This window comes from Micromonospora sp. NPDC005206 (genome assembly GCF_040608175.1).
In the GTDB taxonomy this organism is placed as follows: domain Bacteria; phylum Actinomycetota; class Actinomycetes; order Mycobacteriales; family Micromonosporaceae; genus Micromonospora.
Genome location: NZ_JBEXHU010000029.1, coordinates 1 through 56,003, shown reverse-complemented (window position 1 = coordinate 56,003; position 56,003 = coordinate 1). Strand labels below are relative to the sequence as shown.

Genomic DNA, 56,003 nt, shown 5'->3' with positions numbered 1-56,003 from the left:
TCGAGATGCCGGCGTTCGCGGCGGGCACCCGGGGGGTCGCCGAGGCGATCACCAAGGCCGACGCGTTCAGCGTCGTCGGTGGCGGCGACTCGGCGGCGGCGGTCCGTGCGCTGGGCCTCGACGAGACGTCCTTCGGGCACATCTCCACCGGCGGCGGCGCCTCCCTGGAATACCTCGAGGGCAAGACCCTCCCCGGCATCGCGGCCCTGGAGAACTGAATGGCGAGCACCGCCCGCCGGCCACTGATGGCCGGCAACTGGAAGATGAACCTCAACCACCTCGAGGCCAACCTGCTGGTGCAGAAGCTGGCCGCGAGCCTCACCGAGAAGCAGCTCACCGAGGTCGAGACGGTCGTCCTGCCGCCCTTCACCGATCTGCGCACCGTGCAGACGGCGGTGGACGGGGACAAGCTGCTCATCGGGTACGGCGCGCAGGACCTCTCGCCGCACGCGTCGGGCGCGTACACCGGGGAGATCTCGGGCGCGATGCTGGCCAAGCTCGGGTGCTCGTACGTCGTCGTCGGGCACTCCGAGCGGCGGGCCTACCACCACGAGGACGACGCGCTGGTCAACGCCAAGGTGAAGGCGGCGCTGGCGCACGGCCTGACCCCGATCCTCTGCGTGGGGGAGGGGCTGGACGTTCGCGAGCAGGGCGGGCACGTGGCGCACTGCTCCGACCAGCTCGACGGTGGCCTCGCCGGGCTCACCCCCGAGCAGGTGCGGCAGGTGGTGATCGCGTACGAGCCGGTCTGGGCGATCGGTACCGGCAAGACCGCGACGCCGGGGGACGCCCAGGAGGTCTGCGGCGCGGTCCGCCAGCGGCTGGTGGAGCGCTTCGGCCAGGACACCGCGGACCAGGTCCGGGTCCTCTACGGCGGCTCGGTCAAGGCGTCCAACATCGCCACGATCATGGCCCAGACGGACGTGGACGGGGGCCTGGTGGGTGGCGCCAGCCTGGACGCGGAGGAATTCGCGCAGATCTGCCGGTTCCCGGAGCACATCGCCCGCTGATCGCTCGGTATCCTTGACCCCGCCCGTCCGCCGGTCGGTGCCGCCGTGCCCGATCAGACCGGGCGAGGATCGCTACGAGAGGACTGACCCCAGCCATGCCGATCTGGTTCGCATACACGTTGATCGTGTTGCTGATCATCACGAGCGTCCTGCTCACCTTGCTCATCCTGCTGCACCGTGGCAAGGGCGGCGGTCTGTCGAGCATGTTCGGCGGTGGCGTCAGCTCCAGCCTCGCCGGCTCTTCGGTGGCGGAGAAGAACCTGGACCGCTACACCGTTCTGGTGAGTGTCGTCTGGTTCGCCGCCATCATCGGGCTGGGGCTCTGGCTCCGCCTCCAGATGAACAGCGGCGCCTGAGCAGGCCCGTAAGTCGTACAATCTGCGCGCGGTCCGTCACCAGACGGGCCGCGCGCAGGCTTTTCTCCGCTGCACCGCGTCGCCCGCCGCCCACCCCTGAAGACGGCGGGTCCCTCCGACGACAGGAGCGAGCAGCCGTGCCGAGTGGCAATGTCATCCGCGGCGCCCGGATCGGGTCCGCACCCGTCCGTCCGGACGAGCGACACCCTCCCGCCCCCCGACAGGACGTCACCTACTGGTGCCGCAACGACCACCGGACCAGCATCCGGATCGCCGCGGACGCCGTGGCGCCGCCGCTGTGGGACTGTCCCCGCTGCGGTCTACCCGCCGGGCAGGACGCGCAGAACCCGCCCGGGCGGGCCCGCGCCGAGCCGTACAAGAGCCACCTGGCGTACGTGAAGGAGCGGCGTACCGCCGAGGAGGGCGAGGCGCTGCTGGCCGAGGCGCTCGCCGCGCTGCGCCGCCGCAGGGGCGAATGAAAGGAAGGGTCCCTTATTAACGCTACGCGTTAATAAGGGACCCTTCCTTTCAGCGCGGGGTGCGCAGCGGTCAGCGCAGGCTGCGCAGGCGGGCGGGCACGTCGGCGGCCGCCGCCCGGTCCAGCAGCCAGCGGGTACGGTCCACGCCGTGCACCCCGGCGGCCGGTAACTGCACCGGTCCGGCCCCGGCCAGCGCCATGCCCACCGCCCGCGCCTTGTCCGCGCCGCCAGCCACCAGCCAGACCTCCTCGGCGGTGTTGATCGTCGACAGGGTGAGGGTGGTCCGCACCGGCGGCGGCTTCGGGCTGCCCCGCACCGCGCTGCACGGCCGGCTCTCGTAGTGCACCGGGTGCTCGGGGAAGATCGAGGCAACGTGTCCGTCCTCCCCGACGCCCAGCATCAGCACGTCGAAGTGCGGCAGCACGGCGTGCCCGGGTCGGGCGGCGCGCGCCAGCTCCTCCGCGTACGCGGCGGCAGCCGCCTCGGGGTCGTTGCCGGCCGGGCCGTCGGAGGCGGGCATCGGGTGCACCCGGGCCGGGTTCAGCGGCACCACGTCCAGCAGGGCGGCGCGGGCCTGGGTCTCGTTGCGCTCCGGGTCGCCGGCGGGCAGGAACCGCTCGTCGCCCCACCACACGTCGACCCGGGACCAGTCCACCGCGTCGCGGGCCGGCAGGTGTGCCACCGCCCGGTACACGGCCGCGGCGATCCGCCCGCCGGTGAGCACCACCGAGGCCTCGCCCCGGTCGGCCTGGGCGTCGAGCAGCTTCACCAGCAGCCGGGCCGCCACGGCCTGCGCCAGCAGATCGGCGTCGGCGTGGACGGCGACAGTCGCCTCACTCATTGGTTGTGCCTTCGTTTCCCGACCGCGGGGCGGTCGCTGTCGCGTCGTGCCCGGGCCGGTGCCCGGATGTGGCGGGGCGGAGTGCCCCGGAGGCAGGGACCTCAGGGTCACCGGACCCTGCCCGATGTGGTGCCCCGGACGCCGGCGGGCTCAGCGCTCGCCGCTCGTGCCGGCGTGCGCGGTGACCCCGGCCTCGGCGCGCTGGGCGGTGGCCGGATCCTTCCAGACGTGCACCCGCTGCGGTGGGCGCTGCTCCAGGCCGCGCAGCCCGGCGGTGGCGCCCAACGCCTCCGCGTACACCTGGTCGGCGTCCAGCCGGCGCAGCTCCTCGGCGAGCTCGTCACCGAGCGGCCGACGCACCAGCGGCAGGGCCCGGTCTTCCTGGCCGGTCCGCCGGAACACCGCCATGCTGTCCTCGCGGGTCAACGTCAGGTGGTCGCCGTTGGCGCAGGTCAGCTCCACCTCACGCATCCGCGGGAACTCGTCGCTGGCCACCCGGCGTGGGGTGATGCCGAGCCGGCTGCCAAGCCAACCGGCCATCAGCTCCGCCGTCGGGTCGCTGGGCGGCGCCACGATGGTCGCCTCGGTGACCCGCGCCTCGGTGGTGTCGAACGCCCCGGCGACCAGGCTCCGCCACGGGGTGATCCGGGTCCACGCCAGATCGGTGTCGCCCGGGGCGTAGTCCCGGGCCCGCTGCCGCAGCGCCTCCACCGGGTCGGTGGCTTGCGCCGTGTCGGTGATCCGCCGGTCGGCGACCACGCCGAGGAAGTCGGTGGCGACCTCGGCCGGCGGCTCGCCGTGCCACCAGGTGACCACCGGCACGTCCGGGACCAGCAGCGGCATCACGACCGACTCGGCGTGCAGGGCCAGCCGTCCGTACATCCGGGTGACCACCGCCTCGCACGGGCCGAGCCGGCCACCGACCACGATCTCCGCGTCCAGCCGGTTGCGGTCCCGCTCGATCTCGGAGCGGACCACCACCACCAGCCGGCACGGGTGGGCGGCCGCCGCGATCGTCGCCGCCGCCTCCGCCTCCCGGACCCGCTTCTCGTCCACCACCACGATGAGGGTGAGCGCCATGCCGCTGGCCACCCCGCCGGCGCTGCGCCGCTCGGCGGCGAGCGCCTTGACCACCTCGTTGCCGGTGGTGTCCCACAGCCCGATCACTGGAGCCTCCTGGTTCGCTCGCTGCCCGCGCTCACACCACCGCTTCGCGGCGGCGCGAGCGCCCCGCTGCTGTCCCTGCCGGTTCGCTCGCCGCGCTCGCTCACGCTCGCCGCCAGGCGCGGCCCTCGTGGGCCAGCATCTCGTCGGCTGCCCGCGGCCCCCACTCGCCGGAGCGGTACGGCTCCGGCGTGGTGCCCTCCCAGGCGTGCTCCAGCGGGTCGATCACCTGCCAGCTCTGCTCGACCTCCGCCGCGTCCGGGAAGAGCGTGCGGTCGCCGATCAGCACGTCCAGCACCAGCCGCTCGTACGCCTCCGGGCTGGACTCGGTGAACGCCTCGCCGTACTGGAAGTCCATCGCGATGTCGCGGACCTCCATCGTGGTGCCCGGCACCTTCGAGCCGAACTTGAGCACCACGCCCTCGTCCGGCTGGACCCGGATGACCAGCTGGTTGTTGCCCAGCGACTCCATGTCGGCGTCGTTGAACGGCAGGTGCGGCGCCTTCTTGAACATGATGGCGACCTCGGTGACCCGCCGGGGCAGCCGCTTGCCGGCCCGGATGTAGAACGGCACCTCGGCCCAGCGGCGGTTCTGGATGCCGAGCCGCACCGCCACGTACGTCTCGGTGGTGGAGTCGGAGGGAACGCCCTGCTCCTCCAGGTAGCCGACCGCGCGCTCACCGCCGACCCACCCCGGCAGGTACTGGCCGCGCACGGTGTCCCGGGCCACGTCCTTGGGCAGGGTGATCGCCCTGAGCACCTTCAGCTTCTCGGTCCGGATCTCGTCGGCGTCGAAGCTGGTCGGCTCCTCCATCGCCACCAGGGCCAGGAGCTGGAGCAGGTGGTTCTGGAGTACGTCGCGGGCGGTGCCGACGGTGTCGTAGAAGCCCGCGCGGCTGCCGATGCCGACGTCCTCGGCCATGGTGATCTGCACCGAGTCGACGTACTTGGAGTTCCACAGCGGCTCGAACAGGTTGTTGGCGAACCGCAGGGCGAGAATGTTCTGGACCGTCTCCTTGCCCAGGTAGTGGTCGATGCGGAAGACGTCCTGGCGGGTGAAGACGTCGTCGACCAGGTCGTTGAGCGCCTTCGCCGAGGGCAGGTCGTTGCCGAACGGCTTCTCCACCACCACCCGGCGCCAGCCGCCGGACTTCTCGTTGTCGGCCATCCCGGTGCGGGCCAGTTGCTTGAGCACGACCGGGAAAGCGGGCGGGGGGATGGAGAAGTAGAACGCCGCGTTGCCGGTGATGCCGTGGCTCTGCCGCAGCTCGTCCAGCGTCGTGGCGAGCTGGTCGAAGGCGGCGTCGTCGTCGAACGACCCGCCGACGAACTTGATGTTGCCGGCCAGCCGTGCCCACACCTCGTCCCGCCACGGAGTACGCGCGTGCTTGCGTGCCGCCTCGCAGGCCAGCGTCTCGAAGTCGCCGTCACCCCAGTCGCGGCGGGCGAAGCCGAGCACCACGAAACCAGGCGGGAGCAGCCCCCGGTTGGCCAGGTCGTAGACCGCCGGGAGCAGCTTCTTGCGGGCCAGGTCGCCGGTCACCCCGAAGATCACCAGAGCGCACGGCTCGGGGATCCGGGGCAGCCGGCGGTCCTGCGGGTCGCGCAGCGGGTTCACGCCGCCTCCTCGCTCCGCTTGCGTCACGTCGTCCATCCTCACGCCCGCAGCTCACCGGCCGCGTCGAGCAGTTGGGCGACGCCGGCGGCCCGGTCGGTCAGGTGCAGCCGCAGGAGCGGCCGCTCCCGGCCCACGAGGGCCTGCCGGTCACCGGCGGCCTGCGCCGCCTGCAACTCGCCGAAGGTGTACGGCTTGCCCGGCACCGGCAGGTCCTCGGCGACCGCGCCGGTCACCTGGAGGTAGCTGCCCACCTGCGGGCCGCCCTTGTGGTACTGGCCGGTGGAGTGCAGGAACCGTGGTCCCCAACCGAAGGTGACCGGCCGGCCGGCCGCTTCGGCCAGCAGCGAACGCAGCCGGCCCGCGTCCGCGTCGGCGAACCGGTCCAGGTACGCCATCACCGCCAGGTAGCCGTCGTCGCCCATCCCGTCGAGCAGCCAGCGCAGTACGCCGGACAGGTCACCGGGGGCGCCCTGCGGCGCGTACACCTCGATCGCGCCCTCGGTGAACGACGGCGTCTCCGCCGGCAGGCCCGAGGCCAGGATCTTGTTGGTGTTCTCCTTGGACTCGGTGACGTTCGGCTGGTTGAACGGGTCGATGCCGAGCACCACCCCGGCCACCGCGGTCGCGTACTCCCAGGCCAGGAACTGCGCGCCGAGTGGGCCGTTGACCGCCACGTCCGGGTCGGCTCCGCCGCCCGGCGTGTCACCGGGGGCCAGTGCGCCGCCGTAGCTGACGGTCAGCACGTCCGGGCCGGTGGCGCCGGCGCTCCGTGGAGACTCGACGACCACCGGCAGGATGCCCACCCCGGCCTTGCCGGTCGACTCGGCGATCAACTGCTCGGCCCAGTCGCCGAACCCCTCGATGCCGGTGCCGTCGGAGATCAGTGCGACCTTGTCCTGGGCCAGCGTTGCGGCGGCGCCCAGCGCGGCGCCCAGCGCGAGGGCCGGGTTGTCCCGATCCCCGGCGAGCGACGCGGCCAACGCGTCGGCCTGGTCGATCAGCTCCGCCACCTCGACCCCGGCCAGCGCCGAGGGCACCAGCCCGAACGCGGTCAGCGCCGAGTACCGGCCGCCCACGTTCGGGTCGGCCAGCACGGTGAACGCGCCCATCTCGGTGGCGGTGGCCTCCAGCGGCGAGCCGGGGTCGGTGACGATGACGAAGTGCCGACCGGCCTCCGCCTCGGTCATCCCGGCGTCCAGGAACGCCTGCCAGTAGGCGCGTCGGTGGCTGTCCGTCTCCACCGTCGAGCCGGACTTGCTGGCCACCACCACCACGGTGCGCTCCAGCCGGTCACCCAGCGCCGCCCGGACCTGGCCCGGGTCGGTCGTGTCCAGCACCGTCAGCGGCCGACCCATGGTGCGGGCGATCACCTCGGGGGCCAGCGACGAGCCGCCCATGCCGGCGAGCACCACGTGGTCCAGGTCGGCCAGCTCCGCGGTCAACTCGGCCAGCTGTGCCAGCAGCTCCCGGCTACGCCGGTGGGTGTCCACCCAGCCCAGCCGGATCTTCGCCTCGGCTTCGGCGTCCGGCCCCCACAGGCTCGGGTCCTTGGCCGCCAGCTTGCCCGCGACGCCGGACTTGATCAGCGCGTCGCGGGTCGAGGCGGGCGCGGACTTGTCGACCGCGTCCGCGCCGTACACGGCGAGCCCGGCTGCGGCCTCCACAGGCCCGGCCAGCAGGTCGCTCATGCGTTACCACCGGCCTTCTCGGCGGCCTTGGCGTTGCCCTTGGCGGCCTTGTTCGGCGCACCCCTGCCCTTAGCCGCCGCGTCCAGCGACTTGCGGACGCCGTCGATCAGCTCCTGCCAGCTGGTCGCGAACTTCTCCACGCCCTCGCGCTCCAGGGTGGCGATCACGTCGGCCATGTCCACCCCGACCGACTCCAGCTCGGTGAAGACCTTGCGGGCCGCGTCGTAGGAGCCGGTGATGGTGTCGCCGTGGGTCTCACCGTGGTCGGCGTACGCGTGGATGACCGCCTCCGGCATGGTGTTGACCGTTCCGGGCGCGATCAGCTCCTCGACGTAGATGACGTCCCGGTAGTCCGGGTTCTTCGTCGAGGTGGAGGCCCACAGGGGGCGCTGGGGGTGCGCGCCGGCGTCGGCGAGCGCCTGCCAACGGTCGGAGGAGAACACCTCGCCGTAGCGCTCGTACGCCAGCTGGGCGTTGGCGACGGCCGCCTTGCCCTTGACCGCCTTCGCCGGATCGGAGCCGATCTTCTCGAGCCTCTTGTCGACCTCGGAGTCGACACGGGAGACGAAGAAGGACGCCACGGACCCGATGGTGGAAAGGTCGTGACCGTTCGCCTTGGCCTGCTCCAGGCCGGCCAGGAACGCCTCCATCACCGCGGAGTAGCGGTCCAGACCGAAGATCAGGGTCACGTTGACGCTGATCCCCTCGGCCAGCGTGGCGGTGATCGCCGGGAGGCCCGCCTCGGTGGCCGGGATCTTGATGAAGAGGTTGGGCCGGTCGACCAGCCACCACAGCGCCTTGGCCTCGGCGACCGTCCGGTCGCTCTCGTGCGCCAACCGTGGGTCCACCTCGATGGAGACCCGGCCGTCGACGCCGGCGCTCTGGTCGTGCGCCGGGCGCATCACGTCGCAGGCCCACCGCACGTCGTACGTGGTGAGCATGCGCACGGCCTCCTCGACGTCCACCCCACGGGCGGCGAGGTCGCGCAGCTGCCAGTTGTACTCGTCTGCGTCGCTCAGCGCCTTCGCGAAGATTGTCGGGTTGGTGGTGACACCGACGACGCGCTTCTCCCGCCGCAGCTGGTCCAGCCCGCCGGAGCTCAGGCGTACCCGGGAAATATCGTCCAGCCACACCGCCACACCCGTGGCGGTGAGCTCACTCAGCCTGTCCGTCATGCCGTCCACGCTCCCCTCAGTTGCCGGTAGTGAAACCGGTGATGTCGCCCACCCGGGCCAGCGAGGCGTGTGCCGCCGCCACGATCCGGTCACCGGTGAACCCGAACTGCTCGAAGAGCACGGTGTGCGGGGCGCTCGCCCCGTAGTGCTCCAGGCTGACGCTCTCGCCGAGGTCGCCGACGACGCCGCGCCAGGACATCGCGATGCCCGCCTCCACGCTCACCCGTGCCTTTACCCCGCGTGGGAGCACCGACTCCCGGTACGCCTCGTCCTGCTCGTAGAACCACTCCTGGCAGGGCATCGAAACCACCCGGGTGGGCGTGCCGTCGGCCTCCAGGCGCTCCCGGGCGGTCAGGCAGAGCTGCACCTCGGAGCCGGTGCCGACGATGATCACCTGCGGCTTGCCGTTGGACGCCTCGGCCAGCACGTAGCCGCCCTTGGCCACCCCGTCCGCGCCGCCCAGGACGTCGCGGTCCAGCGTCGGCAGCGTCTGGCGGCTCAGCGCCAGCGCGGTGGGGCGGTCGGTGTGCTCCAGCGCCAGCCGCCAGGCCCAGGCGGTCTCGTTGGCGTCGGCCGGGCGGACCACGTCCAGGCCGGGGATGGCGCGCAGGGCGGTCATGTGCTCCACCGGCTGGTGGGTCGGACCGTCCTCGCCGAGACCGATCGAGTCGTGCGTCCAGACGTAGGTCACCGGCAGCTTCATCAGCGCGGCCAGCCGCACCGAGGGGCGCATGTAGTCGCTGAACACCAGGAAGGTGCCGCCGTACGGGCGGGTGCCGCCGTGCAGGGCGATGCCGTTGAGGATCGCTCCCATGGCGTGCTCGCGGATGCCGAAGTGCAGCGTGCGGCCGTACTCGTGGCCCGGGAAGTCCTTGGTGGCGTGCGTGGCCGGGATGAAGGACGGCTCGCCCTTCATGGTGGTGTTGTTGCTCTCGGCCAGGTCGGCCGAGCCGCCCCACAGCTCCGGCAGCACCGGCGCGAGCGCCTCCAGCACCTTGCCGGAGGCGGCCCGGGTGGCCAGGCCCTTGGCGTCGGCGGGGAAGGTGGGCAGCGCGTCGGCCCAGCCCTCGGGCAGCACCCGGCCGGCCATCCGCTCGTAGAGCGCCGTGCGCTCCGGGTTCGCCGCCTTCCAGGCGTCGAACGCGGTGGTCCACTGCTCCTGGTCCGCGGAGCCGCGGGCCATCACCTTCCGGGCGTTGCCGAGCACCTCCTCGTCGACGTCGAAGGTCTTGTCCGGGTCGAAGCCGAGGATCCGCTTGGTGGCTTTCACCTCGTCGGCGCCGAGCGCCGAACCGTGGATCTTGCCGGTGTTCTGCTTGTTGGGCGCGGGCCAGCCGATGATGGTGCGCAGCGCGATGAAGGAGGGACGCCCGGTCTCCGCCTTGGCGGCCAGCAGCGCCTGGTAGAGCGCCTCCGCGTCCTCGTGGTAGTCGCCCTGGTCGGCGTCGCCGATGCGCCAGTCGACCGTCTGCACGTGCCAGCCGTACGCCTCGTAGCGGGCGGCCACGTCCTCGCTCTTGGCGATCCGGGTGTCGTCCTCGATCGAGATCTCGTTGTCGTCGTAGATCACCGTGAGGTTGCCCAGCTGCTGGTGCCCGGCGAGGGCGCTGGCCTCGTGGCTGATGCCCTCCTCGATGTCACCGTCCGAGACGATGCACCAGATGTCGTGGTCGAAGACGGACGCGCCGGGCTCGGTCTCCGGGTCGAACAGGCCGCGCTCGCGGCGGGCCGCCATGGCCATGCCGACCGCGTTGCCCAGGCCCTGCCCGAGGGGACCGGTGGTGGTCTCCACGCCCGGGATGTGCCCGTGCTCGGGGTGACCCGGGGTGAGCGAGCCCCACTGCCGCAGCGACTGCAGGTCGGACAGGCTCATCGGGTAGCCGGAGAGGAACAACTGGATGTAGAGCGTCAGGCTGGAGTGCCCGGCGGACAGCACGAACCGGTCCCGGCCGGGCCAGTTCGGGTCGGCCGGGTTGTGCCGCATGACCCGGTTGAAGAGCAGGTACGCCGCGGGCGCCAGGCTCATCGCGGTGCCCGGGTGGCCATTGCCGGATTTCTCCACGGCATCCATGGCCAGCACACGGACGGTGTCGACGGCCCGGCGGTCGAGGTCGGACCAGTTGAGTGCGGAGTGCTCGGGTCGGTTGGCAGCCACGATGGTTGTGCTCCTCGGCAGATGGGCGGAACCCTCACTGGTGACCCTATCGAGCGTTCCTAAACGTCCGCCCGGGGATCTCTGCATGGTGTTCGGTACGTTGCGGCGCGTCGCGTCGTTCGACCCGGTGGTGTGACGGCCCGCACCGTTGTCGGGTCGGCCGGGCAGCCAAAACGACAACGCGTAGTGTGTGGGTCGGATGCGGACCCGAGCGGGTCCTGCCGATCCGATCTCCCCGTGCCGATGCCGGAAGGTGGCAATCCGTGAGCATGATCACCGAGCGCCCCGCGAGCAACCCCGCCGGGCACCCCCCGGCGCGGGCGGCCGAGGGTCCGGTGGCGCGGCGGGACGTGCGCGCGATCCTCTCGGCGTACGTGGCGCTCACCAAGCCGCGGATCGTGGAGTTGCTGCTGGTCACCACCATTCCGACGATGATGCTCGCCGAAGGCCGTCTGCCGTCGCTGTGGCTGATGGCCGTGGTGCTGGTCGGCGGCTCGCTCGCCGCGGGCGCGGCCAGCGTGCTCAACTGCTACATCGACCGGGACATCGACCAGTTGATGCGGCGTACGAAGCGTCGGCCGCTGCCGGCGCACACCGTGTCGCCGCGGAGCGCGTTGATCTTCGGTCTGGTGCTGGCGGCGGTCTCGGTCGTCCTCATGGCGGCGCTCACCAACCTGCTGGCCGCCGGGCTGACCCTCGCCGCGATCGCGTACTACGACCTCGTCTACACCCTGTGGCTCAAGCGCTCCACCCCGACGAACACCTTCTGGGGCGGGGCCTGCGGGGCCGCGCCGGTGCTGATCGGTTGGGCGGCGGTGACCGGCTCGCTGGCGCCGGCCGCCTGGGGGCTGTTCGCGGTGGTCTTCTTCTGGCAGATGCCGCACTTCTACCCGCTCGCCATGAAGTACAAGGACGACTACGCCCGGGCCGGGATCCCGATGCTGCCGGTGGTGGCCTCCACCCGCCGGGTGAACGCCGAGATCCTGATCTTCGCCTGGCTCACCGTGCTCACCTCCCTCGCCGTCTGGCCGCTGGGGCTCAGCGCGATCTACGGCGTACCGACCCTGGTGGTGGGCGCCATCTTCCTGGTCGAGGCGCACCGGCTCTGCCGGCGGGCGACGCGCGGCGAGGCGGTCAAGCCGATGCGGCTGTTCCACTGGTCGACGACGTACCTGACCATCCTCTTCGTGGCCGTCGCGGTCGACGCGCTGATCTGACCCACGCCGCCCGATGCCAGGCCTCGGCCGCAGGTGAGGGTGGCATTCTTCGACTAATCACGGCCATGGATGAGTTGTCCGGGTTTAACGTCACATCAGCGTAACTTTCAGCATGAGTCAGATCGGCTCAACCTGCGGGGTTTGAGTCCGGATTTAGCCACGTGCTTTGAGCGCAAAAGTCCTGATAAAACCGGACAGCAAACCTATGGTATTCCTTAAACCTGTAGGTAATTGGCATCACAAAAGCTCCATGGTTCTCGCCCTTCCGAGTGCAACTCTGCTTAGGCTTCGCGTCATGGCAGATGGTTCCGATACGACGCTGACGGCCGAGCAGACCGCCGGCGAGCAGGCGCCCCACGGCCTGGTCGCGGGCCTCAGGGCGTTCGCCGCCGGACACGGCGGAGCGAAGGCGGTCATCGAGTACGTCGGCAAGCGTGGCGCGCGAATCGTCCTCGTGGGTACCGACGGTGAGTGGGGCGACCAGTTCGCCGACGACACCGTCACCGCGCGGGAGGCGTGCGCCAAGGCGGGAGTCACCGTCGAGAACGCCTGGGAGCGTGAACTGATGGACCAGATGCGCCCGAGCAACGACCTCTGGCGGTCGATGGCCCGGCGCACGATGGCCCGCTGAGATAGACACCTGAATTGACCAACCACTATCAGTCGACCCGGGGGGAACCCCGGGTCGCTCTCGTGACCTGCACAGACCTCGTCGACCTCGACCCGGACGACCGGCTGGTCCTCGCCCCGCTCGCCGCCCGGGGGATCGCCGCCGAGGCGGTCGTCTGGGACGACCCGGACGTCGACTGGTCCTCCTATGACCTCATCGTGCTCCGCTCACCGTGGGACTACGCGCTGCGCCGCGACGAGTTCGTCGCCTGGGCCGCCTCCGTACCGGCGTTGGTCAACCCGGCCGACGTGGTGCGGTGGAACACCGACAAGCGCTACCTCGCCGAGCTCAGCGCGGCCGGTGTGCCGACCGTGCCGACGTCCTGGGTCGAGCCGGGGGAGAGCTGGCTGCCGCCGGCCGACACCGGTGAGTACGTGATCAAGCCGGCGGTCAGCGCGGGCAGCCAGGACACCGGCCGGTACGACCTGGCCGACCCGGAACACCGGGAACTCGCTGGTGCGCACGTACGCCGGCTCTCCGACGCCGGTCGGGTGACGATGATCCAGCCGTACCTGACCGCGGTCGACACCGAGGGCGAGACGGCGCTGCTCTTCCTGGCCGGTCCGGACGGGCTCGCGTTCAGCCACGCGATCCGCAAGGGCCCGATGCTGACCGGGCCGGACCTCGGCCCGGACGGGCTCTACAAGGCCGAGGAGATCACGGCCCGCACCGCGGCCCCGGCACAGCTGGCGGTGGCGGAGAAGACCCTGGCGGTGGTGCCGGGCGGCACGGCTCAGCTGCTCTACGCCCGGGTCGACCTGATCCCCGGCCCGGACGGCGCGCCGGTCCTGGTCGAGCTCGAGCTGACCGAGCCGTCGCTCTTCATCGGCTACGCCGACGGCGCACCCGACCGCCTCGCCGAGGCCGTCACCACCCACCTGGCCCGCCGCGGCTGACCTTCGCAGGGCGTCCCCACTCCGAGATCCGCGCAACTTGCGTATGAAGTTGTGGCCGCGGTGCGCCACGCCTCTTCTGAGGTTGCGCGGATCTCGGGTCGGGCGGACCGACCCGCCGACGGTGGTCGGCCGTCCTTTGCTCTGCTTCACTCGACGCAACACCCGGCGTCCGATATCCGGACGGTGGGGCCACAGCCGACAACGCGTGGCGGGCTTCGGCCGGCAAGATCGCGTGGCGGGCCTACAGCCCGCAAGATCGCGCAACATCCTGGATGTAGTGGCATGGCATCCCGCGCGGCCGACACCACTACAGCCAGGAACGAGCACGATCTTGGCGCGGGGCGCGGGGCGCGGGGCGCGGGGCGCGGGGCGCGGGGCGCGCTCAGGCGGTGGCCGGGACGGCTTCGGTGTCGGCGGGGGTGGTGGCCCGGGGTGCGGGGGCGACCGGGCGGCGTTCGCGGGTGGACCACTGCACCGAGAGGGTGGCCAGCAGCACCAGGCAGGAGCCGAACATGTGTTCGCCGACCAGGATCGCCGGCACGTGGGTGAAGTACTGCACGAAACCGATGAGGCCCTGACCCAGCTCCACCGCGAGCAGGACGACGGCGGCCCGGGTGGCCCGCTGTGCGCCGACCGCGCGGAACGCGAAGATCAGCGCCACCGAGAGACCGATCAGCAGGAAGACGCTGTCGGCGTGCACCTGGGAGATCGACTCCGGGTCCAGGCCGTTGCGGGCCGCGCCCTGGTCGCCGGCGTGCGGGCCGCTGCCGGTGACCCAGGTGCCGATGACCAGCACGGCGACGCCGACGCCCGTGGTGACCCGGGCCAGGGTGCGCAGCGGCGCCGGGACCACGGCCACCGTCGGCCCGTCCGGGTCGGCGATCCGCCGCCAGAGGGCGTACGCGGCGGCGATCACCCCCATCGAGGCGAGGAAGTGCAGCCCGACCACCCACGGGTTGAGGTTGGTGAGCACGGTGATACCACCGATCACCGCCTGGGCGGGAATGCCCAGGAAGACCGCGACGGCCAGCGCCAGCAGACCGGGCCGGCGTGGCCGGTGTGCCAGCACCGCCAGCACGGTGGCCAGCGCGATCAGGCCCACCGCGAAGGTCAGCATCCGGTTGCCGAACTCGATCACGCCGTGCCCGCCCATTTCCGACGTCGCGACGTACGACGCGTCCGTGCACCGGGGCCAGGTGGGGCAGCCGAGGCCCGAGGCGGTCAACCGGACGGCCCCGCCGGTGACGACGATGCCCACGTTCGCGATGATCGAGGTGAGCGCGAGGCGGCGCAGCAGGGTGCCGGAGACCGGACGGACGTATCGGTTCACGGCGCAAATCCTACGCACCGTAGTGATCGAGGTTCGTCCGACTCCGCCAGGTCGGTGGTTCGGATCACCGGGGCCCGGGTTTGCGACCCTCCGGGTAATTACGTAACGTTGGCGTTGTGAAAAACGTGGCGGCGCTCTCCGGGCAGCAGCCGACGGCCGGTCCGGCCGTCGGTGCGAGCGCGTCCGCGCCGGTCGTGACCACGTCAGCCGCGCTCAGCGGCACCGCGCCGACCGAGGTCTCCACCCGGGACCGGGTCACCCAGCTGCTGCTGGAGCGGGGGGCCACCACCGCCGCGCAGCTCGGGGAGGCGCTCGGGCTCAGCCCCGCCGCGATCCGCCGGCATCTGGACGCCATGCTCGCCGACGGTGACGTGGTCGCCCGCGAGCAGACCGTGCAGGGCAGCCGCGGTCGGGGGCGTCCGGCCAAGGTGTTCCTGCTGACCGAGGCCGCCCGGGTCCGCTGTGGCACCCACCACTACGACAACATGGCCACCGCCGCGTTGCGCTGGATCGCCCGCAGCGGCGGCTCGGGCGCGGTCGAGGCGTTCGCCACCGAGCAGGTGGCCGCCCTGGAGGCGCGTTGTCGGACCGCCATGGAGGACGCCGGCGACGACCCGCTCGCACGGGCGGAGGCACTCGCCGGAGCGCTCACCGCCGAGGGTTACGCTGCCAACGCGACCACGATCGCCTCCGGCGGCCAGCTCTGCCAGCACCACTGCCCGGTGGCGCACGTGGCCGCCGAGTTTCCTCAGCTGTGCGAGGCCGAGACCGCGGTGATCTCCCGTCTGGTCGGCACCCACGTACAGCGCCTGGCCACCATCGCGCACGGCGACGGTGTGTGCACCACGCACATTCCGACCCAGCCGGGCCGCGTCCAATCCGGTAATCCCGTCACCACTGTGAGGACAGATAGATGACCGAGCAGATCGTCCAGCCCCTGACCCAGGAAGAGCAGCTCGCCGCTCTGGGTCGCTACGAGTACGGCTGGTCCGACCCGGACGCCGCCGGGGCGGTCGCCCAGCGCGGCATCAACGAGGCGGTGGTGCGGGACATCTCGGCGAAGAAGAACGAGCCGGCCTGGATGCTCGACCTGCGCCTGAAGGGTCTCCGGCTGTTCGGCCGCAAGCCGATGCCGGCCTGGGGCGCCGACCTCACCGGGATCGACTTCGACAACATCAAGTACTTCGTTCGGTCCACCGAGAAGCAGGCCACCAGCTGGGAGGACCTGCCCGAGGACATCAAGAACACCTACGACCGGCTGGGCATCCCGGAGGCGGAGAAGCAGCGGCTGGTCGCCGGTGTCGCGGCGCAGTACGAGTCCGAGGTCGTCTACCACAAGATCCGTGAGGACCTTGAGGAGCAGGGCGTCCTCTTCCTGGACACCGACACCGCGCTGCGTGAGCACGAGGACGTGTTCAAGGAGTACTTCGGCACGGTGATTCCGGTCGGCGACAACAAGTTCGCCGCGCTGAACACCTCCGTATGGTCCGGTGGCTCGTTCATCTACGTGCCGAAGGGTGTGCACGTGGAGATCCCGCTGCAGGCCTACTTCCGGATCAACACGGAGAACATGGGCCAGTTCGAGCGGACGCTGATCATCGTCGACGAGGGTGCGTACGTGCACTACGTCGAGGGATGCACCGCGCCGCTCTACTCCTCCGACTCGCTGCACAGCGCGGTCGTGGAGATCATCGTCAAGAAGAACGCGCGCTGCCGCTACACGACCATCCAGAACTGGTCGAACAACGTCTACAACCTGGTCACCAAGCGCGCCGTGTGCCACGAGGGCGCGACCATGGAGTGGGTCGACGGCAACATCGGCTCCAAGGTGACTATGAAGTACCCGGCGGTCTACATGACCGGCGAGCACGCCAAGGGCGAGGTGCTCTCGGTGGCCATGGCCGGCGAGGGCCAGCACCAGGACGCCGGCGCCAAGATGGTGCACGCTGCGCCGCACACCTCCTCGACCATCGTGTCGAAGTCGATCGCCCGGGGCGGCGGCCGCACCTCGTACCGGGGTCTGGTGCAGGTGCTGGAGGGTTCGCACCACAGCCGGAGCACGGTCAAGTGCGACGCGCTGCTGGTCGACACGATCTCCCGCTCGGACACCTACCCGTACGTCGACATCCGCGAGGACGACGTGTCGATGGGGCACGAGGCGACCGTCTCCAAGATCAGTGACGACCAGCTCTTCTACCTGATGAGCCGCGGCCTGAGCGAGGACGAGGCGATGGCCATGATCGTGCGTGGCTTCATCGAGCCGATCGCCAAGGAACTCCCCATGGAGTACGCCCTGGAGCTGAACCGGCTGATCGAACTCCAGATGGAGGGCGCGGTCGGCTGACCCGGCCGGCCGTCGCGCGGCGGCCCCGACCCGCCGCGCCGCGCCGGGACCAGCTCGACCGACCCTCCGATTAACCGCAGAACAGACCAAGGAAGACATGACTACCCAGGCTTCCGCGCCGCCGCCCAGCACCAAGTCGCAGGCGCTGCGCTCGTACGACGTCGCCGACTTCCCGGCCCTCACCGGCCTGGAGGAGGACTGGCGTTTCACTCCGCTCAAGCGGCTGCGCGGCCTCGCCGGTGAGGCGCTGGCCGCCACCGGCACGGTCCGGCACGAGTACGGCGACCTGCCCGAGGGCGTGGCCGTCGAGCGGATCGGCACCGACGACCCGCGGGTGGGCAGCGTGCTCACCCCGGTCGACCGGGTCAGCGCGCTCGCCTACGGCGGTGCCGGTCAGGCGCTGCTGCTCAGCGTGGCCAGCGACGTCGTGGTGGGTGCGCCGGTGAGCCTGCGGGTGGTCGGCGACAACGCCGAGGGCGTGGCCTTCGGGCACACCTTCGTCGAGGTGGGCCGGTTCGCCGAGATGACCCTGGTGCTGGAGCACGTCGGCTCGGTGACCCTGGCCGACAACGTCGAGGTCTCCGTGGCCGACGGGGCGAAGCTGACCCTGGTCACCGTCGCGGACTGGGCCGACGACGCGGTGCAGGCACAGCACCTCAAGATCAAGCTGGGTCGGGACGCCCGGGTGACGCACGTCCAGGTCAGCCTCGGCGGTGACCTGGTCCGGCAGTACACGTCGGTGGAGTACACCGGCCGCGGCGGCGAGGCCGAGCTGTACGGCGTCTACTTCGCCGACTCCGGCCAGCACCTCGAGCACCGGCAACTGGTGGACCACAGCGTGCCGGACTGCCGCAGCTACGTCGGTTACCGGGGCGCCCTGCAGGGCGAGGACGCGCACACCGTCTGGGTGGGCGACGTGCTGATCCGGGCCGAGGCGACCGGCACCGACACGTACGAGATCAACCGGAACCTGTTGCTCACCGACGGCGCGCGGGCGGACTCCGTACCCAATCTGGAGATCGAGACCGGCGAGATCGCCGGCGCCGGCCACGCCAGCGCGACCGGCCGCTTCGACGACGAGCAGCTCTTCTACCTGATGGCCCGGGGCATCCCGGAGGGCGAGGCCCGCCGCCTGGTGGTTCGCGGCTTCTTCGCCGAGCTGATCAACAAGATCCCGGTGGAGTCACTGCGGGAGCGTCTTGGCGACGCGATCGAGGCCCGGCTGACCAAGGCTGGCGCCTGATGATCCGGATCTGCTCCACCGAGGATGTGCCGAAGGGCACCGCGATCAGCGCGGACGTCGACGGCACCCCGATCGCGCTGGTGCACGGCGAGGACGGCCAGTTCTACGCCGCCTACGACGAGTGCTCGCACGCCTCGGTCGCCCTCTCCGAGGGTGAGGTCGACGGCTGCACACTCGAGTGCTGGCTGCACGGCTCGCGTTTCGACCTGCGCACCGGGCAGCCCTCCGGGTTGCCGGCCACCGAACCCGTACCCGTCTACCCCGTCGAAGTCCGCGACGGCGACATCTACCTCAGCCTGACGCCGAGTAATGGAGTGACCCGATAATGAGCACCCTGGAGATCCGCGACCTGAAGGTGTCGGTCAAGCTGCCCGAGGGTGAGCTCAAGCCGATCCTGTCGGGCGTCGACCTGACCGTCCGCTCCGGTGAGACCCACGCGATCATGGGCCCGAACGGCTCCGGCAAGTCCACCCTGGCGTACTCGATCGCCGGCCACCCCAAGTACGAGATCACCGGCGGCACGGTGACCCTCGATGGCGAGGACGTGCTCGCCATGACCGTCGACGAGCGGGCCCGCGCCGGCCTCTTCCTGGCCATGCAGTACCCGGTCGAGGTCCCCGGCGTCTCGGTGGCGAACTTCCTGCGCACCGCGAAGACCGCCATCGACGGCGAGGCCCCGAAGCTGCGCACCTGGGGCGGCGAGCTGCGCGGTGCCATGGAGCGCCTCCAGATGGACCCGGCGTTCGCCCAGCGCAACGTCAACGAGGGCTTCTCCGGTGGTGAGAAGAAGCGGCACGAGATCGTCCAGCTGGAGCTGCTCAAGCCGAAGATCGCGATCCTCGACGAGACCGACTCCGGCCTCGACGTGGACGCGCTGCGGGTCGTCAGCGAGGGCGTCAACCGGGTCCGTGACACCGGCGACACCGGCGTGCTGCTGATCACCCACTACACGCGGATCCTGCGCTACATCAAGCCGGACTTCGTGCACGTCTTCGTGGCCGGCCGGATCGTCGAGCAGGGCGGCCCGGAGCTGGCCGACAAGCTCGAGGCCGAGGGCTACGAGCGGTACGCCGCCGGGGCCGGCACGGCCCGGGCCTGAGCGGGAGAGGCGCTGCCGAGATGACCAGCATCGCGATCCCTTCGGGGATGCCGCAGTACGACGACGTGCCGCGTTTCGACGTGGCCCGGGTGCGCGCCGACTTCCCGATCCTGGAGCGGGAGATCAACGGGCACCCGCTGGTCTACCTCGACAGCGCCAACACCTCGCACAAGCCACGGCAGGTGCTCGACGTGCTCGGAGAGCACTACGCGCGGCACAACGCCAACGTGTCGCGTTCGGTGCACACCCTGGGCTCCGAGGCCACCGAGGCGTACGAGGGGGCGCGCGCCAAGGTCGCCGCGTTCCTCAACGCGTCGAGCTCGGACGAGGTGGTGTTCACCAAGAACTCCACCGAGGCGATCAACATCGTGGCGTACGCCTTCTCCAACGCCTCGCTGCGCCCGGACGCCGACCCCCGGTTCCGGCTCGGGCCTGGCGACGAGGTGGTGATCTCCGAGATGGAGCACCACTCGAACATCGTCCCGTGGCAGCTGCTCTGTGAGCGGACCGGCGCGACCCTGCGCTGGTTCCCGGTCACCGATCAGGGCCGGCTCGACGAGTCGGGCCTCGACGACCTGGTCACCGAACGGACGAAGATCGTCTCTTTGGTGCACATGTCGAACATCCTCGGCACGATCAACGCCACCGCCCGGATCACCGCGCGGGTCCGTGAGGTGGGGGCGCTGCTGCTGCTGGACTGCTCGCAGTCGGTGCCGCACCTGCCCGTCGACGTGGTCGACCTGGACGCCGACTACATCGTCTTCACCGGGCACAAGATGTGCGGCCCGACCGGCATCGGCGTGCTCTGGGGCCGGGCCGAGCTGCTGGCGGCGATGCCGCCGGTGTTCGGCGGCGGCTCGATGATCGAGACGGTCACCATGGCCCGGTCGACGTTCGCCGCTCCACCGGCCCGGTTCGAGGCCGGCACCCCGCCGATCGCCGAGGCGGTCGCGCTCGGCGCGGCGGTGGACTACCTCACCGGGATCGGGATGCAGGCCATCCAGTGGCACGAGAAGGAGCTGACGGCGTACGCGCTGGACGCCCTCGGTTCGGTGCGCGGCCTGCGGATCTTCGGCCCGACCGTGCCGGTGGGCCGGGGCGGCACCATCTCGTTCGCGCTGGGTGACGTGCACCCGCACGACGTGGGTCAGGTGCTCGACTCGCTCGGCGTGCAGGTGCGGGTGGGCCACCACTGCGCGAAGCCGGTGTGCAGCCGGTTCGGTGTCCCGGCGATGACCCGGGCCTCGTTCTACCTCTACACCACCACCGAGGAGATCGACGCTCTGGTGGCTGGTCTGGAGCAGGTGCGGAAGGTGTTCGACTGATGCAACTCGACCAGCTCTACCAGGAGATCATCCTGGATCACTACAAGCACCCGCACGGCCGTGGCCTGCGTGATGCCGACGACGCGGGCGACCAGGTCGCCGAGGCGCACCACGTCAACCCGACCTGCGGCGACGAGGTCACCGTCCGGGTGGCCACCGACGGCGCCGTGCTGCACGACATCTCGTACGACGGGATGGGCTGCTCGATCAGCCAGGCGTCGGCGAGCGTGCTGCACGAGTTGCTGCGCGGTCGGGGCGCTGGGGAAGCTTTCGAGGTGCACGAGGCGTTCGTGGAGTTGATGTCCGGGCGTGGTCAGGTCACGCCGGACGAGGACGTGCTCGGTGACGGGGTGGCTTTCGCGGGTGTGGCCCGCTACCCCGCCCGGGTCAAGTGCGCGCTGCTGCCGTGGATGGCGTTCAAGGACGCCGCGGCACGCGCCGGTGTGGGCGTGAGCCCGGAGGTGAAGGCATGAGCGAGAACACCGCTACCGCAGCGACGCCGGAGGCCGGTGACGCCACCGCGGCGGCGCAGACCGACGCCGTGACGACCGACGGCGCCGCGACGGCGGGTGCCGGCGACGCCGCCACCCCGACGACCGGCGTCAGCAAGGCCATGATCGCCGACGTCGAGGAGGCGATGAAGGACGTCGTCGACCCGGAGCTCGGCATCAACGTGGTCGACCTGGGCCTGGTGTACGGGGTGCACGTCGACGACGAGAACGTCGCGACCCTGGACATGACGCTCACCTCGGCGGCCTGCCCGCTGACCGACGTGATCGAGGACCAGGCCCGGCAGGCGCTGACCACCGGCCCCGGCGGCGGCCTGGTCAACGACATCCGGATCAACTGGGTGTGGCTCCCGCCGTGGGGTCCGGACAAGATCACCGACGAGGGTCGGGACCAGCTCCGTTCCCTCGGCTTCAACGTCTGACCCGTTTTCGTCTCACCTTCGTCGAGCGCGGCGCCCGTTTGGGTGCCGCGCTCGATGCGTTCTGAACCAGTGCGAACCAATAGTGGAACGGATCGTTCCGGTCTGCTAAGCTGATCTCAGCACGACGGAGCGGAACATTCCGCTCCGCAAGCGAGTGGAGTCGCTCGTTTGACGGCGTCGGCGGAGAGGTCAGGACGATGAGCGAGATGGCAGCTGGGCAGTGGCGGACCGTGCTCGACGAGGCGCACCAGGCGCTCCGGACGGTTGTCGAGAGGGTTCCGGCCGACGCCTGGGATCGGCCCACCCCGTGCGAGCGGTGGACGGTCACCCAGGTGCTTCAGCACGCGACCGGAGACCAGATCGCCTTCGCGGCGGCGATCGTCGGCGGGCAGGGGCCGGCGGAGGACCCGTTCTCGCCCTCCGGCCGCGTCGACGGTGACAAGCTGGTCGGCCTACGCGCCGCCCTCGACGCGTCCGCACGAGCCTGGGCAGGTGTCGCCGACGACGACCCGCAGGTGCCCACGCCGCTGCCCCAGGGCAAACTGTCGGCCCAGGTTGGTGCCGTCGCGTGCGCCCTCGACGCGGCAGTGCACGCCTGGGACATCGCGGCGGCCACCGAGCAGCCGTCTCCGCTCAGCGACGAACTGGCCCGCCCCCTGCTGGTGGTCGCCCGGCAGATCGTCGAGCCGCTGCGAGCCTATGGCGCGTACGCCCCGGCGATCGACCCCGGGCCGGAGGCCGACGACGTCAGCGTCCTGCTCTCCTACCTCGGTCGCCACCCCCAGGGGCTCGCCGGAAGGCCCTGATCGGCCTGGCGGCCCAATCGGATCCCATGATCGTGCTCGATCTTGGAAAGAGTGCCTACCGCCAGTTGATGAGGCCACTACTTCCTGGATCGAGCACGATCTTGGCGCGGGGCGCGGAAATCCGGTGGCGGTGCGCGACCTCGGCGCACAGGATGCGCATGTGATTGAGGCGTACCCGAAGCAGGTTCCTGTCCGCGCGGCCACCGCCGCGCGCCGACAGCGCACCGGGCCTGGGCTCGCCTCGATCCGTTGCCCGTCGTCGTGAGCGGGGCGTTCCTCGCCGGTCTCGTGGCCGGCTACGGGGTCGCCATCCCCGTCGGCGCGATCGCGATCCTCATCCTGGGGCTCAGTGCCCGTACCTCGTTGCGGGTCGGTGCGGCCGCGGCGCTCGCGGTGGCGACGGCCGACGGGCTCTACGCGGCGGTTGCCGTGCTCGGCGGTGCCGGTCTGGTCGGGATCATCGCGCCGGTCGCCGGGCCGCTGCGGGTGGTCGCCGCGGTGGTCCTGCTGGGTCTCGCCGCGCACGGCCTGTGGCGGACCTGGCGCGCCCACCGCTCGCGGCAGGCGCCCACGGCACCCGCCGGTCGAGGTCTGAGCACTCCCGGTCGGGCCTACGCCGCGTTGCTCGGGCTGACCCTGCTGAACCCGATGACGGTGCTCTACTTCGCCGCGCTGGTGCTCGGCCGTCGTGCCACCACCGATGCGCATGCGGGCTCCGCGGCGCTCTTCGTGGCGGGCGTTTTCCTGGCGTCGGCGAGCTGGCAGTTGCTCATCGCCGGTGGAGGCACCGTGGTCGGTCGGGCGCTGGCCGGGCCGCGCGGCCGGCTGGTCACCGGCTTGGTCTCCAGCGCGCTCATCGCCGCGCTGGCGGTGGTCGCGTTGCTGCCAGGCTGAGCGTTCCCCGCCCGACGGTCCGGCCGGGCCCGCCGTGCCGTACGGTCGGGCGGTGACCAGTCGACCCGCAGCCGGGGGCGGCCGGTGGGTCGAGGTCGACCCGGCCCGCGTCGGGCGCTGGGTCGAGGGCTTCGCCGACCGGCACGGCCCGCCCACCACGACCGTCCAGGGGTACGGGCTGCTGCTCGCCGCACCCGACGGGGCCACCGCCGAGCTGCACGCCCCACCTGGCGCGCCGGCCGCCCCGGACGTACCCGGTTTCGTGGCCGCCGTGGCCACGCCCCGCCGGATCGGCCTGCTGCTCGCACGCAAGGGCGCGGTGGCGGTCGGTGTCGCGGCGGGGGAGGAGCTGACGGTCTCCAAGGTGGACACCCGGTACGTGCAGGGCCGCACCGCGGCCGGAGGGTGGTCCCAGCAGCGCTTCGCCCGACGACGCGACAACCAGGCGAAGGCAGCGCTGGGCGACGCGGCCGAGCTGGCCGTACGGCTGCTGTTGCCGGAGGCGTCGTCGCTGAGCGCGCTGGTCTGCGGCGGCGACCGGCGGGCGGTGGACACCGTGCTGGCCGACCGGCGGCTCGCCCCGCTGGCGGCGCTGCGCGCGGAGCGGCTGCTGGACGTGCCCGAGCCCCGGCACGCCGTGCTGGTCGCCGCGATCGCGGCCGCCCGGGCGGTCCGGATCCTGGTCCGCGACCCCGCCCCGGCCTGACCACGGGCGTCGGTTCGACGCCGCGCGGTACGGGCTGACGCGCCGGCTGGTCAGGCGGCGAGGATGACGACCGCCATGGCCGTCACCGCGACCAGTTGGGCCGGAAGTGGCCGTGGCAGGCCTTTTGAGGGCCTGCCACGACAGGTGTGCGGTGTCAGAGCTGGTTGGTGCCGAAGGTGTCGCAGGTGTTCGGGTCGCCGCGGTCGTAACCCTGCCGGAACCAGCGCTGCCGCTGCTCGGAGGTGCCGTGGGTGAACTGGTCGGGGTTGATCCGACCGCCGGAGCGCTGCTGGATGGTGTCGTCACCGATCGCCTCGGCGGTCTGGACCGCCTCGCTGATGTCGGTCTCGGTGACCGATTTGAACAGCGGTTCCTGGCCCGTCTTGTCCTTACTCTCGGTGGCGTGTTTCGCCCAGGCGCCGGCGTAGCAGTCGGCCTGCAGTTCCAGACGTACGGAGGTGGAGCGGGGCCCGCTCTGGTCGCCCTGGCCGGCCCGCTCGTTGGTGCCGAGCAGGTTCTGGACGTGGTGGCCGTACTCGTGGGCGAGCACGTACGGCGCGGCGAACTCGCCCTTGGCGCCGAACCGGGAGGCCAGCTCGTTGTAGAAGCTCAGGTCGATGTACACCTTCCGGTCGGCCGGGCAGTAGAACGGGCCGACGCCGGAGTCTGCCTGGCCGCAGCCGGTGTTGACCGCGGCCTCGAAGTAGTTGGTGGTGGTCGGCTCGTACGTCCCCTTGCCCAGCTCCGGGTACGCCTTCTCCCAGTAGTCCTGGATGCTGTTGACGTAGAGCAGGTTGCGGCAGCGCACGTCCTCGAAGCGCTGGGCGTTGCTCGTGTCGCACCCCTCCAGCTTGGTGCCGCCGGCCTGCCCGCCGTCGTCGCCGTTGGTCATCGCGTTCAGGCCGAACCCGCCGCCGAGCAGCGCGACCAGCACGGCCACCACGATGCCGATGATCCCGCCCCGACCGCCGCCGCCGGGGATCGGGATGCCGATGCCGCCGCCGGATCCGCCGCCCCGACCGAGGTCGTTGACCTGGGAGGTGTCGAGTTCGGCCCGCTCGTTGAGTTCCATGCTGACCCCGATCGCCGTATGCCGGTGATTGTCGTGTGAATGTCGTTGTGTCGCCTCAGTGCCGGACTGGTCCGGATAGCCGTTACCCGTACCCGATGATCTTGGCTGGTAATCCGGGCGGGACGTCCAGGAGCGCCCGGTACACTGGTTGGGTGCTGCGCTGCGAAGGCTGAACCGCCCCGCGCCGTCGGGCCACCGAGCCCGCCGGCCGTTTCGCGTGCCCCGAGTCAGCCTTCCAGACCCCGAGAGCGAGCCCCGAACAGATGATCACTGCCACCGGCCTGGAACTGCGTGCCGGCTCCCGGATCCTGCTGTCCGACACCACCCTGCGTGTGCAGCCCGGTGACCGGATCGGCCTGGTGGGCCGCAACGGCGCCGGGAAGACGACCACGCTGAAGGTGCTCGCCGGCGAGGGTCAGCCGTACGCCGGGCAGATCGACCAGCGCAGCGCCATCGGCTACCTGCCGCAGGACCCGCGCACCGGCGACCTGGAGGTGACCGGCCGCGACCGGGTCCTCTCCGCGCGCGGCCTGGACGTGCTGATGTCCCAGATGCAGGAGGTCGAGGCCCGGCTCGCCGAGGACGCCGACGACAAGCTGGTTCGCCGCTACGGCGCGCTGGAGGACCAGTTCGCCGCCCTGGGCGGGTACGCGGCCGAGGCCGAGGCCGCCCGGATTTGCGCCAACCTCGGCCTGCCGGACCGCGCGCTGGCGCAGACCATCGGCACCCTCTCCGGCGGTCAGCGGCGGCGCATCGAGCTGGCCCGGATCCTGTTCCGGGACGCCGGCGAGAACGGCGGCGGCATCCTGCTGCTGGACGAGCCGACCAACCACCTCGACGCCGACTCGATCACCTGGCTGCGCGGCTTCCTCGCCAACCACAAGGGCGGCCTGATCGTGATCTCCCACGACGGCGCGCTGCTGGAGTCGGTGGTCAACAAGGTCTGGTTCCTCGACGCCACCCGGTCCGTGGTCGACGTGTACAACCTGGGCTGGAAGGCCTACCTGGAGGCGCGCGAGACCGACGAGCGGCGCCGCCGCCGGGAGCGGGCCAACGCGGAGAAGAAGGCCGGCGCCCTGATGGCGCAGGCCGACAAGATGCGGGCCAAGGCCACCAAGACCGTCGCCGCGCAGAACATGGCCCGCCGGGCCGAGAAGCTCATCTCCGGCCTGGAGGAGGTGCGGGTCGCCGACCGGGTGGCCAAGGTGCGCTTCCCCAGCCCCGCGCCCTGCGGCAAGACCCCGCTCACCGCGACCGGCCTGTCCAAGTCGTACGGCTCGCTGGAGATCTTCACCGACGTCAACGTGGCGGTGGACCGCGGCTCGCGGGTGGCCATCCTGGGGCTCAACGGCGCCGGCAAGACGACGCTGCTGCGAATGCTCGGCGGCCTGCTCACCCCGGACACCGGCGAGGTGCACGCCGGGCACGGGCTGCGGTTGGGCTACTACGCCCAGGAGCACGAGACGCTGGACGTGGAGCGGACGGTGCTGGAGAACATGCGCGCCGCTGCCGTCGAGCAGTCCGACACCGACCTGCGCAAGATTCTCGGCGCGTTCCTCTTCTCCGGCGACGACGTGAACAAGCCGGCCGGGGTGCTCTCCGGCGGCGAGAAGACCCGGCTGGCCCTGTCGACCCTGGTCTGTTCCGGCGCCAACGTGCTGCTGCTCGACGAGCCGACGAACAACCTCGACCCGGTCAGCCGGGAGCAGGTGCTGGACGCGATCGCCAACTATCCGGGCGCGATCGTGCTGGTCACGCACGACCCGGGCGCGGTGCTGGCGCTCAAGCCGGACCGGGCCATCCTGCTGCCGGACGGCGACGAGGACGCCTGGAGCGACGACCTGCTCGAGTTGGTCGAGCTGGCCTGACCGCTCCCGGTCGCTGCCTGTTAGGAAGGGCCCCTTCTTATCGCGAGGCGATAAGAAGGGGCCCTTCCTAACATCCGGGGCCGCCCTCAGCCGAGCAGGTCGACCAGCCGGCCGAGCACGCCGGAGCTGACCAGGATCACCACCCCGATGCCGACGAAGATCGCCGGCACCAGCCAGTGGCCGGCGCGCTCGACCAGCCGGACGATCCTGGGATGCCCGCCCAGCCAGGCCGCGACGGCGCACCACAGCGCGATGAGCAGCACGAAGACCAGCAGGAAGACCGCGCTGTCGGCGGGGCCGAGGGCCCGGAACACGGGTACGTAGACGGCCACGTTGTCGGCGCCGTTCGCGATCGTCACTCCGGCCACCCCGAGTGTGGAGGACACCACGACGGGTTCCTCGTCGCCGTCGCGCTGAACGAGAGCGCGGACCCCGAGCGCGATCGGCAGCAGCCCGAGCAGCCCGGTCCACGGGTCCGGCACCACCAGCAGGCCCGCGGCGACCACCACGCTGGCCAACGCCAGCGTCCCGATGCCGAGGTACTGCCCGGCCACGATCTGCCGGACCCGCAGTCGGCCGGTGCGGCGGGCGGTGACGAAGAACAGCGTCAGGATGACGATGTCGTCGATGTCGGTGGCCGCGAAGACCACGGCCGCCCCGGCCGCGGTGCCCAACAGGTCGGTCACGACCGCAGGGTACGGGTCGTCGACGGGCATCGTCGCGCGGCGATGGTGGTACGCCCGGCCGGTGCGGCGGGACCGATCGCCAGGATCACTCTATCGGGAAGCTGACATTGCATAGCGTGTCGGTTGGCGAAGAGTTGATATCTGGCGCATGATCGTTCGAGGCGGTCTAATAGGTGGGACCGTATCCGAACCGCACAGTCTGGGACGTGAGGACACAGCATGGCAGCCACTGGCACAGCCACCAGCACTGAGAAGGGTCGCCGGATCGTCGGAGCCGAGCGTCAGACGCTCGCCAAGGACCTGGTAAAGCGGTACACCTCGGGGGAGAGCATCCGCGCGCTGGCGGCCTCGACCGGCCGTTCCTACGGGTTCATCCACCGAGTGCTCACTGAGTCCGGGGTGCAGCTGCGCCAGCGCGGCGGTGCCCGGCGCCGCAAGAAGGCGTGACCCGCCCCCCAGCGTCGTCCGACAGCTCCGCTCCCCGGGCCGCCCGGTGACCGCCGAGGCGACCGGGGTCCGGCTGACCTGCGACGGGCCGGTCGCCACGGTGACGTTGTGCCGGCCCGACGTACTCAACGCCCAGACTCCCGCCATGTGGCGGGCGATGAGCGACTTCTCCCGCGACCTGCCCGGTGACGTGCGGGTGGTCGTCGTCCGGGGCGAGGGGCGTGCCTTCTCCGCCGGTCTCGACCTCTCCGTCGCTGGCGCTTCCGGCCCGGGGTCCTTCGCCGAGCTGGCCACGCTGCCCGAGCAGGAGTGCGCGGACCGGATCGCCGAGTTCCAGGCCGGTTTCACGTGGCTGCACCGCCCGGATGTCATCTCTGTCGCGGCCGTGCAGGGGCACGCGATCGGCGCCGGGTTCCAGCTCGCGCTCGCCTGTGACCTGCGGGTCCTGACCACCGACGCGAAGCTGTCGATGGCCGAGGTGACCCTCGGTCTGGTGCCCGACCTGGCCGGCACGAAGCGGCTCGTCGAGCTGGTCGGCTATGCCCGGGCGCTGGAGATCTGCGCGACCGGCCGTCGGCTGGACGCCGCCGAGGCGGACCGGATCGGGCTGGCCACCCTCGTCGTGCCGCCGATCGACTTGGACGGCGCGGTCCGTGACCTGACCGCCGGCCTGCTCGCGGGCGCCCGGGACGCGGTGGTGGAGATCAAGGCGTTGCTCGCCGGGGCCGCCGGGCGGTCGCACGCCGACCAGCAGCGCGCCGAGCGGGAGGCACAGACCCGCCGGCTGCGTGATCTCGCCGGCCAGGGAGAATAGTAAGGACCGTACGGGAAGATCCGGGTTACGACCGAGGTTGTCACAGTCGTCGGGAGAATTGACCTGACGATGCGGTCTGCCCGACAACCCGGAGGTGAACGGTGTCCAACCCGATGTCCGGCGGTGGCATGGCGGGCTGGAGCATGCTCCGGTCGATGCGTAACCGGGACGAGGTCTCCACCCACCGGCTGAAGCACGGGGTGGCCAGGCGGATCGTCGCCTTCGCCCAGCCCTACCGGCGCGACATCGTGGTCTTCCTGGCCACCGTGGTGCTGGCCGCCATCATCGGCGTGGCCACCCCGGTGCTCGCCGGCGACGTGATCAACGCGATCAACCGGGGCGGCACCGAGGCCGGTCGGCTGGTGGTCAAGCTGGCCCTGTTCATCGCCGCGCTGGCGGTCGCCGACGCGCTGCTCTCGCTGGCCCAGCGCTGGTATTCCGCCCGGATCGGCGAGGGCATCATCCTCGACCTGCGCACCCGGGTCTACGACCACGTGCAGCGGATGCCGCTACAGTTCTTCACCCGCACCCAGACCGGCGCGCTGGTGAGCCGGCTCAACAACGACGTGCTCGGCGCCCAGCGGGCGTTCACGTCCACCCTGTCCGGGGTTGTCAGCAACGTCATCCAGCTGGTGCTCACCGCCGCGGTGATGTTCACGCTCTCCTGGCAGATCACCGCGCTGTCGCTGGTGCTGCTGCCGATCTTCATCATTCCGGCCCGCCGGGTGGGCCGGCGGCTGGCCGACATCACCCGCGAGGCGTACAACCTCGACGCCAAGATGAACGCGACGATGACCGAGCGGTTCGGGGTGGCCGGCGCGCTGCTGGTGAAACTCTTCGGCCAGCCTGAGATCGAGGCCCGCCGGTTCGCCGGCCGGGCCGAGCGGGTGCGCGACATCGGCATCCAGTCCGCCATGTACTCGCGGACGTTCTTCGTGGCGATGCTGCTGGTCGCCTCGCTGGCCCAGGCGCTCACCTACGGCCTCGGCGGCTGGCTCGCGGTGACCGGCGGTGTCAGCGCGGGCACGGTGGTGACCCTCGCGCTGCTCCTCACCCGCCTGTACGGCCCGCTCACCGCGCTCTCCAACGTCCGGGTGGACGTGATGAGCGCGCTGGTCTCCTTCGACCGGGTCTTCGAGGTGCTGGACCTGAAGCCGGGCATCGTGGAGAAGCCCGACGCGGTGCCGGTGCCCCGAGGCACCGGCCGGGTCGACTTCCGCGACGTGCGGTTCCGCTACCCGAGCGCCGCCGAGATCTCCCTCGCATCACTGGAGGAGGTCGCGACGCTCGACCGCACCGTCAACGAGCCGGTGCTCAAGGGTGTCTCGTTCAGCGTCGAGCCGGGGCAGATGGTCGCCCTGGTCGGCCCGTCCGGCGCCGGCAAGTCGACGCTGTCCATGCTGATCTCCCGGATCTACGACGTCACCGACGGGCAGGTGCTGGTCGGCGGGGTGGACGTGCGGGACGCGACGCTCGCCTCCCTGCGCGACGAGATCGGCGTCGTCACCCAGGATTCGCACCTGTTCCACGAGACGATCGCCGAGAACCTGCGCTACGCCAAGCCGGACGCCACCGACGACGAGATCTGGGCCGCGCTGGCCGGCGCCCAGGTCGCCGACCTGGTCCGGTCGCTGCCCGACGGGCTCGACACCACCGTGGGGGAGCGCGGCTACCGGTTCTCCGGCGGCGAGAAGCAGCGCATCGCCATCGCCCGGCTGCTGCTCAAGGCCCCGTCGATCGTGATCCTCGACGAGGCGACGGCACACCTGGATTCGGAGAGCGAGGCGGCGGTGCAGCGGGCGCTGTCGGTGGCGCTGGCCGGGCGAACCGCGCTGGTGATCGCGCACCGGCTCTCCACCGTCCGCGACGCCGACCAGATCCTGGTTCTGGACGGCGGGCGGATCGTGGAGCGCGGGCGGCACGAGGAGTTGGTCGCGGTCGGCGGGCTCTACGCCGAGCTGTACCGGACCCAGTTCGCGATCGCCGACTCGCCCACCCCGTACGTGGACGCGACCGGCCCCGAGCCGGTGATCATGCCGCTGGGCACCTACGTCGCCGACGAGGCGCTGCCGCCCGCGGCGGCGAACTGACCCACCGGCCCCGGCGGCGCGCCGGCTCAGCCCGGGCGGCGGTCCGGCAGCCCGGTCGCCAGGCGCAACTCGGCGAACGCGACGCCCAGGGTCACCGGCGTGAAATGTGCGTTCAGCCCGCTCGGGTTGGGCAGTACCCACAGCCGTGCCCCGGCCAGCGACTCCGGCTGCGGCCCGAAGGTGGCCTTCGGCCGGCCGAACCCGATCCGGTACGCCGTCACACCCACCACCGCCACCCAGCGCGGCCGGTACCGGTCCACCGTGGCGGTGAGCAGCCGGGCACCGTCGAGCAGTTCCTCGGTGGTCAGCTCGTCGGCGCGGGCACTGGCCCGGGCGGCCATGTTGGTGATGCCGAGGCCGAGAGCGCGCAGCTCGTCCTGCTCGCTCGGGTGCAGCAGTCGAGGGGTGAACCCTCCCCGGTGCAGCGCCGGCCAGAACCGGTTACCGGGCCGGGCGAAGTGCCAGCCGGTCGAGGCCGACCAGAGACCGGGGTTGATGCCGACGAAAAGCACCGCCATCCCCGGCGCGAGAACGTCGGGGATGGTCCGGTCCGCGGCGGCGGCCAGCTCCGCCCGGGTCGGCCGGGGGTGCCCGGCCGCGTCGCTGGCTCGCCGGAGCGCGTCGGGCGTCACAGCCCGCGCAGCGCGCCACCGTCGACCGGCACGGTGAGGCCGGTCAGGTAGCTCGCGGCGGGGGAGAGCACGAACGCGGCCACGCGACCGAACTCGGCCGGGTCGCCGATGCGCCGCAGCGGGATGCCGGCCTCCGCCTCCGTTCGGGCCCGCTCCGGGTCGCCCGTCAAGGCGAACAGCTCCCGGTTGCGGTCGGTCAGGATACGGCCGGGCAGCAGCCCGACCACCCGCACTCCACGCGGACCGTAGTCGTCGGCAACGTCCTTGGCGACCCCCACCAGACCGGGCCGCAGGCCGTTCGAGATGCCCAGGCCGGGCACCGGGCCGCGGGCCGAGGTGGAGAGCACCAGCCCGATCGCGCCGCCCTCGGGCAGCGCGTCAGCGACCGTGCGTACCGCGCGGACGGTGCCCAGGAAGACGGTCTCGAAGGACTGCCGCCACTGCTCGTCGGTGACCGACGCGGCGTTGCCCGCGGGCGGGCCGCCGACCGAGATGAGTGCGCCGTCGAGCCGACCGAAGTGTTCCCGGGCCGCCGCGACGAGCTGACCGGGGGTCTGTGGGTCGGCCAGGTCCGCGGCCAAGCCGACCGCCCGCTCCGGGCCGCCCAACCGCTCGGCGGCGGCGGCCACCGCGTCGGCGTCCCGGGCCGAGAGCACCACCCGGGCCCCGTCGGCGACCAGGCACTGCGCCGTCGCGTAACCCAGGCCGCGGGAGGCGCCGGTGAGCACGTACACCCGGTCGGTCAGTCCGAGATCCATGCCGCCGATCCTGCCGCATCCGGTACGCCGTCGCCACCGGCGGGCTGCGGCGCCGGGGGACGCGGGGCAGGCCGCAGCAGGCGTACCCGGCCGGCGATCTGCACCGCGACGGCGCCGCCGGCGCGGGCGACCGCCGGCAGCCGACGGGGACGCGGCGCCTGATGCCCGTCGTAGCGCAGGCGCGACTCCCGGACGGCCAGCTCCTCGGCGGCCGCCGGGGGCAGCGCACGCTGCTCGTCCAGCGCACGGGCCAGGTCCCAACCGTCGCACAGCGACCCGGCGGTAGGTCGCCGGTCGGCCCAGCCGGCGAATGTCGTCGACCACCCGGCGCCGAGGCCGGCGGCGAGCAGTGGCCAGTGCCGGGCCACCTCGCCGGCACGTTTGCGCAGCAGGGCCGCCCGCGTGGCGGCGAGCTGGGTCGGTGCGAACCCCGGCGGTGGCGGCCCTCCGCCGACCAGGGTCGCCACCAGCTCCGCCTGCCGGTCGGCGAGCCTTGTGAGATCGACGGGTGGCCGCGTGCCGGTGCCGTCGCGTGCGTCGGTCATCGGGTCGGTCCCGAGAAACCCGGCTTTTGCCGTGAGAGGTAAGAGACCGTTTCACACGTCGCGCTGGTTTTCGACATAGCGTTTGACCACCTCTGAGGTCGCGCCGCCGGTTGTGGCGACGAAGTAGCTGTTGGTCCACAAGGTCGGAAGCCTGGATTTGAGGTGCGGAAATTCTTGCCGCAGAAGTCGCGACGACCTGGCCTTGATCTGCTTGACGAGTCGGTGGATGCCGTACTGCGGGTCGCAGACGACCAGCAGGTTGACCTGATCGGGCATGGTCTCGATTGCCTCGATGGGAGCGTCTCGTTCGGCGCACACCTCGCGAATGATCTGTCTGAGCCGGTCGTCCACTGCCCCGGTGAGGACGGGGCGGCGGTACTTCGGGCACCACACGACGTGGTATTTGCAGCGGTAGACGACGTTGTTGTTGGATCTGACCTCATCCATCCCGGCACTATATAGCGCTGTGCTTTATAGTGATTGTTGTGATGGAGACAGTGCGCTACACCTACCGGCTGCGCCCCGGCGCGACCGCGACGGCCGCACTGCTCGCCGAATGGGGTCGCTGCCGGTTCCTGTGGAACGAGGCTGTGCACCAGCAGAAGATCGGTGCGAAGCCCACCTTCGGCGGCCTGTCCAAGATGCTCACCGAAGCCCGTGCCCGAAACGTGTGGTTGCGTGACGGCTCGCAAGTCGTCCAGCAACAAGCGCTGCGCACCTACGCGGGCGCGCTGCGCCACTCGTTCACCGTGAAAGGCCGTGGGCGGCCGACGGTGAAAACCCGCAAACGGTCGCTGCCCAGCATGGAATACACCCTGCGTGGCTTCACCGTCGCCGACGGGCGGCTGCGTCTTGCCGGTGGCATCCTCGTGCCCGTCGTGTGGTCGCGGGATCTGCCGTCCCCGCCGACCAGCGTGCGCGTCTACCAAGACAGCCTCGGGCACTGGTACGCGTCGTTCGTCGTGCGCCGCGAGGTGGCCGCCACGCCCGCGGTGTCCGGGGCGATCGGTATTGACTGGGGTGTGAAGACCACCGCCACAACCACCGACGCCCGATTCGACCTGCCGCACCTCGGGCATCGCAAGCGGTGCGCCGCCGAACTGGCCAAAGTGCAGCGAAAGATGTCCCGTCGCCGCCGACCCAACGGGCATGGACAGTCCAACGGCTACCGCAGGGCCAAGCGTGCGGCGGCGAAGCTGCACAAGAAATCCGCCCGGCAGAACAGCCACGACTCCCGGCAGTGGGCGAAACGGATCGTCGACCACCATCAGGTGATCGCCGTGGAGGATTTCAAACCGACGTTCCTGGCCAGGTCCACGATGGCACGTAAGGCCGCTGACGCCGCGATCGGCGCGGCCAAGCGGGAACTGATCCAGCAGGGCATGCGGGCGGGCCGGAAGGTGGTGCTGGTTCCGCCCGCCTACACGACCATGACGTGTTCCTCGTGCGCGGCGAGAGCCAAGCAGCGCATCGGGTTGAATGTCAGAGTGTTCGAGTGCGCGGCCTGCGGTTTCACCGCCTGCCGTGACCTCAACGCCGCAAGGACGATCCTCGCCACGGTAGAGCGCGACCGTGCCGGTGCTGACGACGTGAGACATGCGATCACCTCCCTACGGGATGAGGGGTCGAATGCGGTCCGAGCCGGAAATCCCCCGGATTCATCCTTGGGGAAGCGTTAAGTCACGACCGGGAAGCTCGCGGCGGCGGACAGGGCGTCCAGCTCGGTGCGGAGCCGGGCCGCGGGCGGGTAGTCACCGTCGCGCTCCAGCAGCAGCGCCGGCGGTCGTCGCCGGGCGCAGAGCGCGCCGACCAGCTCCAGCACCGCCGGCGGCACCGGGTCGGTGTGCGTGTCGTGGTAAAAGCCGCCACGCTCCGCGCCCCCGGCCACATGCACGTATCCGACCCGGTCCAGCGGCAGCCGATCCAGCAGAGCCAGCGGGTCGGTGCCCCGGTTGCGGGCGTTGGCGTACACGTTCGCCACGTCCAGCAGCAGCAGCGCCCCGGTCCGGTCCAGGATCTCGGTGAGGAAGTCCGCCTCGTCCAGCTCGTCGTCGGGCCAGTCGACCAGTGCGGCGATCGGCTCCAGCGCGATGGGCACCGGCAGGTCGGCCTGTGCACGGGCGACGTTGGCGCAGACCGCGTCGACCGCCTCCCGGCTGCGCGGCAGCGGCAGCAGGTGCCCGGCCTCCAGGCCGCCGGCCCGGACGAAGGCGATGTGCTCGCTGACCAGCGGGGCGTCGACCCGCTGCGCCACCGCGGCCAGGTGGGCGACCCGGGCCGGATCGACCGGCTCAGCGCCGCCGAGGGAGAGCCGCACCCCGTGCGGTACGACGGTCACCGCGCGCTCGCGCAACTGCGCCAGGCCCGGTGGCAGTGGCCCGGTCGCGGACACCGACTCGGCCACCACCTCGACGAAGCGCAGGCCGGGCAGCTCGGCCACGAAGCCGGCGATCTCCGGGCGCCAGCCGATGCCGACGCCGTACGGACCGGTCATCCGCCGCACCCCCCGCCGCCGCATCCACCGCCACCGCCACCGCCGCACGAGCTGCCACCATTGCACGAGCTGCCCCCGCCGTCGCCCGACGTGCCGCCGCTGGAGCCCGACGACCAGCCGCTGCTGGACGCCGCCGCCTGGCGCTGGATCTCGGCCTGCTCGGCGAAGCCCGGGTCGAGGGCCCACAGCGACACGGTGCCGTACAACGCCACGCCCATCGCCGCGCCCGCCGCACCGTAGGTGGCGAACGCGGGGGACGAGGCGGGGGACAGGTGGGCGTGCTGACCTCGCAGGTCGCGCAGTGCGGCCCGACCGGCCCGGGTAAGGTTCGGCACCCGCCACAGCACCAGCGCCGCCGCCAGCACCGCGACCATGGCGAGCAGCAGGTAGCCGACCGGGCGTCCGTTGGAGAGCCCGGCGAAGAGCCGGTATCCGCCGATGGCCAGCAGGCCGACGAGGCCCAGGGTCCAGTGCCGGGCTGCGGCGCGCCGCTCGTGGCTCAGCAGCAGTCCACGCTGTTCCAGACCGGCGCGGAGCTGGTCGAGCGCGGTGCGGACCCGTTGGTCCCCAGGCAGGTCGCCGGCTCGGGCGCGCTGGTGGGCGGCCCAGTGCACCGCCTGGTCCAGTGGGGTGAGCCCGGTCGGCGCCGGGCCGGTGGTGAGCAGCCGGCGGTCCGGGCCGACGCCGATCGCGCCAGCGCCGCGCAGGCCGCCGACCGCGGCGTGCACGGCGAGGCGGGGACCGCCGTTGAGGTACGCGGCCTGCTGCGGACTGAGCGGCTCCGACACGCTGACCGAGGCGCTGGCCGGCCGGCGGAACCGGTGCCACACCGCGAGCGCGACCATCACGGCGGTCGCCACGAGGTAGAGCCGGAGGAAGGTCGGGCCGGGGATGCCCCAGGTGTCGCCCGACGCGGCGAGGTCGGTCATTGGCTGCTCCTGTCGCCGGAGGGATCGGCGGCCTCATTGTGGAGCAGCGCCGCCACGGTCGGGGACCCGGCGTCCGAGCTGGACGCTCAGCGGCGGCGGTCCGCTCAGCGGCGGCGGACCGCCTCCTCGACCAGGTCGAGCACGGGGCCCAGGTCGCCGGCCGGTCGGCCCATCGCCAGGTGCAAAACCAGGCCGTCGTAGGCCAGCTCGAGGAACTGGGCCAGCACGTCGATCGGCACGTCCTCGCGCAGCACCCCGGCGTCGCGCTGGCGGGCCAGCCGGTCCCGGGTCGCCTCGGCGATCGCCGCGGACCGCTCCGCCCAGCGCCGGGCGAACGCCGGGTCGGTGCGCAGCCGGCGGGAGACCTCCAGCTGGCTGCCGAGCCAGCCGGTGGTGTCGGGTGACACGGCGCCGGCCAGCAGGTCGCGCATCACCTGCACCAGACCGTTGCGGGCCACCGTCTCGACCATCGCCGCGGCGTCGTCCTCGGCGACGGCGAGGAAGAGGGAGTCCTTGTCCCGGAAGTGGTGGAAGATGGCACCCCGGGAGAGCCGAGTGGCCTCCTCGAGGCGGCGTACGGTCGCCCCCTCGTAACCGTGCCGGGCGAAACAAGCCCGCGCGGCGGCGAGGATTTCCTGCCGGCGCGCGTCGAGCTGGTCCTGGCTTACTCTGGGCACGCGTCGATCGTCGCAGGTCACCCCGCGTCACGCAAACCGTACGTACGGCTTGGTATATCGCCCCGAGTCGGCACCGCTACCATCGCCCGGTGACCCCGCCCCGCACCCCCGCTGCCCCGCTGACCGTCGCCACCGTCCAGGCCACACCGACTCCCGGCGACGTCGCCGGCAACGCGGTCGCCGCCGCCGATTTGGTCCGCCGGGCCGGTGGGCAGGGCGCCCGGGTGGCCGTCCTGCCGGAGCTGTACCTCTGCGCGTACCACCCGCCGACCCTCGCCGCCGACCCGGCCGGCACCGACGTCACGGTCGATGCGGCCGGGGCGGTCGCCGACCCCCGGCTCGATCCGCTGCGCGCGGCGGCGCGCGAGGCCGGCGTCACCGCCGTCGTCGGCGCCGCGGCCCGGCACCCGGACGGCCGGCGGACCATCGCCGCGCTGGTGATCGACCGGGTCGGCGTGGTCCGCGTCGGGTACGACAAGCAGCAGCTGTGGGGCGGTGAACGCGACCTCTTCAGCCCCGGTGGGCGGGGCGCCACGCTGCTCGTCGACGACTGGCGGCTCGGGCTGGGCATCTGCTACGACGGCTGCTTCCCCGAGCACGGCCGCGCCGCCGCCCTCGACGGCGCGCACGGTTACCTGTGCCCCAGCGGCTACCTGGCCGGCTCCGAGCACCGCCGGGACCTGTACTACGCCGCGCGCGCTCTGGACAACACGATGTTCGTGGTCTTCGCCAACGCGGTCGGGGGCGTCGACCCGTGGCGCTTCAACGGAGGCGCGGCGATCTACGACCCGCAGGGGCGGGCGTTGGCCCGGGGCGCCGACGAGGGCACGGCGGTGCTGGTGGCCACGCTGGATCCGGCCACGCTCGCCGCCACCCGCGCGGCCCATTCGATGCTCGCCGATCGACTGCCGGACCAGGGCGGCCAGCGGGTGTCGATGTCCGGTTGAGCCCACCGTCAGGTCGACACCCGCCGGCCCTGTTGGCGGACACGTCGGTCCCGTAGGGTGCCCGAGTGCCACTGCTCCTGCTGGACCTGGACAACACCCTGTTGGATCGGGCTGGGCCGTTCCGCCGCTGGGGTGAGCGCTTCCTGGACGGCATCGGAGCGCCCCCCGCCGACATCGACTGGCTGGTCTCGATCGACGCCGACGGGTTGACCGACCGCTGGGATCTGGCCGACGCCATCCGGGACCGCTACGAGCTGCGCATTCCCTCGATCGATCTGGTGGAGGAGCTGCACGACGGGGTGGTGGCGCAGACCCGGCTCGATCCGCTGACCGCATGCGCCCTGCGGATCGCCGACGACGCCGGCTGGGTGCCGGTGGTGGTCTGCAACGGCACGGTACGCGTGGAGGACGCCAAGATCCGCCAGACCGGCCTGGACCGCTACGTCGCCGACTGGGTGATTTCCGAGGAGGCCGGGGTCAGTAAGCCGAACCCGCGGATCTTCGCGCTCGCCGCGCAGCGGGTCCGGATGCCGCTGCGCGGCGCCTGGGTGATCGGCGACGGCCCGGAGGCGGACATCGGCGGCGCCGCCGCGGTCGGACTGCCCAGCGTCTGGCTGCACCGGGGGCGTACCTGGTCGGACACCCGGTTCGCGCCGAGCCGATCCGTGGACGGGCTGATCGCCGCGGTCGCCATCGTGCTCGGCGGCTGACGGGCCGCCCGCGCGTCGCCGCCCGTGCCGCTCGCGGTGGGGTTTCGGTAATTCGATTGACCGGCTGCCGTGGCGACGGCGAGCATGGTCGACGCATCGTGCACCCGGGCGTGCGCCCGGTCGAGGAGAGGGGGTCGGTCATGGCCGTCTTCGCAGGTCGCTTCCAGCTGCCTTCATCAGCCTCGACCAAGGGAACCTCACCACAGTGCGCGATCATGACCTTCCGGCGCTGGAGCGCCGGACCCGCGGCAAGAGTCGTTTCGACGACGACGAGCCGCAGTTTCTGAAGCGCGGGCGGCCCACTGAGCCGCCCGCCGACCCGGACGGCGAACCTGACCCGGACACCGGCGACCACTGGTCGACCTGGGACGACGCCGTGCACGGCCCGCAGCCGTACCCGGACTGGCTGGTCACCGAGCTGGCCGCCAAGGACACCGAGCTGGGTGTTCTCAAGACCGGCAAGGAGGCGGACGTGCACCTGGTCCGTCGGGCGGTGCCCGACACGGACCGGTCCTGCCTGCTGGCGGTCAAGCGCTACCGGGACGCCGAGCACCGGCTGTTCCATCGGGACGCCGGCTACCTGGAGGGCCGGCGGGTGCGCCGGTCCCGCGAGAACCGGGCGATGGCCGGCCGGACGGCCTTCGGCCGGCAGATGATCGCCGGGCAGTGGGCAGCGGCCGAGTTCACCGCCCTGGCCCGGCTCTGGGAGATCGGCGCCGGCCACGACCGGATCGCCGTGCCGTACCCGGTGCAGCTGCGGGGCACCGAGTTGATGTTGGAGTTCGTCGGCGACGCCGAGTCGGGGCAGGCCGCGCCCCGGCTGGCCCAGCTGCGGCCCGGTCCGGCCGAGCTCCGCGACCTGTGGGGCCAGCTGGTGGAGGCGCTGCGGGTGCTGGCCCGGGCCGGCTACGCGCACGGCGACCTGTCGCCGTACAACCTGCTCGTGCACGACGGCCGGCTGGTCGTGATCGACCTGCCGCAGGTGGTCGACGTGGTGGCGAACCCGCAGGGGCCCGAGTTCCTGGCCCGGGACGTGCGCGTGGTCGGCACCTGGTTCGTGGCCCGGGGGTTGGCCGCCGAGCAGGTCGATCCCGCCGCGCTGACCGGGGAGCTGCTGCGTGAGGCGGGCGTTCGCTGACCGGGACGGGTCGGGCGGCCCCACCGGCCGCCCGACCCTCCGCGCCGGTCACTGCAGGTAGCGCTCCACCTCGGGCTTGGGGCGTTCGCCCTGGGAATCCGGGTCGCCGTGGGTCTGCCGGGCGGCCCGCCGGCGGCGCAGCAGGTCCCAGCACTGGTCGAGGGACTCCTCCAGGTTGCGCAGCCGCTCGCTGGCCTCGCCTTCGGTGCCCGACTCGTGGGCCTGAGCCGCCGCGCGCAGCTTGTGTTCCTCGTCGACCAGTTCGGAGATCCGGTTCAGGATGGTCTTGTCGTCCATGAGAAGAGCCTGGCACAGGGTGCCGGGTGTCGCCCGGATTCGGTCGTTCCGCCGGGTCGGCGCGCATGGCGCGGGTGACGAGTGACGCGGTCCCGGGCCGAGCCGGCGCGTCCCTGGGCAGGCCCGCTTCAGGGGCGGCGAGTGAGTGATGTTCGTCACTATCGAGCGCCTCGGATGCCGGCTGGTCGTCGCGACCACCGCTACCTGCGGGATCTGTGGCACGCGCACTTCCCGCGGATTGAATCCTGCGGAGGCGCGATCCTTGCGCATGAAAATTTCACGTACTGCGCCTAGAGAAAGGTGACCGAGCGATGGCATGCTCCACGAACACCTAACTCCGCATAGTCGTTCCGCGACGCAGAGCATCCACAAGGGAGTGTCGGTTCTCGTGGCAGCACCTCGGACAGTGCCGGTTCAGCCGCGACGGGCGGGCTCGGTCCCGCTGCGCCATGTGGTGCCCAATCTGTTCCGCGATCCGGCCCGCACCCTGGTCGAGTTGGGCGAGCGGTCGCAGGGCGAGGTGGTAAAGCTCAGCCTCGGCGCGTTCCGGCCCTACCTGATAACGCGACCGGAGCACCTGCAGCGGGTTCTGCGCGAGAAGTCCGACAACTACGTCCGCGCCGGCGACGGTCTCCAGTGGCGTCCGCTGAAGCGGTTGTTCGGCGACGGCATCCTCAGTGACGGCGATTACTGGAAGAACAGCCGCCACGTGCTCCAGCCGCTGTTCACCGCTCGGCGGGTCGACTCGCTGGTCGACCGGCTGGCCGAGGCGATCGAGGAAGTGGTCGACGAACTGGACGAGCCGGCCCGCGCCGGCCAACCCGTCGACATGGGCACCGTGCAGGCCCGGATCGTCTGCTCGGCGATCATGCGGGTCTTCTTCGCCGACAAGATCTCGGTGCCGCAGGCGATGCGCATCATGGAGGCGCAGGACGCGATCGCCTGGTCGGTGATGCCGCGGCTGATGGTGCCGTGGGCGCCGTTGGCCATGCCGATGCCCGGCGACCGCGCGTTCCGTCGGGCAGTTCGACTCATCGACGACACTGTGCTCCCGATCGTCCGCGCCGCCCGGGGAACGGCCGAGACCGATGGCGACGACATCATCGCCACGCTGTGGCGGGGCCGCACGGAGGCTGGCGGCCGGCTCGACGAGCGGCAGGTCCGTGACGACACCGTCTCCATGGTCGCCACCACCACCGAGACCACGATCAGCGTACTGACCTGGCTCTGGCCGCACATCGCTCAGGACGAACAGATCGCCGAGCGACTGTACGAGGAGATCGACCGGGTGGTCGGCGACGCGCCGGTCCGGCGCGAGCACCTGCGCGAGCTGCGTTACACCCGGCAGGTGCTCGACGAACTGCTGCGACTCTATCCGATCGGCTGGCTCTTCCCGCGCCGCGCCTTGGAAGCCGACGTGATCGGCGGCGTACGCATCGAGGCCGGCGCCACTCTCGTGGTCAGCCCGCTGATCACCCACCGGATGTCCGCGTTCTGGGACCGGCCCGAGGTCTTCGACCCCGACCGCTTCGACCCCGAGCAGGTCCGCAACCGGCACCGGTACGCGCACTTCCCGTTCGGCGGCGGCCCACACCAGTGCATCGGCATGCACCTGTTCTACCTGGAGGCGATGCTGATCGTGGCCACCGTCCTGAGCCGGTTCCGGTTCCGCCTGGAGCGGCAGGCTCTGCCCGGTATCAAGGTGGCCGCCGCGCTGCGGCCCCTCGAGCGTGTCGAGGTGACCCTACAGCCGGTACGGAGTGTCTCCGCATGACCGCTGGGCTCGCGTCGCTGCCGGGTACCGGTGGCGACCAGATGGCGCTGGCCGCGGAGCAGGGCCGGATCTGTGCCCTCGCCGCAAAGGGCCAACGTGACCTGGCCGAACGTGCTGCGGCGTACCCCGATCTCTTCCCGGCGCGACCGTTCGACCCGGCGCTGTTCGGCAACGTCGCGATGGCGATCGCATTCGGGGCGCCCTGGTGTGACCTTGCCCAGTTGCGCGTCACGAACCGGGCCGTGCTGTGGGGCTTCGCGGTCGACTGGCTCGTCGACCACGAGGCGCGTACCCGTGACGAGATCGACCGATTGGCGGCGGGCTGCCTCGCCGTGGCGGAGGGCGGGAAACCGGCGGAGGACGACTCTCTCGGCCGTTTTCTCGCCGAATTGCACGACGAACTGGCCGCCGTGCCGGCGTACGCGACCCACGGGGCGGTATGGCGGAACGAGTTGCGGACGATGCTCGACGCCATGGCGCGAGAGTGGGACTGGAAGCAGACCGCCAGCACCGGCGTGCTGCCCACCCTGGACGAGTACCTGGCCAACGCGGCGAACCTGGCCTGCACGGTGGTCAACGTCGTGCACTGGATCCACTCCGGCGATCCCGCGACGCTGACCCACCTCGACGCGCTCGTCGCGGCCAGTGACCAGGTGCAGCGGATCCTCCGACTCGTCAACGACCTCGCGACCTACGAACGCGACCAGCGGTGGGGCGACCTCAACGCGTTGATGTTGGTGCCGGAGCGGGCCGACATCGAGCGCCAGATCACCGGCCTGGTGGCGTACGCCCGCGAGCTGCTCGACCCGCTGCGCACAAGCTGCCCGGTGCAGGCCGACTACCTCGCCCGCCAGATCGGCTTCAGCACCGGCTTCTACCGGTCGACCGACTTCTGGGGCGTGCTGTGACCACCTCACCAGCCGCCGCCGATGCCGGGGACGAGTCCGACGTGGCCGCATCGGCCCGGGAGTTGCTCGCCGCCATGGTGCTCGAGCCGGCGGGCCGGGTCACCCCGTCGGTGTACGAGACCGGCCGGGTCGTCGCGGACGCGCCGTGGCTCACCGGGCATGACCGGCGGCTGCGGTATCTGCTGGGCGAACAGCGTTCCGATGGCGGGTGGGGTGGCGCCAGCGGCTACGCCGTGGTGCCGACGGTGAGCGCGGTGGAGGCGCTGCTCGGCACGCTGCGGGGCACCCAGGGCTCCTCTCGGCCCGAGCTGGCCGCCGCGGCGAGCCGCGGGCTGGGCGTGCTCGCCGACTGGCTCGGAAGGGGCACGCCGCTCCCAGACACGCCGGCGGCCGACCTCATCGTGGCGGCCCTGGTGCAGCGGATCAACGACCACCTCACCTTCTTTGCCGCACGCCCCGGTCGGGGGTTTGTCGACGGGGTCCGCGCCCTGCCCGGCGTGGACCGACGGCGGCTCGACGCGGTACACGCGCTGGTGGGCGCCGGACATCCGGTGCCGCAGAAGCTGCTGCACGCCTTCGAGGTGCTCGGACCGGTCGCGCGCCGGCACGGCGGCGTGTCCCCGGTCGCCGGGGCCGTCGGTGCCTCGCCGGCGGCCACCGCCGCCTGGATCGGCGACCCGGCGACGCCCGGCGCGGACCCGGAGGCGCTGGCCTACCTGGGGGCGGCTGTCGGTCTCCTCGACGGACCGGTGCCCTGCTGTACGCCGATCACGGTGTTCGAGCGGGCTTGGGCGCTGAGCAGTCTGGCCCGAGTGGGGGTGCCGGTCCGGCCCGCGCCGAAGCTCATCGCCGAGTTGGCCGCCGCGCTCGGGCCGCATGGCACGCCGACCGGGCCAGGACTACCGGCCGACGCGGACACCACCTCGGTCGCTCTCTATGCTCTCGCCCGCCTCGGTCACCCGGTGGATCCGGCGAGCCTGCTCCACTTCGACCTCGGCAGCCACTTCTGCACCTGGCGGGGGGAGGACGGGCGGTCGGTCACCACGAACGCGCACGTGCTGGAGGCGCTCGGCTGGCACGCCCGTCACACGTCGGCGGCCGCGAGCCGCTACGGCGGCCGTGCGGCGGCGCTGGCCGGGTGGCTGGGCGACGAGCAGCAGCCCGACGGCTCCTGGGTGGACCGCTGGCACGCTTCGCCCTACTACGCCACCTCGTGCGTCGTGGCAGCCCTCGACCGGTACGCCCCGGCCGGGATCGCCGGATCGGCGGTGGATCGCGCCGTCGACTGGTTGGTCGCCACCCAACGGGCGGACGGGGCGTGGGGACGCTGGGCGGGCACCGTGGAGGAGACCGCGTACGCCCTGCACGTGCTGCTGGGGGTCCATCGACCGGCCCGGCCGGGCGTACGGGAGGCGATCGGTCGCGGGTTGCGTCACCTGACCGAGGTAGACGATCACCACGATCATCCTCCATTGTGGCATGACAAAGATCTCTACACACCTGTGCTGATCGTCCGTGCGGCCATTCTCGCGGTCCGGCACTTGGCCCTGACCAGATCCGACCTGGTCAACGAGATGGACAGGGCCCCGCTCCGGCCACGTACGGTGGTCTCATGATCAGCAGCGCTTGAGCGCGGCCCCGGACGCTGCTAGCGTGCGCCGGGTCGATGCGTGCACTCCGCACTTCTGACTGATCAATCACACAGGTCGCGCCAGGGACGGTGTAATGGGTTCCCGCAGTACGAATCTGCGTACCAAGGTCGTTGCTCTACTGGTCTCACTCGTGGCGCTCTGGGGCTTTACGGCCTGGGTCACCGTCCGGGACGGGGTCAACCTGCTCGGCGTGCAGACCCTGGACACGAAGGTCTTCGATCCCACCGAGCCGCTGCTGTTGCAGTTGCAGTTGGAGCGTCGGACGTCGCTGACCTACCTCGGTCGACCCGACGACGCGCAGCGCGCCACGCTGGCGCAGATGCGGCAGCGCACCGACCAGTTGGCGGCGAAGTTTACGAAGTCCACCGAGAACTGGCAGGTCGACGCGCTGGGCAGCGACACCCTCGACCAGCGGATCAAGGCTCTCATCACCGGGCTGAACGACCTGGACAAGACCCGTACGGCGGTCGACGACCGGAGCATCGACCGGGCCGGGGCCATCGCGACCTTCACCGGAGTGATCGAGTCGATCTACCGGGTGTACGACGCGCTCGGCAACCTCGACGACGAGCAGGTCGCCGAGGACACCGCCGCGCTGATCGGCCTCAACCGGTCCCGGGAGCTGCTGTCCCAGGAGGACGCGCTGCTGGCCGGCGTGCTGGCCGCCGGGCGCATCACTACGGCCGAGCGGGCGGAGTTCACCCGGATCGTCGGCGCCCGACAGTTCGTCGCCGCCTCGGCACTGGTCCGGCTCCCCGGCACCGACCAGCGCCGCTACGAGACGATGTCGACGGGCGACACCTTCAGCCGGCTGACCGCCCTGGAGACCCAGGTGATGCAGGGCGGTGGTGCCGGCCGGCCGTCCGTGACCGCGACGGAGTGGACCGACACCATTGCTCCGGCGCTGACCGAGATCAGTGACGTCGTGCTGGCCGGTGGCGACGGCGTGGTCGACCGGGCGACCCCGGTCGCCATCGGCGTCGTCGTCCGGTTGGCGCTGGCCACCGGCCTCGGTCTGCTCGCCGTCATCGCCTCGATCGTCGTGTCCATCACCACCGCCCGCTCCCTGGTACGGCAGCTGGAACGGTTGCGTGGCGCGGCCTTCCGCCTGGCCAACGAGCGGCTGCCCAGCGTGGTCGAACGGCTCGGTCGCGGCGAGGAGGTCGACGTGGCCACCGAGGCGCCACCCCTGGAGTTCGGCACCGACGAGATCGGCCAGGTCGGCAAGGCGTTCAACGCGGTCCAGGAGACCGCTTTGCGCACCGCCGTCGAGCAGGCCGACCTGCGCCGCAACGTCCGCGAGGTCTTCCTCAGCCTGGCCCGGCGTACCCAGGCGCTGGTGCACCGCCAGCTCACCCTGCTGGACGCGATGGAGCGGCGCGAACAGGACGCGGAGGAACTCGAGGACCTGTTCCGGGTCGACCACCTGGCCACCCGGATGCGGCGCAACGCGGAAAACCTGATCGTGCTCTCCGGCTCCACCCCGGGCCGGGCCTGGCGGCGCAACGTGCCGATGGTCGACGTGGTGCGCGGCGCGGTGGCCGAGGTGGAGGACTACACCCGGGTCAACGTGCTGCCGCTCGGGCCGGTCTCGCTGGCCGGCCGCGCGGTCGGCGACATCATCCACCTGCTCGCCGAGCTGATCGAGAACGGCCTGTCGTTCTCCCCGCCGCACACCACGGTGGAGGTTCGTGGCCAACTGGTGGCCAACGGGTTCGCCATCGAGATCGAGGACCGGGGCCTCGGCATGAGCGAGGAGGACCTGGCCGCGGCGAACCACCGGATCGTCGACCAGTCCGAGCTGAACCTCGCCAACGCCGCCCGCCTCGGCCTCTACGTGGTGAGCCGGCTGACCGAGCGGCACGGCGTGCGGGTCCGGCTCAAGGAGTCGGCGTACGGCGGCACCACCGCCGTCGTGCTGATCCCACTGGAGCTGGTCACCGAGAACGGCGCTGCCCCGGAGGACTCCGGCGCGATGCGGGCCGGGTCACCGGCCATCCCGCTGGCCCCGTCGTCGACCGGAGGTCCCGCCGACAGCGGTCGCCCGAGCCTCCTCGCGCTGGCCGCGCCACCGGCGGCAGCGGGTACGACGGCGCCGGACGTACCGGATCTGGTGACCCCGACCGCCCCGGCGGCGGTTCCGGCCGACGCACCGGCGACGACCGACACCACCAGCCCGACGGCGCAGACCGACGCGACCGATGTGGACGCCGCTCTGCCCACCCGCCAGCGGACGACGCCCGCTACCGGGTTGTCGGAGCTGCCCAGCCGGGCCCGGCGCACGCTGGGCCAGCCGGCCCTGGAGGGCCCGACGGTGCCCACCGGCCTGCCCGCCTTCGACCGTGCCGGACCAGCGGACAGCACCAGCGTCGGCGAGCCGGGCGCGGACGGCGGGCCACTGCCCGCCCAGGCCGAGGCGGACCGGACGGACTCGGGCCTGCCGGTGCGGGTCCGGCAGGCGAGCATCGTGCCCGAGCTGCGCGACGACCCGGCGGCGACGGAGACCGACGAGGAGGACGTGGCGCGCCCGCCCGAGCAGGTGCGCCGGATGATGAGCTCCTACCAGAGCGGCACGCGGCGAGGTCGGACCGACGCGGCACGACTGCTCGACGGCGCTTCCGGCGCCCCGCCAGCGGAGACGTCCGAGCCGACCGACGAGGACCCGCGCACCACCTGATCGGACGCCGGCAATGCGGGTTTCCGCGCGGCGTGATGGTCAGCCCCAGACGAGCACGGCGACAACAGCCGGGGGAGAAGAGGACGACGAGTGGCCCAGAAGACGGCTTCGAGTGCCGACCTGACGTGGTTGCTGGATGATCTTGTGGGCCGGGTGAAGCAGGCCGAGCATGCGGTCGCGCTCTCCACCGACGGGCTGTTGATGGCCTCCTCGCAGGGGCTGAGCCGGGACGACGGTGAGCACCTCGCGGCGATGGCGGCCGGCATCCAGAGCCTGGCCCGGGGCGCCGGCAAGCGCTTCGGTGGCGGGCAGGTGCAGCAGACCATCATCGAGATGCAATCGTCGTTCCTGTTCGTCACCGCGGCCGGGCGCAACGCCTGCCTGGCGGTGCTGGCCAGCGAGGACACCGACGTCGGCCTGATCGCCTACGAGATGGCGATGCTGGTCACCAGGGTCGGCAAGTACGTTGCCTCCCCATCCCGCGGCGCCGACCAGCCGGCCGGCGAGAAGTAGCGGCCATGACGGTGCAGGGAGAGTCCGCGGACCATCAGTGGGTGGATGACCATGCGGGCCCGGTGGTCCGCCCGTACGCGGTGACGCGCGGGCGCGCCCGCCCGGTCACCGGCACGTTCGACCTGATCTCCCTGGTCACCGCGACCCGAGGCGACGTCACACCGGAGGTCGGCCTCGGTCCGGAGCACCTGGCGATCGTCGGACTGTGCCAACGAATACAGTCCGTCGCCGAGATCGCTGCCCATCTCGACCTGCCGGTGGGCACCATCCGGGTGCTCCTCGGCGACCTGGCGGCCCGCAGCCTGGTGCAGGTCCGCGAACCACAGACCACGGCCGGTCTTCCCGACAACAGCATCTTCGAGGCGGTAATCAATGGACTACGGGCACTCTGACCGGCCGGCGGGAGCGACCCCACTGCCCACCGCGATCAAGATCCTGGTCGCCGGTGGCTTCGGCGTCGGCAAGACCACCATGGTCGGCGCGGTGAGCGAGACCCGGCCGTTGCGCACCGAGGAGGTGCTGACCGAGTCCGGGGTCGGCATCGACGACCTGTCCGGGGTGGAGGAGAAGACCACCACCACCGTGGCGATGGACTTCGGTCGGATCACCATCAGTGACGACCTGGTGCTCTACCTGTTCGGCACGCCGGGGCAGGACCGGTTCTGGTTCGTCTGGGACGAGCTGGCGCTGGGCGCGATCGGCGCGGTGGTGCTGGCGGACACCCGCCGGCTGGCCGACTGCTTCCCGTCGATCGACTACTTCGAGGGCCGGGGCACCCCGTTCGTGGTCGCGGTGAACTGCTTCGAGGGGTCCCGGCAGTACCGGCTCGACGAAGTGCAGTCCGCGCTGAACCTGGACCCGGGGGTCCCGGTGCTGCTCTGCGACGCCCGTCAGCGCGCGTCCAGCAAGGAGGTGCTCGTCACGTTGATGGAGCACGCCATGAAGACCCGGGAGGCCCGACGCCGCGCCGCCGGCGCGAACTGACCGACAACCCGCGAGGTTTTCCGGCACCCGGTGTCCGGAACGGCCGCGGCCGATCGTCATGCTGGCGATACCCGGACACACCAGGGAGCGCCAGATGAAGTACATGATGTTTGTCTGCACCGACGCCGAGCCGGACACCGACCCGACCGACGTACCCGACATCCACGCGTGGGTGGCCGAGAACGACGCCCGTGGCCGCCGCCTCCAGGGCGACGAGCTGGCGCCGAGCACCGCGGCCACCACGGTCCGGGTGCGCGGCGGCGAACTGCTCATCTCCGACGGGCCGTTCGCCGAGACCACGGAGGTGATCGTGGGCTTCGACCTGCTCGACTGCGCCGACCTTGACGAGGCGATCGAGGTGGCGCGGGCCCACCCGATGGCCCGGCACGGCCGACTGGAACTGCGCCCCTTCGCGGGCCTGCCCGGCTGATCGGGTGACCCGCACCGAAACGCCGGCCGGTGAGCGGCACGAAAACGCCGGCCGGGCGATCGGCACGGGTGCGGCTGCGGCGGCGGAGGCCGTCGCGGCCGCCGGCGCCGAGGCGTACCCACGGATCGTCGCGACCCTGATCCGGGTGACCGGGGACTGGGCGTTGGCAGAGGACTGCGCCCAGGAGGCGCTGACCGTCGCCCTGGAGCGCTGGCCCGGTGACGGCGTGCCGGCCAACCCGGGCGGCTGGCTGATGACGGTGGCCCGCAACCGGGCGATCGACGTGCTGCGCCGGGCCGCCGTGGAGCGCCGCAAGCTGCACGACCTGGCGGTGCTCGCGCCGGCGGACGCGGAGCCCGCGCCCGGGGCGGGGGAGGACGTGGTGGACGACCGACTACGGCTGATCTTCACCTGCTGCCACCCGGCGCTGGCGCCGGAGGCGCGGGTGGCGTTGACGCTGCGTACCGTCTGCGGGGTGTCGACCGCCGACATCGCCCGGCTCTTCCTGGTCACCGAGTCGACGATGACCCGGCGGTTGACCCGGGCCCGGACCCGGATCAAGGAGGCCGGCATCCCGTACCGGGTGCCGGCCGGGCCGGCGCTCGCCGAACGGCTGCCCGGTGTGCTGGCCGTGCTGTACCTGCTCTTCACCCGCGGCTACGTCGCCGACGGCGAACCGGCCTTCGCCGACGAGGCGATCCGGCTGGCCCGGCTGCTCGACCGGCTGATGCCGGGGCAGTCCGAGGTGGCCGCCCTGCTCGCGTTGTTCCTGTTCCAGCACTCGCGCGCCGACGCCCGCCGCGACGCCGCCGGCTACCTGCTGACCCTGGAGCGGCAGGACCGCGGCCGGTGGGACCGGGCCGCCATCACCGAGGGACTGGACGCGCTGGCGCGGGTACACCACGACGGGCCGTACGCGTGGCAGGCCCGGATCGCGGCCTGCCACGCCACCGCCGCGTCCGCCGAGGCCACCGACTGGCCGGCGATCGCCCGGGCCTACGACAGCCTGGCCGGCGATCGGCCCTCGCCGGTGGTCGGGTTGAACCGGGCCGTGGCGCACGGCTACGCGTACGGGCCGGCGGCCGGGTTGGCGCTGCTCGGCGCGGCCCGCGCCGGGGGCGCGTTGGACGGCTACCCGCTCGCCGTCGCGGTGGAGGCGGACCTGGTGGCCCAGCAAAGCGACCGGGTCCGCGCCGCCACCCTGTTCCGGAGGGCCGCGGCCGAGGTGACATCCGCCGCCGAGCGCCGCGCCCTGCTCGACCGCGCCGCCGACCTCGCCTCGTAGCCGGGTGGTACGCGCACCCCGGGCCGGCGGGATCGGCAGGTCCTCCTCGCCGAGGGGATTCGTGAGAGGATCCCGCGCATGATCGACCTGAATGTGCGGCCGATGTCCCGCGCGGAATTCGACCGGTGGCAGACCGACGTCGTCGCCGCCTACGCGCAGGACCACGTCGAGGCCGGCACCTGGACGGCCGACGAGGCTCTGCGCCGCTCCGAGGAAGCCAACAGAGCCCTGCTGCCACAGGGGATGGCCACGCCCGGCATGATCTTCCTGCTCGGCGTGCTGGCCGACGGCACACCGGTCGGACGCCTGTGGATCGGGCTGACGCATCCGCGCGGCGTCGCGCACTGCGCCTACCTCTACGACATCGAGGTGGTCGCCGAGCGCCGCGGGCAGGGTCTGGGGCGGGCACTGCTCACGGCCGCCGAGCGGACGGCTCGCGAGGAGGGCGCCCACGCTCTCGAACTCAACGTGTTCGGATACAACACGACGGCGCTCAACCTGTACGACTCGTCGGGGTACCGGGTGACGACCCAGCAGATGCGCAAGAACCTCCGCACGTCGACCCGGCAGGAGCCGGACGCGGAAGCGGCGACCGAGGTGGGTGATCCTCGCGCAGGTGGATGACGCTGCGTCCGTGGGCTGCAACTGGCCGCGCCGCTCGCGACGCGTCCGGTCCGTCGTCAGTCCAGGAACTCGACGCCGGCGAGAGTGGCGGCGCGGTGCGCCGCGAGGCGCTCGGCCTGCTCGATGACGGCCCTGCGCCTGCTCTCGGGCAGCTTCTGCCAGGGCTGGACGGCGACTGTCATCCTGGCGCCCGACTTGCGGGGCCGCCAGGTGCCGACCAGCTCACCGTCGACCAGGACGGCGCCGGGGCGACCCAGCACCGGCCACAGCTCCTTGGCGCGCGCGGCATCGGGCACCAGCGTCGCCCGGTCTCTGGCCTGAAGGAAGAGGTCGAAGGGACCGAGCAGGCGGGTCACCGCCGCTGCGGCCGACGCCAGCGACTGCTCGTCGGCGGCCAGGAGCGAGCGCCTCTCGCCGTCGACCGTCACCTCGATCACGTCCTCGGGCCATCGTGCCTTGACTTCCCGGACCGGGGCATCGAGGTAGGTGGCCACGTGGCCGGGGGTGGCCGGACCCAGCAGCCGCAGGTACGCGCGCACGAGGTCGAACCGGTCGCCCGCGCCGGCCGCCGCACGGAACCCGGGGATGCGCCGCAGCACCGGCGGCGACGTGTCGCGCTGCAATTCCAACCCGGCGCGCACCGCGGCCAGCCGCAACGGCATCTCGAAGATGTGCGTGGCGTCGCAGGGGCGGCAGAACCGCAGGTACGGCCCGGGCAGCACCGCGCTCAGGCGGCCCGACACGTCGCCCTTGACCATCGGCTCGGTGACGGTGGCCCGCAGCTCGGCGGCCACTGTGTCGAGAGCCTCCAGGTTGGCGATGCCGGCCGCCCTCAACGGCTTGGCGGCGTCGTAGATGCGCTTGCCCGCGTCGGCGTCGGACCAGGGTGCGACCGCGGACGCCACCTCCCCCGCGTCAGCGCGGCGGTAGAGGTGGGGCGCGCCGCGCACGGTCCACAGCAGCACCAGGTCGGCCCCGGACGACGCCGCCCGGTCGACCCCGCGCAGCGCCAGCGCCCAGCGGCCGCCGTCGGGGCCGGTGTCCTGCACGCCGGCGTCGAGCACGGCGGTGTCCGCCAGCGTGCCGTGCGCCCGGGCGAGCTGCTGTGCCTGGACGCGGAACCTCATCACCTGACGCCGGTCGACCACCCCGACACCATAGGGGGTCACCCCGACAACGGGCAGCATGGCCGGCCAGGACGCCGCAGGGCCCCTCTCCGCCGAGGCGGGAAGAGGCCCTGGTGGACGCGGTACGTCAGTTGGCGATCATGCGGCGCAGCACGTACTGCAGGATGCCGCCGTGCCGGTAGTAGTCCGCCTCGCCCGGGGTGTCGATCCGGACCACCGCGTCGAACTCGACGCCGGTGTCGGTGGTGACCTTCACCGTGCGCGGGGTCTCGCCGTCGTTGAGCGCGGTCACCCCGGTGAAGGTGAACGTCTCGGTGCCGGTGAGGCCGAGCGACTCGGCGGTGGTGTCCACCGGGAACTGCAGCGGCAGCACGCCCATGCCGATCAGGTTGGAGCGGTGGATCCGCTCGTAGGACTCGGCGATGACCGCCCGGACGCCCAGCAGCATCGTGCCCTTGGCCGCCCAGTCCCGCGACGAGCCCGAGCCGTACTCCTTGCCGGCCAGCACGACCAGCGGGATGCCGGCCTCCTGATAGGCGACCGAGGCGTCGTAGATCGAGGTCTGCTCGCCGGTGAGGTGGTTGACGGTGAAGCCGCCCTCCACCCCGGGGACCAGCTGGTTGCGCAGCCGGATGTTGGCGAAGGTGCCCCGGATCATCACCTCGTGGTTGCCCCGGCGGGAGCCGTACGAGTTGAACTCGTGCCGCGGCACGCCGTGCTCGGCGAGGTACTGACCGGCGGGGGAGTCGGCCTTGATCGAGCCGGCCGGCGAGATGTGGTCGGTGGTCACCGAGTCACCCAGCTTGGCCAGCACCCGGGCGTCGGCGATGTCGGTGACCGGGCTCGGCTCCTGCTGCATGCCCTCGAAGTAGGGGGGCTTGCGCACGTAGGTGGAGTCGCCCGCCCAGGCGAAGGTGTCGCCGGTCGGGGTGGGCAGCGACTGCCAGCGCTCGTCGCCGGCGAAGACGTCGGCGTACGCGGCGCTGAACCCGGTGGCGCCGATCGCCTGGGCGATGACGTCCTGGATCTCGGCGCTGTTCGGCCAGATCTCACGCAGGAAGACCGGGTTGCCGTCGCTGTCCTCGCCGATCGGCTCGTTGGCCAGGTCGATGTCCATCGTGCCGGCGAGCGCGTACGCGACCACAAGAGGCGGGGACGCCAGGTAGTTCATCTTGACGTCCGGGTTGATCCGGCCCTCGAAGTTGCGGTTGCCGGAGAGCACCGAGACGACGGCGAGGTCCTTCTCGTTGACCGCCGCCGAGACCTCCTCGGGCAGCGGGCCCGAGTTGCCGATGCAGGTGGTGCAGCCGTACCCGACCAGGTTGAAGCCGAGCTTGTCCAGGTACGGCGTGAGGCCGGCCCGCTCGTAGTAGTCCATGACGACCTTGGAACCGGGCGCCAGGGTGGTCTTGACCCACGGCTTGCGGGTCAGGCCCTTCTCGACCGCGTTGCGGGCCAGCAGTGCGGCGCCGATCATCACCTGGGGGTTGGAGGTGTTGGTGCAGGAGGTGATCGCGGCGATCACGACGGCGCCGTGGTCCAACTCGTACTCGACGCCGTCGGCGCCGGTGACCCGGATCGGGTCGGTGGCCCGACCGCCGGAGCCGACGGCCGCGGTCTCCAGGTCGCGCGGCTCGTCGGCCGGGTCGCTGAACTCGTTGGCCGGCGGGTCGCTGGCCGGGAAGGACTCGGCGCTGGCCTCGTCGGCCGGGCCGTTGGCACCGCGCGGCAGTTCCTCACGGGGCACGCCCGGCTTGAGGTCACGCTCACCGACGGAGTCGTCGGCGACGTAGTCGGTCAGCGCCGAGCGGAACAGCGTCTTGGCGCTGCCCAGCGGCACCCGGTCCTGCGGGCGCTTCGGGCCGGCCAGCGAAGGCTCGATGGTGCTGAGGTCGAGCTCCAGGCGCTCGGAGTACTCCGGCTCCGCGTCCGGGTCGTGCCAGAGGCCCTGCTCCTTGGCGTACGCCTCGACGAGCGCGACCTGCTGCTCGTCGCGACCGGTCAGCTTCAGGTAGCGGACCGTCTCGGCGTCGATCGGGAAGATCGCCACGGTGGAGCCGTATTCGGGGGACATGTTGCCGATGGTGGCGCGGTTGGCCAGCGGCACGGCGCTGACGCCGGGGCCGTAGAACTCGACGAACTTGCCGACCACGCCGTGCTTGCGCAGCATCTCGGTGATGGTCAGCACCAGGTCGGTGGCGGTGGTGCCGGCCGGCATCTCGCCGTGCAGCTTGAAGCCCACCACGCGGGGGATCAGCATGCTGACCGGCTGACCGAGCATCGCGGCCTCGGCCTCGATGCCGCCGACGCCCCAGCCGAGCACGCCCAGGCCGTTGACCATCGTGGTGTGCGAGTCGGTGCCGACCACCGTGTCGGGGTACGCCTGGCCGTTGCGCTCCATGATGGTGCGGGCCAGGTACTCGATGTTGACCTGGTGCACGATGCCGGTGCCCGGCGGGACGACCTTGAACTCGTTGAACGCGGTCTGGCCCCAGCGCAGGAACTGGTAGCGCTCCTTGTTGCGCTCGTACTCCAGCTCGACGTTGCGCTCGAAGGCGTCCTCGCGGCCGAACAGGTCGGCGATGACGGAGTGGTCGATGACCAGCTCGGCCGGGGCGAGGGGGTTGACCTTGGTGGCGTCGCCGCCCAGGTCGCGCACCGCCTCGCGCATGGTGGCCAGGTCGACCACGCAGGGCACGCCGGTGAAGTCCTGCATCAGCACCCGCGCCGGGGTGAACTGGATCTCCACGCTCGGGGCGGCGGTGGAGTCCCACCCGCCGAGCTGGCGGATGTGGTCGGCGGTGATGTTCGCGCCGTCCTCGGTCCGCAGCAGGTTCTCCAGCAGGATCTTCAGGCTGTACGGCAGCCGGTCGTGGCCGTCCACCTTGTCGATCCTGAAAATCTCGTAGCTCGCGTCTCCGACGCGTAGCTGGGTCTTCGCACCGAAGGTGTCGAGGCTCGCCACGTCGTACTCCTTCACACCAGCGACCGTGAGTAGTCCTGAGCAGTGTGTCGCACCGGCCAGGGTGCCGCCGAGGTTAGGTGACACTTACCGCCGATTCCGCTCTCAACAAAACCGTACGTCCGTCTTGCTAGTTGCGCAACCCGACGTCGGGTCCGAGCGACCGGCCGACGGTAGGGTTCGAGGCCGGACGGGGAGGGGGTCGACGGTGTTCGACGTTCAGCACTGGCTCGTGTCGCTGCCGCCGATCGCGGTCTACCTGCTCGTCGGCGGGGTCATCGGCGTGGAGAGCATGGGTGTCCCACTGCCCGGCGAGATCGTCCTGGTCAGCTCCGCCCTGCTCGCCGCCACCGGTGTGGTAGAACCGGAGTGGGTCGCCACCGCCGCTGCCGCCGGAGCGATCATCGGGGACTCCGTCGGGTATGCGGTGGGCCGCCGGGGTGGCCGTCCGCTGCTGGCCCGGCTGGGCCGGCGCTTCCCCCGACATCTCGGCCCCGCACAGCTCGCCCGCGCCGAACAGAGCTTCGCCCGGTACGGCGTCTGGGCGGTCTTCTTCGGCCGGTTCGTGGCACTGCTGCGGATCCCGGCCGGGCCGCTCGCTGGGGCACTGCACGTGCCGTACCGGCGGTTCCTGCTGGCCAACGCGGCCGGCGGCCTGGTCTGGGCGTTCGGCACCACCTACCTGCTCTTCACCGTGGGCCGTGCGGCCGAGCACTGGCTCAAGGACATCTCCTGGGCCGGGCTGGCCCTCGCGGTGCTCGCCGGTCTCGCCAGCACGTGGTGGCTGCGCCGACGGGCCCACCGGTTCGAGGCGACCGAACCGACCCCGGACGCCGAGCCGATCCGCGCGGGCAGCGAACACTGACCCGGGCATGACGAAGGGCCGGACCCCTGGTTGGGGTCCGGCCCTTGTCGTTGTTGGTGGTTGGGTCAGCTGGTGGCGTAGCCGCGGGTGGCGATCCAGTCGGCGAGGTGCTCGACGGTGACCTCGTAGGAGGCGGTGTTCGCATCGGCGG

Annotated in this window: 56 protein-coding genes (1 of these 56 running past the window's edge); 37 read left to right on the top strand and 19 right to left on the bottom strand. The window is 71.8% G+C overall.

Features of this window, described 5'->3' with window-relative positions; genetic code table 11:
* The 4 genes from ABZU69_RS32745 to ABZU69_RS32730 form a co-directional block, all read left to right on the top strand.
* A protein-coding gene (locus ABZU69_RS32745) for a phosphoglycerate kinase (RefSeq protein ID WP_354968158.1) crosses the window boundary here: on the top strand, positions 1-218 show its 3' end. The gene continues 982 nt to the left of window position 1, outside the view; only the last 218 of its 1,200 coding nucleotides appear in the window; the start codon falls outside the window, past its left edge; its stop codon occupies positions 216-218.
* Positions 219-1,010 (top strand): triose-phosphate isomerase, encoded by a 792-nt coding sequence (gene tpiA, locus ABZU69_RS32740; RefSeq protein ID WP_354968157.1) that lies wholly within the window; start codon positions 219-221, stop codon positions 1,008-1,010.
* 95 nt (positions 1,011-1,105) lie between these two features.
* Positions 1,106-1,366, top strand: coding sequence for a preprotein translocase subunit SecG (secG, locus tag ABZU69_RS32735; protein WP_089019857.1), 261 nt, complete (start codon positions 1,106-1,108; stop codon positions 1,364-1,366).
* Positions 1,367-1,503: 137 nt separating this feature from the next.
* The gene (locus ABZU69_RS32730) at positions 1,504-1,845 is read left to right on the top strand and encodes an RNA polymerase-binding protein RbpA (protein WP_210918114.1); all 342 of its coding nucleotides are present in this window, start codon (positions 1,504-1,506) and stop codon (positions 1,843-1,845) included.
* Positions 1,846-1,915: 70 nt separating this feature from the next.
* Here the strand turns inward: ABZU69_RS32730 and pgl are convergent, their stop codons facing one another.
* The 6 genes from pgl to tkt all read right to left on the bottom strand — a co-directional run bounded on the left by pgl (position 1,916) and on the right by tkt (position 10,486).
* Positions 1,916-2,686, bottom strand: a complete 771-nt coding sequence (gene pgl, locus ABZU69_RS32725; RefSeq protein ID WP_354968156.1) for a 6-phosphogluconolactonase — start codon at positions 2,684-2,686, stop codon at positions 1,916-1,918.
* Positions 2,687-2,836: 150 nt separating this feature from the next.
* Entirely contained in the window at positions 2,837-3,853 is a 1,017-nt protein-coding gene (locus ABZU69_RS32720; RefSeq protein ID WP_354968155.1) for a glucose-6-phosphate dehydrogenase assembly protein OpcA, read from the bottom strand.
* Between the two features lie 100 nt (positions 3,854-3,953).
* The gene (gene zwf / locus ABZU69_RS32715; protein WP_354968167.1) at positions 3,954-5,504 is read right to left on the bottom strand and encodes a glucose-6-phosphate dehydrogenase; all 1,551 of its coding nucleotides are present in this window, start codon (positions 5,502-5,504) and stop codon (positions 3,954-3,956) included.
* A gap of 2 nt (positions 5,505-5,506) precedes the next feature.
* On the bottom strand, positions 5,507-7,156 hold the full coding sequence (locus ABZU69_RS32710; RefSeq protein ID WP_354968154.1) for a glucose-6-phosphate isomerase: 1,650 nt from the start codon (positions 7,154-7,156) through the stop codon (positions 5,507-5,509).
* On the bottom strand, positions 7,153-8,331 hold the full coding sequence (gene tal, locus ABZU69_RS32705) for a transaldolase (RefSeq protein WP_354968153.1): 1,179 nt from the start codon (positions 8,329-8,331) through the stop codon (positions 7,153-7,155). The genes ABZU69_RS32710 and tal overlap by 4 nt, the downstream gene beginning before the upstream one ends.
* Positions 8,332-8,347: 16 nt before the next feature.
* On the bottom strand, positions 8,348-10,486 hold the full coding sequence (gene tkt / locus ABZU69_RS32700; RefSeq protein ID WP_354968152.1) for a transketolase: 2,139 nt from the start codon (positions 10,484-10,486) through the stop codon (positions 8,348-8,350).
* Positions 10,487-10,749: 263 nt separating this feature from the next.
* On the opposite strand from tkt, the gene ABZU69_RS32695 reads away from it, so the two are divergent.
* From ABZU69_RS32695 to ABZU69_RS32685, 3 genes are all read left to right on the top strand, one after another.
* A complete protein-coding gene (locus ABZU69_RS32695) occupies positions 10,750-11,703 on the top strand; it encodes a heme o synthase (RefSeq protein ID WP_354968151.1) in 954 nt (317 codons plus the stop codon).
* Positions 11,704-11,998: 295 nt separating this feature from the next.
* Entirely contained in the window at positions 11,999-12,334 is a 336-nt protein-coding gene (locus ABZU69_RS32690) for a hypothetical protein (protein ID WP_089019865.1), read from the top strand.
* A gap of 14 nt (positions 12,335-12,348) precedes the next feature.
* Positions 12,349-13,269 carry a hypothetical protein gene (locus ABZU69_RS32685; RefSeq protein ID WP_354968150.1) on the top strand — a complete coding sequence of 307 codons (921 nt, stop codon included), beginning with the start codon at positions 12,349-12,351 and terminating at the stop codon, positions 13,267-13,269.
* Positions 13,270-13,651: 382 nt separating this feature from the next.
* On the opposite strand, the gene ABZU69_RS32680 is transcribed toward ABZU69_RS32685, so the two are convergent.
* Positions 13,652-14,617: a COX15/CtaA family protein gene (locus tag ABZU69_RS32680; RefSeq protein WP_354968149.1), complete on the bottom strand. Its 966-nt coding sequence runs from the start codon at positions 14,615-14,617 to the stop codon at positions 13,652-13,654.
* A 176-nt stretch (positions 14,618-14,793) separates the two neighbouring features.
* On the opposite strand from ABZU69_RS32680, the gene ABZU69_RS32675 reads away from it, so the two are divergent.
* The 11 genes from ABZU69_RS32675 (at position 14,794) to ABZU69_RS32625 (ending at position 23,947) form a co-directional block, all read left to right on the top strand.
* Positions 14,794-15,516, top strand: a complete 723-nt coding sequence (locus ABZU69_RS32675) for an HTH domain-containing protein (RefSeq protein WP_354968166.1) — start codon at positions 14,794-14,796, stop codon at positions 15,514-15,516.
* Positions 15,513-16,943, top strand: coding sequence for a Fe-S cluster assembly protein SufB (sufB, locus tag ABZU69_RS32670; RefSeq protein ID WP_074312771.1), 1,431 nt, complete (start codon positions 15,513-15,515; stop codon positions 16,941-16,943). The genes ABZU69_RS32675 and sufB overlap by 4 nt, the downstream gene beginning before the upstream one ends.
* A gap of 97 nt (positions 16,944-17,040) precedes the next feature.
* Positions 17,041-18,186: a Fe-S cluster assembly protein SufD gene (gene sufD, locus ABZU69_RS32665; protein ID WP_354968148.1), complete on the top strand. Its 1,146-nt coding sequence runs from the start codon at positions 17,041-17,043 to the stop codon at positions 18,184-18,186.
* A complete protein-coding gene (locus ABZU69_RS32660) occupies positions 18,186-18,512 on the top strand; it encodes a non-heme iron oxygenase ferredoxin subunit (protein WP_074312767.1) in 327 nt (108 codons plus the stop codon). Before sufD ends, ABZU69_RS32660 begins: the two co-directional genes overlap by 1 nt.
* Positions 18,512-19,285, top strand: a complete 774-nt coding sequence (sufC, locus tag ABZU69_RS32655; protein WP_354968147.1) for a Fe-S cluster assembly ATPase SufC — start codon at positions 18,512-18,514, stop codon at positions 19,283-19,285. The genes ABZU69_RS32660 and sufC overlap by 1 nt, the downstream gene beginning before the upstream one ends.
* Before the next feature lie 20 nt (positions 19,286-19,305).
* Positions 19,306-20,610, top strand: a complete 1,305-nt coding sequence (locus tag ABZU69_RS32650) for a cysteine desulfurase (protein ID WP_354968146.1) — start codon at positions 19,306-19,308, stop codon at positions 20,608-20,610.
* A complete protein-coding gene (sufU, locus tag ABZU69_RS32645; RefSeq protein ID WP_354968145.1) occupies positions 20,610-21,083 on the top strand; it encodes a Fe-S cluster assembly sulfur transfer protein SufU in 474 nt (157 codons plus the stop codon). The genes ABZU69_RS32650 and sufU overlap by 1 nt, the downstream gene beginning before the upstream one ends.
* Positions 21,080-21,541: a metal-sulfur cluster assembly factor gene (locus ABZU69_RS32640; RefSeq protein WP_354968144.1), complete on the top strand. Its 462-nt coding sequence runs from the start codon at positions 21,080-21,082 to the stop codon at positions 21,539-21,541. The genes sufU and ABZU69_RS32640 overlap by 4 nt, the downstream gene beginning before the upstream one ends.
* Before the next feature lie 197 nt (positions 21,542-21,738).
* Positions 21,739-22,347 carry a TIGR03086 family metal-binding protein gene (locus ABZU69_RS32635; RefSeq protein WP_354968143.1) on the top strand — a complete coding sequence of 203 codons (609 nt, stop codon included), beginning with the start codon at positions 21,739-21,741 and terminating at the stop codon, positions 22,345-22,347.
* A 249-nt stretch (positions 22,348-22,596) separates the two neighbouring features.
* Positions 22,597-23,241 carry a LysE family transporter gene (locus ABZU69_RS32630; RefSeq protein WP_354968142.1) on the top strand — a complete coding sequence of 215 codons (645 nt, stop codon included), beginning with the start codon at positions 22,597-22,599 and terminating at the stop codon, positions 23,239-23,241.
* Between the two features lie 52 nt (positions 23,242-23,293).
* A complete protein-coding gene (locus ABZU69_RS32625) occupies positions 23,294-23,947 on the top strand; it encodes an acVLRF1 family peptidyl-tRNA hydrolase (RefSeq protein ID WP_354968141.1) in 654 nt (217 codons plus the stop codon).
* A 154-nt stretch (positions 23,948-24,101) separates the two neighbouring features.
* Here ABZU69_RS32625 and ABZU69_RS32620 read toward each other — a convergent pair whose 3' ends face one another.
* A complete protein-coding gene (locus ABZU69_RS32620; RefSeq protein ID WP_354968140.1) occupies positions 24,102-25,019 on the bottom strand; it encodes a neutral zinc metallopeptidase in 918 nt (305 codons plus the stop codon).
* A gap of 263 nt (positions 25,020-25,282) precedes the next feature.
* Between ABZU69_RS32620 and ABZU69_RS32615 the strand changes: the two genes are divergently transcribed.
* Complete coding sequence (locus ABZU69_RS32615) at positions 25,283-26,887, top strand: ABC-F family ATP-binding cassette domain-containing protein (protein ID WP_354968139.1); 1,605 nt, start codon at positions 25,283-25,285, stop codon at positions 26,885-26,887.
* Positions 26,888-26,973: 86 nt separating this feature from the next.
* Here ABZU69_RS32615 and ABZU69_RS32610 read toward each other — a convergent pair whose 3' ends face one another.
* Positions 26,974-27,573 (bottom strand): cadmium resistance transporter, encoded by a 600-nt coding sequence (locus ABZU69_RS32610; protein WP_354968138.1) that lies wholly within the window; start codon positions 27,571-27,573, stop codon positions 26,974-26,976.
* A 219-nt stretch (positions 27,574-27,792) separates the two neighbouring features.
* Here ABZU69_RS32610 and ABZU69_RS32605 point away from each other — a divergent pair, with 219 nt between their 5' ends.
* The 3 genes from ABZU69_RS32605 (at position 27,793) to ABZU69_RS32595 (ending at position 30,924) form a co-directional block, all read left to right on the top strand.
* Positions 27,793-28,020, top strand: a complete 228-nt coding sequence (locus ABZU69_RS32605) for a helix-turn-helix domain-containing protein (protein WP_007462679.1) — start codon at positions 27,793-27,795, stop codon at positions 28,018-28,020.
* A gap of 46 nt (positions 28,021-28,066) precedes the next feature.
* Positions 28,067-28,834 (top strand): enoyl-CoA hydratase/isomerase family protein, encoded by a 768-nt coding sequence (locus ABZU69_RS32600; RefSeq protein ID WP_354968137.1) that lies wholly within the window; start codon positions 28,067-28,069, stop codon positions 28,832-28,834.
* Positions 28,835-28,947: 113 nt separating this feature from the next.
* Positions 28,948-30,924: an ABC transporter ATP-binding protein gene (locus tag ABZU69_RS32595; protein ID WP_354968165.1), complete on the top strand. Its 1,977-nt coding sequence runs from the start codon at positions 28,948-28,950 to the stop codon at positions 30,922-30,924.
* Positions 30,925-30,950: 26 nt separating this feature from the next.
* On the opposite strand, the gene mug is transcribed toward ABZU69_RS32595, so the two are convergent.
* From mug to tnpA, 4 genes are read right to left on the bottom strand one after another with little or no spacing between them, the layout of a single operon-like run.
* The gene (gene mug / locus ABZU69_RS32590) at positions 30,951-31,556 is read right to left on the bottom strand and encodes a G/U mismatch-specific DNA glycosylase (protein WP_354968136.1); all 606 of its coding nucleotides are present in this window, start codon (positions 31,554-31,556) and stop codon (positions 30,951-30,953) included.
* Positions 31,553-32,314 carry an SDR family oxidoreductase gene (locus tag ABZU69_RS32585; RefSeq protein WP_354968135.1) on the bottom strand — a complete coding sequence of 254 codons (762 nt, stop codon included), beginning with the start codon at positions 32,312-32,314 and terminating at the stop codon, positions 31,553-31,555. Before ABZU69_RS32585 ends, mug begins: the two co-directional genes overlap by 4 nt.
* On the bottom strand, positions 32,299-32,859 hold the full coding sequence (locus ABZU69_RS32580) for a hypothetical protein (RefSeq protein ID WP_354968134.1): 561 nt from the start codon (positions 32,857-32,859) through the stop codon (positions 32,299-32,301). The genes ABZU69_RS32585 and ABZU69_RS32580 overlap by 16 nt, the downstream gene beginning before the upstream one ends.
* Before the next feature lie 51 nt (positions 32,860-32,910).
* Positions 32,911-33,306 (bottom strand): IS200/IS605 family transposase, encoded by a 396-nt coding sequence (gene tnpA, locus ABZU69_RS32575; protein ID WP_354968133.1) that lies wholly within the window; start codon positions 33,304-33,306, stop codon positions 32,911-32,913.
* Between the two features lie 41 nt (positions 33,307-33,347).
* Between tnpA and ABZU69_RS32570 the strand changes: the two genes are divergently transcribed.
* Entirely contained in the window at positions 33,348-34,538 is a 1,191-nt protein-coding gene (locus ABZU69_RS32570) for a transposase (protein ID WP_354968164.1), read from the top strand.
* Here ABZU69_RS32570 and ABZU69_RS32565 read toward each other — a convergent pair.
* The 3 genes from ABZU69_RS32565 to ABZU69_RS32555 all read right to left on the bottom strand — a co-directional run bounded on the left by ABZU69_RS32565 (position 34,535) and on the right by ABZU69_RS32555 (position 36,959).
* The gene (locus tag ABZU69_RS32565; protein ID WP_354968132.1) at positions 34,535-35,353 is read right to left on the bottom strand and encodes a DUF692 domain-containing protein; all 819 of its coding nucleotides are present in this window, start codon (positions 35,351-35,353) and stop codon (positions 34,535-34,537) included. The two genes, ABZU69_RS32570 and ABZU69_RS32565, sit on opposite strands and share 4 nt — an antisense overlap.
* A complete protein-coding gene (locus ABZU69_RS32560) occupies positions 35,350-36,282 on the bottom strand; it encodes a TIGR04222 domain-containing membrane protein (RefSeq protein WP_354968131.1) in 933 nt (310 codons plus the stop codon). The genes ABZU69_RS32565 and ABZU69_RS32560 overlap by 4 nt, the downstream gene beginning before the upstream one ends.
* A 104-nt stretch (positions 36,283-36,386) precedes the next feature.
* Positions 36,387-36,959, bottom strand: a complete 573-nt coding sequence (locus ABZU69_RS32555; RefSeq protein ID WP_354968130.1) for a helix-turn-helix domain-containing protein — start codon at positions 36,957-36,959, stop codon at positions 36,387-36,389.
* An 89-nt stretch (positions 36,960-37,048) separates the two neighbouring features.
* Here ABZU69_RS32555 and ABZU69_RS32550 point away from each other — a divergent pair, with 89 nt between their 5' ends.
* From ABZU69_RS32550 to ABZU69_RS32540, 3 genes are all read left to right on the top strand, one after another.
* Positions 37,049-37,906: a carbon-nitrogen hydrolase family protein gene (locus tag ABZU69_RS32550; protein WP_354968129.1), complete on the top strand. Its 858-nt coding sequence runs from the start codon at positions 37,049-37,051 to the stop codon at positions 37,904-37,906.
* Positions 37,907-37,971: 65 nt separating this feature from the next.
* A complete protein-coding gene (locus tag ABZU69_RS32545; protein ID WP_354968128.1) occupies positions 37,972-38,616 on the top strand; it encodes an HAD family hydrolase in 645 nt (214 codons plus the stop codon).
* Positions 38,617-38,821: 205 nt separating this feature from the next.
* Complete coding sequence (locus tag ABZU69_RS32540; protein ID WP_354968127.1) at positions 38,822-39,754, top strand: RIO1 family regulatory kinase/ATPase; 933 nt, start codon at positions 38,822-38,824, stop codon at positions 39,752-39,754.
* A 48-nt stretch (positions 39,755-39,802) separates the two neighbouring features.
* On the opposite strand, the gene ABZU69_RS32535 is transcribed toward ABZU69_RS32540, so the two are convergent.
* Positions 39,803-40,051, bottom strand: coding sequence for a DUF2630 family protein (locus tag ABZU69_RS32535; protein ID WP_328418721.1), 249 nt, complete (start codon positions 40,049-40,051; stop codon positions 39,803-39,805).
* 454 nt (positions 40,052-40,505) lie between these two features.
* On the opposite strand from ABZU69_RS32535, the gene ABZU69_RS32530 reads away from it, so the two are divergent.
* The 10 genes from ABZU69_RS32530 (at position 40,506) to ABZU69_RS32485 (ending at position 50,898) form a co-directional block, all read left to right on the top strand.
* Positions 40,506-41,825 carry a cytochrome P450 gene (locus ABZU69_RS32530; RefSeq protein WP_354968126.1) on the top strand — a complete coding sequence of 440 codons (1,320 nt, stop codon included), beginning with the start codon at positions 40,506-40,508 and terminating at the stop codon, positions 41,823-41,825.
* Positions 41,822-42,733 carry a terpene synthase family protein gene (locus ABZU69_RS32525; RefSeq protein WP_354968125.1) on the top strand — a complete coding sequence of 304 codons (912 nt, stop codon included), beginning with the start codon at positions 41,822-41,824 and terminating at the stop codon, positions 42,731-42,733. The genes ABZU69_RS32530 and ABZU69_RS32525 overlap by 4 nt, the downstream gene beginning before the upstream one ends.
* Entirely contained in the window at positions 42,730-44,349 is a 1,620-nt protein-coding gene (locus tag ABZU69_RS32520; protein WP_354968124.1) for a prenyltransferase/squalene oxidase repeat-containing protein, read from the top strand. Before ABZU69_RS32525 ends, ABZU69_RS32520 begins: the two co-directional genes overlap by 4 nt.
* Positions 44,350-44,458: 109 nt before the next feature.
* On the top strand, positions 44,459-47,062 hold the full coding sequence (locus ABZU69_RS32515; protein ID WP_354968123.1) for a nitrate- and nitrite sensing domain-containing protein: 2,604 nt from the start codon (positions 44,459-44,461) through the stop codon (positions 47,060-47,062).
* A 90-nt stretch (positions 47,063-47,152) separates the two neighbouring features.
* Positions 47,153-47,575, top strand: a complete 423-nt coding sequence (locus ABZU69_RS32510) for a roadblock/LC7 domain-containing protein (RefSeq protein ID WP_354968122.1) — start codon at positions 47,153-47,155, stop codon at positions 47,573-47,575.
* 5 nt (positions 47,576-47,580) lie between these two features.
* Positions 47,581-47,967, top strand: a complete 387-nt coding sequence (locus tag ABZU69_RS32505) for a DUF742 domain-containing protein (RefSeq protein WP_354968121.1) — start codon at positions 47,581-47,583, stop codon at positions 47,965-47,967.
* Entirely contained in the window at positions 47,948-48,559 is a 612-nt protein-coding gene (locus tag ABZU69_RS32500) for an ATP/GTP-binding protein (protein ID WP_354968120.1), read from the top strand. Before ABZU69_RS32505 ends, ABZU69_RS32500 begins: the two co-directional genes overlap by 20 nt.
* 103 nt (positions 48,560-48,662) lie before the next feature.
* On the top strand, positions 48,663-48,989 hold the full coding sequence (locus ABZU69_RS32495; RefSeq protein WP_354968163.1) for a YciI family protein: 327 nt from the start codon (positions 48,663-48,665) through the stop codon (positions 48,987-48,989).
* Positions 48,990-49,047: 58 nt separating this feature from the next.
* Entirely contained in the window at positions 49,048-50,274 is a 1,227-nt protein-coding gene (locus ABZU69_RS32490) for a sigma-70 family RNA polymerase sigma factor (RefSeq protein WP_354968162.1), read from the top strand.
* 78 nt (positions 50,275-50,352) lie between these two features.
* Complete coding sequence (locus ABZU69_RS32485; protein WP_354968119.1) at positions 50,353-50,898, top strand: GNAT family N-acetyltransferase; 546 nt, start codon at positions 50,353-50,355, stop codon at positions 50,896-50,898.
* A gap of 56 nt (positions 50,899-50,954) precedes the next feature.
* Here ABZU69_RS32485 and ABZU69_RS32480 read toward each other — a convergent pair whose 3' ends face one another.
* Positions 50,955-52,046, bottom strand: coding sequence for a winged helix DNA-binding domain-containing protein (locus tag ABZU69_RS32480; RefSeq protein ID WP_354968118.1), 1,092 nt, complete (start codon positions 52,044-52,046; stop codon positions 50,955-50,957).
* A gap of 106 nt (positions 52,047-52,152) precedes the next feature.
* Entirely contained in the window at positions 52,153-55,005 is a 2,853-nt protein-coding gene (locus tag ABZU69_RS32475) for an aconitate hydratase (protein WP_354968117.1), read from the bottom strand.
* A 190-nt stretch (positions 55,006-55,195) separates the two neighbouring features.
* Between ABZU69_RS32475 and ABZU69_RS32470 the strand changes: the two genes are divergently transcribed.
* On the top strand, positions 55,196-55,852 hold the full coding sequence (locus tag ABZU69_RS32470) for a DedA family protein (protein ID WP_354968116.1): 657 nt from the start codon (positions 55,196-55,198) through the stop codon (positions 55,850-55,852).
* The last annotated feature ends 151 nt before the right edge of the window (positions 55,853-56,003 follow it).

Excerpts from the sequence above, each read along its gene's own strand:
- tpiA (WP_354968157.1), top strand. The coding sequence starts at position 219 with ATGGCGAGCACCGCCCGCCGGCCACTGATGGCCGGCAACTGGAAGATG.
- secG (WP_089019857.1), top strand. The coding sequence starts at position 1,106 with ATGCCGATCTGGTTCGCATACACGTTGATCGTGTTGCTGATCATCACG.
- pgl (WP_354968156.1), bottom strand. The coding sequence starts at position 2,686 with ATGAGTGAGGCGACTGTCGCCGTCCACGCCGACGCCGATCTGCTGGCG.
- zwf (WP_354968167.1), bottom strand. The coding sequence starts at position 5,504 with ATGGACGACGTGACGCAAGCGGAGCGAGGAGGCGGCGTGAACCCGCTG.
- ABZU69_RS32710 (WP_354968154.1), bottom strand. The coding sequence starts at position 7,156 with ATGAGCGACCTGCTGGCCGGGCCTGTGGAGGCCGCAGCCGGGCTCGCC.
- tal (WP_354968153.1), bottom strand. The coding sequence starts at position 8,331 with ATGACGGACAGGCTGAGTGAGCTCACCGCCACGGGTGTGGCGGTGTGG.
- ABZU69_RS32690 (WP_089019865.1), top strand. The coding sequence starts at position 11,999 with ATGGCAGATGGTTCCGATACGACGCTGACGGCCGAGCAGACCGCCGGC.
- sufB (WP_074312771.1), top strand. The coding sequence starts at position 15,513 with ATGACCGAGCAGATCGTCCAGCCCCTGACCCAGGAAGAGCAGCTCGCC.
- sufD (WP_354968148.1), top strand. The coding sequence starts at position 17,041 with ATGACTACCCAGGCTTCCGCGCCGCCGCCCAGCACCAAGTCGCAGGCG.
- ABZU69_RS32660 (WP_074312767.1), top strand. The coding sequence starts at position 18,186 with ATGATCCGGATCTGCTCCACCGAGGATGTGCCGAAGGGCACCGCGATC.
- sufC (WP_354968147.1), top strand. The coding sequence starts at position 18,512 with ATGAGCACCCTGGAGATCCGCGACCTGAAGGTGTCGGTCAAGCTGCCC.
- ABZU69_RS32650 (WP_354968146.1), top strand. The coding sequence starts at position 19,306 with ATGACCAGCATCGCGATCCCTTCGGGGATGCCGCAGTACGACGACGTG.
- sufU (WP_354968145.1), top strand. The coding sequence starts at position 20,610 with ATGCAACTCGACCAGCTCTACCAGGAGATCATCCTGGATCACTACAAG.
- ABZU69_RS32640 (WP_354968144.1), top strand. The coding sequence starts at position 21,080 with ATGAGCGAGAACACCGCTACCGCAGCGACGCCGGAGGCCGGTGACGCC.
- ABZU69_RS32635 (WP_354968143.1), top strand. The coding sequence starts at position 21,739 with ATGAGCGAGATGGCAGCTGGGCAGTGGCGGACCGTGCTCGACGAGGCG.
- ABZU69_RS32620 (WP_354968140.1), bottom strand. The coding sequence starts at position 25,019 with ATGGAACTCAACGAGCGGGCCGAACTCGACACCTCCCAGGTCAACGAC.
- ABZU69_RS32615 (WP_354968139.1), top strand. The coding sequence starts at position 25,283 with ATGATCACTGCCACCGGCCTGGAACTGCGTGCCGGCTCCCGGATCCTG.
- ABZU69_RS32605 (WP_007462679.1), top strand. The coding sequence starts at position 27,793 with ATGGCAGCCACTGGCACAGCCACCAGCACTGAGAAGGGTCGCCGGATC.
- ABZU69_RS32595 (WP_354968165.1), top strand. The coding sequence starts at position 28,948 with ATGTCCGGCGGTGGCATGGCGGGCTGGAGCATGCTCCGGTCGATGCGT.
- ABZU69_RS32585 (WP_354968135.1), bottom strand. The coding sequence starts at position 32,314 with ATGGATCTCGGACTGACCGACCGGGTGTACGTGCTCACCGGCGCCTCC.
- ABZU69_RS32580 (WP_354968134.1), bottom strand. The coding sequence starts at position 32,859 with ATGACCGACGCACGCGACGGCACCGGCACGCGGCCACCCGTCGATCTC.
- tnpA (WP_354968133.1), bottom strand. The coding sequence starts at position 33,306 with ATGGATGAGGTCAGATCCAACAACAACGTCGTCTACCGCTGCAAATAC.
- ABZU69_RS32570 (WP_354968164.1), top strand. The coding sequence starts at position 33,348 with ATGGAGACAGTGCGCTACACCTACCGGCTGCGCCCCGGCGCGACCGCG.
- ABZU69_RS32565 (WP_354968132.1), bottom strand. The coding sequence starts at position 35,353 with ATGACCGGTCCGTACGGCGTCGGCATCGGCTGGCGCCCGGAGATCGCC.
- ABZU69_RS32560 (WP_354968131.1), bottom strand. The coding sequence starts at position 36,282 with ATGACCGACCTCGCCGCGTCGGGCGACACCTGGGGCATCCCCGGCCCG.
- ABZU69_RS32535 (WP_328418721.1), bottom strand. The coding sequence starts at position 40,051 with ATGGACGACAAGACCATCCTGAACCGGATCTCCGAACTGGTCGACGAG.
- ABZU69_RS32525 (WP_354968125.1), top strand. The coding sequence starts at position 41,822 with ATGACCGCTGGGCTCGCGTCGCTGCCGGGTACCGGTGGCGACCAGATG.
- ABZU69_RS32515 (WP_354968123.1), top strand. The coding sequence starts at position 44,459 with ATGGGTTCCCGCAGTACGAATCTGCGTACCAAGGTCGTTGCTCTACTG.
- ABZU69_RS32505 (WP_354968121.1), top strand. The coding sequence starts at position 47,581 with ATGACGGTGCAGGGAGAGTCCGCGGACCATCAGTGGGTGGATGACCAT.
- ABZU69_RS32500 (WP_354968120.1), top strand. The coding sequence starts at position 47,948 with ATGGACTACGGGCACTCTGACCGGCCGGCGGGAGCGACCCCACTGCCC.
- ABZU69_RS32495 (WP_354968163.1), top strand. The coding sequence starts at position 48,663 with ATGATGTTTGTCTGCACCGACGCCGAGCCGGACACCGACCCGACCGAC.
- ABZU69_RS32485 (WP_354968119.1), top strand. The coding sequence starts at position 50,353 with ATGATCGACCTGAATGTGCGGCCGATGTCCCGCGCGGAATTCGACCGG.